This window comes from Vogesella amnigena (assembly GCF_042648905.1).
Taxonomy (GTDB): domain Bacteria; phylum Pseudomonadota; class Gammaproteobacteria; order Burkholderiales; family Chromobacteriaceae; genus Vogesella; species Vogesella amnigena.
Genome location: NZ_JBHRYH010000041.1, coordinates 1 through 53365 on the forward strand (window position 1 = coordinate 1; position 53365 = coordinate 53365).

General features: G+C 63.3%; 52 protein-coding genes and 1 pseudogene. 27 read left to right on the forward strand and 26 right to left on the reverse strand.

The window, feature by feature from the left end; translation table 11 throughout:
• Nucleotides 1-169 precede the first annotated feature (169 nt).
• The 10 genes from ACFOKJ_RS13180 to ACFOKJ_RS13225 all read left to right on the forward strand — a co-directional run bounded on the left by ACFOKJ_RS13180 (nucleotide 170) and on the right by ACFOKJ_RS13225 (nucleotide 10077).
• Nucleotides 170-1087 (forward strand): LysR substrate-binding domain-containing protein, encoded by a 918-nt coding sequence (locus tag ACFOKJ_RS13180; protein ID WP_390280331.1) that lies wholly within the window; start codon nucleotides 170-172, stop codon nucleotides 1085-1087.
• Nucleotides 1088-1169: 82 nt separating this feature from the next.
• Nucleotides 1170-2276: a 4-oxalomesaconate tautomerase gene (locus tag ACFOKJ_RS13185; protein ID WP_390280333.1), complete on the forward strand. Its 1107-nt coding sequence runs from the start codon at nucleotides 1170-1172 to the stop codon at nucleotides 2274-2276.
• Between the two features lie 159 nt (nucleotides 2277-2435).
• On the forward strand, nucleotides 2436-3791 hold the full coding sequence (locus ACFOKJ_RS13190; protein WP_390280335.1) for an MFS transporter: 1356 nt from the start codon (nucleotides 2436-2438) through the stop codon (nucleotides 3789-3791).
• A gap of 208 nt (nucleotides 3792-3999) precedes the next feature.
• On the forward strand, nucleotides 4000-5025 hold the full coding sequence (locus ACFOKJ_RS13195) for an amidohydrolase family protein (RefSeq protein WP_390280337.1): 1026 nt from the start codon (nucleotides 4000-4002) through the stop codon (nucleotides 5023-5025).
• A 10-nt stretch (nucleotides 5026-5035) separates the two neighbouring features.
• Nucleotides 5036-5731: a 4-carboxy-4-hydroxy-2-oxoadipate aldolase/oxaloacetate decarboxylase gene (gene ligK, locus ACFOKJ_RS13200; protein ID WP_390280339.1), complete on the forward strand. Its 696-nt coding sequence runs from the start codon at nucleotides 5036-5038 to the stop codon at nucleotides 5729-5731.
• A gap of 58 nt (nucleotides 5732-5789) precedes the next feature.
• Complete coding sequence (locus ACFOKJ_RS13205) at nucleotides 5790-6710, forward strand: amidohydrolase family protein (protein WP_390280341.1); 921 nt, start codon at nucleotides 5790-5792, stop codon at nucleotides 6708-6710.
• Between the two features lie 3 nt (nucleotides 6711-6713).
• Entirely contained in the window at nucleotides 6714-7166 is a 453-nt protein-coding gene (gene ligA / locus ACFOKJ_RS13210) for a protocatechuate 4,5-dioxygenase subunit alpha (RefSeq protein WP_390280343.1), read from the forward strand.
• Nucleotides 7166-8059, forward strand: a complete 894-nt coding sequence (locus tag ACFOKJ_RS13215; RefSeq protein WP_390280345.1) for a class III extradiol dioxygenase subunit beta — start codon at nucleotides 7166-7168, stop codon at nucleotides 8057-8059. Before ligA ends, ACFOKJ_RS13215 begins: the two co-directional genes overlap by 1 nt.
• A gap of 30 nt (nucleotides 8060-8089) precedes the next feature.
• Nucleotides 8090-9052 (forward strand): Gfo/Idh/MocA family oxidoreductase, encoded by a 963-nt coding sequence (locus ACFOKJ_RS13220; RefSeq protein WP_390280347.1) that lies wholly within the window; start codon nucleotides 8090-8092, stop codon nucleotides 9050-9052.
• An 11-nt stretch (nucleotides 9053-9063) separates the two neighbouring features.
• The gene (locus ACFOKJ_RS13225; RefSeq protein WP_390280349.1) at nucleotides 9064-10077 is read left to right on the forward strand and encodes an aldo/keto reductase; all 1014 of its coding nucleotides are present in this window, start codon (nucleotides 9064-9066) and stop codon (nucleotides 10075-10077) included.
• A 46-nt stretch (nucleotides 10078-10123) separates the two neighbouring features.
• Here ACFOKJ_RS13225 and ACFOKJ_RS13230 read toward each other — a convergent pair whose 3' ends face one another.
• The gene (locus tag ACFOKJ_RS13230) at nucleotides 10124-11041 is read right to left on the reverse strand and encodes a LysR family transcriptional regulator (RefSeq protein WP_390280352.1); all 918 of its coding nucleotides are present in this window, start codon (nucleotides 11039-11041) and stop codon (nucleotides 10124-10126) included.
• A gap of 86 nt (nucleotides 11042-11127) precedes the next feature.
• Here ACFOKJ_RS13230 and ACFOKJ_RS13235 point away from each other — a divergent pair, with 86 nt between their 5' ends.
• A complete protein-coding gene (locus tag ACFOKJ_RS13235; protein ID WP_390280354.1) occupies nucleotides 11128-11478 on the forward strand; it encodes a protocatechuate 4,5-dioxygenase subunit alpha in 351 nt (116 codons plus the stop codon).
• Nucleotides 11479-11480: 2 nt separating this feature from the next.
• Entirely contained in the window at nucleotides 11481-12320 is an 840-nt protein-coding gene (locus tag ACFOKJ_RS13240) for a class III extradiol dioxygenase family protein (RefSeq protein WP_390280356.1), read from the forward strand.
• 437 nt (nucleotides 12321-12757) lie between these two features.
• Here ACFOKJ_RS13240 and pobA read toward each other — a convergent pair whose 3' ends face one another.
• Entirely contained in the window at nucleotides 12758-13948 is a 1191-nt protein-coding gene (gene pobA / locus ACFOKJ_RS13245; protein WP_390280358.1) for a 4-hydroxybenzoate 3-monooxygenase, read from the reverse strand.
• A 138-nt stretch (nucleotides 13949-14086) separates the two neighbouring features.
• Between pobA and ACFOKJ_RS13250 the strand changes: the two genes are divergently transcribed.
• From ACFOKJ_RS13250 to ACFOKJ_RS13285, 8 genes are all read left to right on the forward strand, one after another.
• Entirely contained in the window at nucleotides 14087-14953 is an 867-nt protein-coding gene (locus ACFOKJ_RS13250; protein ID WP_390280360.1) for a helix-turn-helix domain-containing protein, read from the forward strand.
• Between the two features lie 137 nt (nucleotides 14954-15090).
• On the forward strand, nucleotides 15091-16305 hold the full coding sequence (locus tag ACFOKJ_RS13255) for a PilZ domain-containing protein (RefSeq protein WP_390280362.1): 1215 nt from the start codon (nucleotides 15091-15093) through the stop codon (nucleotides 16303-16305).
• Nucleotides 16305-17498 (forward strand): oxidoreductase, encoded by a 1194-nt coding sequence (locus tag ACFOKJ_RS13260; protein ID WP_390280364.1) that lies wholly within the window; start codon nucleotides 16305-16307, stop codon nucleotides 17496-17498. Before ACFOKJ_RS13255 ends, ACFOKJ_RS13260 begins: the two co-directional genes overlap by 1 nt.
• A complete protein-coding gene (locus tag ACFOKJ_RS13265; protein WP_390280366.1) occupies nucleotides 17498-18277 on the forward strand; it encodes an SDR family NAD(P)-dependent oxidoreductase in 780 nt (259 codons plus the stop codon). Before ACFOKJ_RS13260 ends, ACFOKJ_RS13265 begins: the two co-directional genes overlap by 1 nt.
• 8 nt (nucleotides 18278-18285) lie before the next feature.
• On the forward strand, nucleotides 18286-19023 hold the full coding sequence (locus ACFOKJ_RS13270; protein WP_390280368.1) for an SDR family NAD(P)-dependent oxidoreductase: 738 nt from the start codon (nucleotides 18286-18288) through the stop codon (nucleotides 19021-19023).
• A 34-nt stretch (nucleotides 19024-19057) separates the two neighbouring features.
• Nucleotides 19058-19678 (forward strand): NAD(P)H-dependent oxidoreductase, encoded by a 621-nt coding sequence (locus ACFOKJ_RS13275; RefSeq protein WP_390280370.1) that lies wholly within the window; start codon nucleotides 19058-19060, stop codon nucleotides 19676-19678.
• A 12-nt stretch (nucleotides 19679-19690) separates the two neighbouring features.
• Nucleotides 19691-20278 (forward strand): hypothetical protein, encoded by a 588-nt coding sequence (locus ACFOKJ_RS13280; protein ID WP_390280372.1) that lies wholly within the window; start codon nucleotides 19691-19693, stop codon nucleotides 20276-20278.
• A 137-nt stretch (nucleotides 20279-20415) separates the two neighbouring features.
• Entirely contained in the window at nucleotides 20416-20970 is a 555-nt protein-coding gene (locus ACFOKJ_RS13285; RefSeq protein WP_390280374.1) for an NnrU family protein, read from the forward strand.
• Here ACFOKJ_RS13285 and ACFOKJ_RS13290 read toward each other — a convergent pair.
• The 13 genes from ACFOKJ_RS13290 to ACFOKJ_RS13350 all read right to left on the reverse strand — a co-directional run bounded on the left by ACFOKJ_RS13290 (nucleotide 20947) and on the right by ACFOKJ_RS13350 (nucleotide 33844).
• Nucleotides 20947-21774 (reverse strand): helix-turn-helix transcriptional regulator, encoded by an 828-nt coding sequence (locus ACFOKJ_RS13290; protein ID WP_390280376.1) that lies wholly within the window; start codon nucleotides 21772-21774, stop codon nucleotides 20947-20949. The genes ACFOKJ_RS13285 and ACFOKJ_RS13290 overlap by 24 nt on opposite strands.
• A gap of 109 nt (nucleotides 21775-21883) precedes the next feature.
• Nucleotides 21884-22792 carry a helix-turn-helix domain-containing protein gene (locus tag ACFOKJ_RS13295; RefSeq protein ID WP_390280378.1) on the reverse strand — a complete coding sequence of 303 codons (909 nt, stop codon included), beginning with the start codon at nucleotides 22790-22792 and terminating at the stop codon, nucleotides 21884-21886.
• 222 nt (nucleotides 22793-23014) lie between these two features.
• Nucleotides 23015-23902: a SphA family protein gene (locus ACFOKJ_RS13300; RefSeq protein ID WP_390280380.1), complete on the reverse strand. Its 888-nt coding sequence runs from the start codon at nucleotides 23900-23902 to the stop codon at nucleotides 23015-23017.
• 203 nt (nucleotides 23903-24105) lie between these two features.
• Nucleotides 24106-25557 carry an aldehyde dehydrogenase gene (locus tag ACFOKJ_RS13305; RefSeq protein ID WP_390280382.1) on the reverse strand — a complete coding sequence of 484 codons (1452 nt, stop codon included), beginning with the start codon at nucleotides 25555-25557 and terminating at the stop codon, nucleotides 24106-24108.
• Nucleotides 25558-25737: 180 nt separating this feature from the next.
• Complete coding sequence (gene tatA / locus ACFOKJ_RS13310; RefSeq protein WP_390280384.1) at nucleotides 25738-25917, reverse strand: Sec-independent protein translocase subunit TatA; 180 nt, start codon at nucleotides 25915-25917, stop codon at nucleotides 25738-25740.
• Nucleotides 25918-26070: 153 nt separating this feature from the next.
• On the reverse strand, nucleotides 26071-26379 hold the full coding sequence (locus ACFOKJ_RS13315; RefSeq protein ID WP_390280386.1) for a high-potential iron-sulfur protein: 309 nt from the start codon (nucleotides 26377-26379) through the stop codon (nucleotides 26071-26073).
• 59 nt (nucleotides 26380-26438) lie between these two features.
• Entirely contained in the window at nucleotides 26439-27908 is a 1470-nt protein-coding gene (locus tag ACFOKJ_RS13320; RefSeq protein ID WP_390280388.1) for an aldehyde dehydrogenase family protein, read from the reverse strand.
• Nucleotides 27909-27922: 14 nt separating this feature from the next.
• Nucleotides 27923-29473: an FAD-binding oxidoreductase gene (locus ACFOKJ_RS13325; protein WP_390280391.1), complete on the reverse strand. Its 1551-nt coding sequence runs from the start codon at nucleotides 29471-29473 to the stop codon at nucleotides 27923-27925.
• 13 nt (nucleotides 29474-29486) lie between these two features.
• Nucleotides 29487-30008, reverse strand: coding sequence for a hypothetical protein (locus tag ACFOKJ_RS13330; protein ID WP_390280394.1), 522 nt, complete (start codon nucleotides 30006-30008; stop codon nucleotides 29487-29489).
• Nucleotides 30009-30019: 11 nt separating this feature from the next.
• The gene (locus ACFOKJ_RS13335; protein WP_390280397.1) at nucleotides 30020-30346 is read right to left on the reverse strand and encodes a c-type cytochrome; all 327 of its coding nucleotides are present in this window, start codon (nucleotides 30344-30346) and stop codon (nucleotides 30020-30022) included.
• 367 nt (nucleotides 30347-30713) lie between these two features.
• On the reverse strand, nucleotides 30714-31616 hold the full coding sequence (locus ACFOKJ_RS13340; protein WP_390280400.1) for a DMT family transporter: 903 nt from the start codon (nucleotides 31614-31616) through the stop codon (nucleotides 30714-30716).
• Between the two features lie 141 nt (nucleotides 31617-31757).
• Complete coding sequence (locus ACFOKJ_RS13345) at nucleotides 31758-32072, reverse strand: cupin domain-containing protein (RefSeq protein ID WP_390280440.1); 315 nt, start codon at nucleotides 32070-32072, stop codon at nucleotides 31758-31760.
• A gap of 182 nt (nucleotides 32073-32254) precedes the next feature.
• Nucleotides 32255-33844: a phytoene desaturase family protein gene (locus ACFOKJ_RS13350; protein ID WP_390280403.1), complete on the reverse strand. Its 1590-nt coding sequence runs from the start codon at nucleotides 33842-33844 to the stop codon at nucleotides 32255-32257.
• Between the two features lie 119 nt (nucleotides 33845-33963).
• Between ACFOKJ_RS13350 and ACFOKJ_RS13355 the strand changes: the two genes are divergently transcribed.
• From ACFOKJ_RS13355 to ACFOKJ_RS13370, 4 genes are all read left to right on the forward strand, one after another.
• Nucleotides 33964-34389, forward strand: coding sequence for an Lrp/AsnC family transcriptional regulator (locus ACFOKJ_RS13355; RefSeq protein WP_390280406.1), 426 nt, complete (start codon nucleotides 33964-33966; stop codon nucleotides 34387-34389).
• Nucleotides 34390-34749: 360 nt separating this feature from the next.
• A complete protein-coding gene (locus ACFOKJ_RS13360; RefSeq protein WP_390280408.1) occupies nucleotides 34750-36138 on the forward strand; it encodes a tryptophanase in 1389 nt (462 codons plus the stop codon).
• 89 nt (nucleotides 36139-36227) lie between these two features.
• Nucleotides 36228-36983 carry a hypothetical protein gene (locus ACFOKJ_RS13365; protein WP_390280410.1) on the forward strand — a complete coding sequence of 252 codons (756 nt, stop codon included), beginning with the start codon at nucleotides 36228-36230 and terminating at the stop codon, nucleotides 36981-36983.
• A gap of 68 nt (nucleotides 36984-37051) precedes the next feature.
• Nucleotides 37052-38158 (forward strand): alpha-hydroxy acid oxidase, encoded by a 1107-nt coding sequence (locus ACFOKJ_RS13370; protein WP_390280412.1) that lies wholly within the window; start codon nucleotides 37052-37054, stop codon nucleotides 38156-38158.
• 50 nt (nucleotides 38159-38208) lie between these two features.
• Here ACFOKJ_RS13370 and ACFOKJ_RS13375 read toward each other — a convergent pair whose 3' ends face one another.
• From ACFOKJ_RS13375 to ccoN, 7 genes are all read right to left on the reverse strand, one after another.
• Nucleotides 38209-38622, reverse strand: coding sequence for a YbaY family lipoprotein (locus tag ACFOKJ_RS13375; RefSeq protein ID WP_390280414.1), 414 nt, complete (start codon nucleotides 38620-38622; stop codon nucleotides 38209-38211).
• Complete coding sequence (locus ACFOKJ_RS13380; protein WP_390280416.1) at nucleotides 38619-39143, reverse strand: FixH family protein; 525 nt, start codon at nucleotides 39141-39143, stop codon at nucleotides 38619-38621. The genes ACFOKJ_RS13375 and ACFOKJ_RS13380 overlap by 4 nt, the downstream gene beginning before the upstream one ends.
• A gap of 1 nt (nucleotide 39144) precedes the next feature.
• The gene (gene ccoG, locus ACFOKJ_RS13385; protein WP_390280418.1) at nucleotides 39145-40563 is read right to left on the reverse strand and encodes a cytochrome c oxidase accessory protein CcoG; all 1419 of its coding nucleotides are present in this window, start codon (nucleotides 40561-40563) and stop codon (nucleotides 39145-39147) included.
• A 150-nt stretch (nucleotides 40564-40713) separates the two neighbouring features.
• Nucleotides 40714-41628 carry a cytochrome-c oxidase, cbb3-type subunit III gene (ccoP, locus tag ACFOKJ_RS13390; RefSeq protein ID WP_390280420.1) on the reverse strand — a complete coding sequence of 305 codons (915 nt, stop codon included), beginning with the start codon at nucleotides 41626-41628 and terminating at the stop codon, nucleotides 40714-40716.
• Nucleotides 41629-41631: 3 nt separating this feature from the next.
• A complete protein-coding gene (locus ACFOKJ_RS13395) occupies nucleotides 41632-41811 on the reverse strand; it encodes a cbb3-type cytochrome oxidase subunit 3 (protein WP_390280422.1) in 180 nt (59 codons plus the stop codon).
• A gap of 3 nt (nucleotides 41812-41814) precedes the next feature.
• Nucleotides 41815-42429 (reverse strand): cytochrome-c oxidase, cbb3-type subunit II, encoded by a 615-nt coding sequence (gene ccoO, locus ACFOKJ_RS13400; RefSeq protein ID WP_390280424.1) that lies wholly within the window; start codon nucleotides 42427-42429, stop codon nucleotides 41815-41817.
• Nucleotides 42430-42446: 17 nt separating this feature from the next.
• A complete protein-coding gene (ccoN, locus tag ACFOKJ_RS13405; protein ID WP_390280427.1) occupies nucleotides 42447-43871 on the reverse strand; it encodes a cytochrome-c oxidase, cbb3-type subunit I in 1425 nt (474 codons plus the stop codon).
• Between the two features lie 413 nt (nucleotides 43872-44284).
• Here ccoN and ACFOKJ_RS13410 point away from each other — a divergent pair, with 413 nt between their 5' ends.
• Both ACFOKJ_RS13410 and pepN read left to right on the forward strand, forming a co-directional pair.
• Nucleotides 44285-46066: a M61 family metallopeptidase gene (locus ACFOKJ_RS13410; RefSeq protein WP_390280429.1), complete on the forward strand. Its 1782-nt coding sequence runs from the start codon at nucleotides 44285-44287 to the stop codon at nucleotides 46064-46066.
• Between the two features lie 101 nt (nucleotides 46067-46167).
• A complete protein-coding gene (gene pepN / locus ACFOKJ_RS13415; protein WP_390280431.1) occupies nucleotides 46168-48801 on the forward strand; it encodes an aminopeptidase N in 2634 nt (877 codons plus the stop codon).
• A 75-nt stretch (nucleotides 48802-48876) separates the two neighbouring features.
• Here pepN and ACFOKJ_RS13420 read toward each other — a convergent pair whose 3' ends face one another.
• Nucleotides 48877-49374: an Lrp/AsnC family transcriptional regulator gene (locus ACFOKJ_RS13420; protein WP_088965054.1), complete on the reverse strand. Its 498-nt coding sequence runs from the start codon at nucleotides 49372-49374 to the stop codon at nucleotides 48877-48879.
• Nucleotides 49375-49500: 126 nt separating this feature from the next.
• On the opposite strand from ACFOKJ_RS13420, the gene phhA reads away from it, so the two are divergent.
• Nucleotides 49501-50388 carry a phenylalanine 4-monooxygenase gene (phhA, locus tag ACFOKJ_RS13425; RefSeq protein ID WP_390280434.1) on the forward strand — a complete coding sequence of 296 codons (888 nt, stop codon included), beginning with the start codon at nucleotides 49501-49503 and terminating at the stop codon, nucleotides 50386-50388.
• Between the two features lie 177 nt (nucleotides 50389-50565).
• Here the strand turns inward: phhA and ACFOKJ_RS13430 are convergent, their stop codons facing one another.
• From ACFOKJ_RS13430 to ACFOKJ_RS13440, 3 genes and pseudogenes are all read right to left on the reverse strand, one after another.
• Nucleotides 50566-51240 carry an RloB family protein gene (locus ACFOKJ_RS13430; protein ID WP_390280436.1) on the reverse strand — a complete coding sequence of 225 codons (675 nt, stop codon included), beginning with the start codon at nucleotides 51238-51240 and terminating at the stop codon, nucleotides 50566-50568.
• Nucleotides 51240-52508, reverse strand: a complete 1269-nt coding sequence (locus tag ACFOKJ_RS13435; RefSeq protein WP_390280438.1) for an AAA family ATPase — start codon at nucleotides 52506-52508, stop codon at nucleotides 51240-51242. The genes ACFOKJ_RS13430 and ACFOKJ_RS13435 overlap by 1 nt, the downstream gene beginning before the upstream one ends.
• Nucleotides 52509-52852: 344 nt before the next feature.
• Nucleotides 52853-52936: pseudogene (locus tag ACFOKJ_RS13440) on the reverse strand (GMP synthase (glutamine-hydrolyzing)); the annotation flags it as partial.
• Nucleotides 52937-53365: the final 429 nt, after the last annotated feature.

Below are 53365 nucleotides of genomic sequence, written 5' to 3' on the forward strand. Positions count from 1 at the left end.
ACCGATGATCTGTTCTTCTGTGAAACGTTTCTTCATGTCCAATCTCCGTGTCATGGTGGATTGGACTCTAAAGTCACGTGCTACTCAATACCGGGGGGACGTCGATGCCCTAGAATGGCCGCAGTCGGTAATGGCAGGCCCTTGTGGTGCCTGCGCGGGAAGCGAGCAAATGGACCTCAAGCAGATCGAGTATTTCGTCAAGGTAGCGGAGCTGGGCAGCTTTACTCGTGCCGCCATTGTGCTGGACATTGCGCAGCCGGCGCTGAGCCGGCAGATCCGCCAGCTTGAGGTGGAGCTGCGTCAGACGCTGCTGCTGCGCAATGGACGCGGGGTGACACTGACCGAAGCCGGCAAGCTGCTGCTGGAGCATGGCCGTGGTGTGCTGCACCAGGTGGAGCGCACGCGCGAGGAGCTGGGGCGCGTGCGTGGCGCACTGGCTGGCAAGGTGGCGCTGGGCTTGCCGCCCAGCCTGTCGCGGGTGCTGTCGGTACCGCTGTCGCGTGCTTTCCGTAGCAGGCTGCCGGATGCCTCGCTGGCGATACGCGAAGGCTTGTCGGCCAATATGCTGGAAGCGCTGCGTAACGGCCGGCTGGATATCGCATTGCTGTATAACCCGGTGCCGTCGGCGGATATCGATATCCTGCCGCTGTGCGACGAGCAACTGTATCTGGTGGAGCTGGCCGGTGATGATGCCACCGACGGGCCGCTGCCGCTGGTCGGCCTGGCAGCACGGCCGCTGGTGATTCCCTCGCAGCCACACGCCATTCGCATGCTGGTGGAGTCGGAACTGGGCGCGCGTGGCCTGCGGCCAACAGTGGCGCTGGAGATAGACAGCGTGCCGGCGATTCTGGAGCTGGTGGCAGACGGCGCCGGTAGCGCGGTGCTGTCGCGGCTGGCGGTTTCCAGCAGTGACAAGGCCGGCAAGCTGCGACTGCGGCAGATTGGCGAGCCGGGGCTGAAGAGCCGGCTGGCGCTGGCGGTCAGCTCGCACCGGCCCAGTACGCTCACCCAGCAGGCGATGCAGGACATGCTGCGCGAGATGGTGCCGGCTATCGTGGCAGGGCAGCCTTTGCCGGGCAGGAGCTGAGCTGCAAGATATATCAAACTGATATATCTATTAGTTAGCTATCCATATTTTTCAGCATGGCGGGCAGGTGGATACTGCAGCCATGCAGACACCAATTCCTACCCTGTTCATGCGCGGCGGCACGTCGCGCGGGCCGTTCTTCAAGGCAGCCGATCTGCCGGCCGACGAGGCACTGCGCAACCGCGTGCTGCTGGCGGTGATGGGCTCGCCCGACCGTCGCCAGATCGACGGCCTGGGTGGCGCTAACCCGCTCACCAGCAAGGTGGGTATCGTTGACCTGGGCAGCCAGCCGGGCATCGACCTGACCTTCCTGTTTGCGCAGGTAACGCCGGACAAGGACACCGTCGATACCACCCCCAACTGCGGCAACATGCTGGCGGCGGTAGTGCCGTTCGCGCTGGAAACCGGCATGGTGCAGCCGCAGGGCGAAACCAGCACCTTCCGCGTGCTGACACTGAATACCGGCATGGCCTGCGACGTGACCGTGCAAACCCCGGGCGGTCGCGTGCGCTACGACGGCGATGCGCGCATCGACGGCGTGCCGGGCACCTCGGCGCCGATCACCATCAACTTCCTGGATACCGCCGGCTCGGTGTGTTCCGGCCTGCTGCCCACCGGCCAGGTGCGTGACACCGTCAGCGTGGACGGTATCGGCCAGATCGACGTCACCTGCATCGACAACGGCATGCCGCTGGTGATGCTGCGTGCAGCCGATGTTGGCCGCAGCGGCTACGAAACCGTGGCCGAGATGAATGCCGATACCGAGCTCAAGACCCGGCTGGAAGCGTTGCGCCTGGTGTGCGGCCAGCTGATGGGCCTGGGCGACGTGAGCACGAAAACCTATCCCAAGATGACGCTGATCGCGCCGCCGCGCGCGCCCGGCGCCAGCCTGACTACCCGCAGCTTCATCCCCCACGTTTGCCATGACGCCATCGGCGTGCTGGCGGCTGTCACCGTGGCTACCGCCTGCGTGCTGGAAGGTGCCGTTACCGCTGGCATCGCCAGCGTGGCCGGCGGCCAGCGCAAGGTGGTGTCGGTGGAGCACCCCACCGGCGAGTTCTCGGTGGAGCTGGAAACCGATGCGGCCAACCCGCAGAACGTTACCCGCGCTGCCCTGCTGCGTACCGCGCGGCTGATCATGCGCGGCGAGGTGATGGTGCCGGCCGCGGTATGGGATGGCAATAAATAGCCGTACCCCCGAACACACACAACGCCCGCGCGGCGCCGCTGCGAAAAACAGAGAGCGACAGCGACCCGTGCCACCCTGTACAGGGCAGGGCAACAGGCTTCACCCCAGGTGCCATAGAGCGCCGCTACTACAAACAACACAACAACGTTGGAGAAGTTCATGTCACAGCAATCCGTCGACGTGCAGGCGTTCATCGACCGGCACCCGTTTTCCCCGTTCCAGTGGTTCGTGTTTGCGCTGTGCTTCTGCATCGTGCTGCTGGATGGTTTCGATACCGCCGCCATCGGCTACGTGGCGCCCTCGCTGCTGAAGGAGTGGGGCCTTACCAAGCCGGCACTGGGCCCGGTGCTTAGCGCTGCGCTGTTCGGCCTGGCGGCCGGCGCGCTGTCCGCCGGCCCGCTGGCCGACCGCTTCGGCCGCAAGAAGGTACTGGTGGCTTCGGTATTCGTGCTTGGCCTGTTCACCTTGCTGTCGTCGCAGGCGGCCAACCTGGAGCAGCTTACCGTGCTGCGTTTCATCACCGGGGTGGGGCTGGGGGCTGCCATGCCCAATGCGGTCACGCTGATGAGCGAGTTCTGCCCGAGTTCGCGTCGCGCGCTGCTGACCAATGCCATGTTCTGCGGCTTTCCGCTGGGTGCGGCGCTGGGCGGTTTCCTGGCGGCGTGGATGATTCCGCACTGGGGCTGGCGCAGCGTGTTCGAACTGGGGGGCATCGTGCCGCTGCTGATGGTGCTGCTGCTGGTGCTGGTATTGCCGGAGTCGGTGCGTTACATGGTGGCCAGGAGCCAGCCGCGCGAGCGCATTGCCGCCGCCCTGGCACGCATCCACATTTCCGCCCGTGACATTGCTGCCTTCCACCAGAGCGAAACCCGCCAGGCGGTAGCCGGCAAGCAGGGTCTGGGCGTGGTGCTGTCGCCGGCCTACCGTACCGGCTCGCTGATGCTGTGGCTGGCCTACTTCATGGGCCTGGTGATCTTCTACGGTGTCATCAACTGGATGCCGGTGCTGTTCAAGGAAAGCGGAATCGACCCGAAAGTGGCGATGCAGATTTCCGCGCTGTTCCCGCTGGGTGGCATTGGCGCCGTGTTCTGCGGCTGGTTGATGGATCGCTTCAACGCTGACCGCATCATCGCCATCGGCTTTGCGCTGACCGCGCTTTCCATTTACGCCATCGGCCAGTCGGTGGGCGATGTCGGCCTGCTGATGGTGGTGGTGTTCGTTGCTGGCACGGTGATGAACACCGCACAGTCCTCGCTGCCGGCCTTGGCCGCAGCGTTCTACCCGACACAGGGCCGCGCCACCGGGGTGTCGTGGATGCTGGGCATCGGCCGCTTTGGCGGCATTGCCGGCTCCTTCCTGGTGGCCGAGCTCACCCGCCGCCAGCTTGGTTTCGACCAGGTGTTCCTGGTGCTGGCCATCCCGGGCCTGATTGCCGCCGTGGCGCTGTTCGTCAAGCAGCGCGCGCATCCGGAGAGTAATAGCAAGCCGGTGGCTTCCGCCACGCTGGGGCACTAATCGCCGCTAACAACACCCCTGATCCTGCGTTGCGCCTCCTTGCCGTACTACTTGTACTGTCTGCGTCGGCGCGCCTTGGCTCAGGTGCTCTGCGAGGTGTTGCTAGCAGCGCTACCCAGCAATTGAAGAAGTATCGCGCCGCGGGGCCGGCCACCAGCCGCCCGCTGTAACCGACCGTACCGGTCCCGCCTGTTTCAGGAGTAAAAGCATGATCATCGACATTCACGGCCACTACACCACCGCGCCCAAGGCGCTGGAAGACTGGCGCAAACGCCAGGTGGACAACCTGGCCACCCCGGAGCTGGGCCCCAAGGTGTCCGAGCTGAAGATCAGCGATGACGAGCTGATTGATACCATCGAAAGCAACCAGCTGCGGCTGATGAAGGAACGCGGCGCCGATCTGACCATCTTCAGCCCGCGTGCCAGCTTCATGGCGCACCACATCGGCGACTTCAACACTTCGTCCACCTGGGCGGCGATCTGCAACGAGCTGTGCTACCGCGTGGCGCAGCTGTTCCCGGACAACTTCATCGGCGCCGCCATGCTGCCGCAGAGCCCGGGCGTTGACCCGGCCAGCTGCATCCCGGAGCTGGAAAAGTGCGTCAACGATTACGGCTTCGTCGGCATCAACCTCAACCCGGACCCGTCCGGCGGCCACTGGACCAGCCCGCCGCTGTCCGACAAGCAGTGGTACCCGATCTACGAAAAGATGGTGGAGTACGACATCCCGGCGATGATCCACGTGTCCACCAGCTGCAACTGCGCGTTCCACACCACCGGCGCGCACTACCTGAACGCCGACACCACCGCCTTCATGCAGTGCCTGACCTCGGACCTGTTCAAGGACTTCCCGACGCTGAAGTTTGTGATTCCGCACGGCGGCGGCGCGGTGCCCTACCACTGGGGCCGCTTCCGTGGCCTGGCGCAGGAGCTGAAAAAGCCGCTGCTCAAGGATCACCTGCTGAACAACATCTTCTTTGACACCTGCGTTTACCACCAGCCGGGCATCGACCTGCTGACGAAGGTGATTCCGGTGCAGAACGTGCTGTTCGCCTCCGAGATGATCGGCGCCGTGCGCGGCATCGATCCGGAAACCGGCCACTACTACGACGACACCAAGCGCTACATCGAGGCGGCCAACCTGACTGCAGACGAGCGCCACCAGATCTACGAAGGCAACGCCCGCCGCGTGTATTCGCGACTCGACGCAGCACTCAAGGCCAAGGGCAAGTAAGGAAACCGACATGACACAAGCCATGAATCAACTGGGAGTGGTAAAGCGCCATATCGAGCGCGCCGATCCGGCCGCCGTCGCCAAGCTGGCGCAGTTCGGCGTTGCCACCATTCACGAAGCCATGGGCCGCGTCGGCCTGATGAAGCCGTACATGCGCCCGGTTTATCGTGGCGCCAAGATCTGCGGCACTGCCGTTACCGTGCTGCTGCAGCCGGGCGACAACTGGATGATGCACGTGGCTGCCGAGCAGCTGCAGCCTGGCGATGTGGCGGTAGCCGCCTGCACCACCGACAACGAAGACGGCTTCTTCGGCGACCTGCTGGCCACCAGCTTCCAGGCACGCGGTGCCAGGGGGCTGATCATCGACGGCGGCGTGCGTGACGTGGAAGAGCTGGAAAAGATGGGCTTCCCGGTATTCAGCCGCGCCATCAACGCCAAGGGCACCATCAAGGCCACGCTGGGTTCGGTGAACATCCCGGTGATCTGCGCCGGCGCGCTGGTGAACCCGGGCGATGTGGTGATTGCCGACGTGGACGGCGTGGTGGTGGTACCGGCGGCGATTGCGCAGCAGGTGGCCGATGCGGCAGAGAAGCGCGAGAGCTTCGAAGGCGAGAAACGCGCCAAGCTGGCTGCCGGCGTGCTGGGCCTGGACATGTACCAGATGCGCGAGCCGCTGGAAAAGGCCGGTCTGCGTTACATCGACTGAAGCGGCGCCATGCCGCAAGGTTGGCCGCATGCGGCCAACCATAAGTAAGGATCGCATCATGCAATTTCAGAAAACCCCGGGCTGGCTGGACTGGTATCAGGGCCCCAGCCAACCCAGGTTCAAACTGCCGGCCGGCGCGGTGGATGCCCACTGCCACGTGTTCGGCCCCGGCGAGGAATTCCCCTACGCGCCGGAACGCAAGTACACCCCGTGCGATGCCAGCAAGCAGCAGCTGTTTGCCTTGCGCGACCAGCTGGGCTTTGCCCGCAACGTGATCGTGCAGGCCACCTGCCACGGTGCCGACAACCGCGCGCTGGTGGATGCGCTGCTGCACTCCGATGGCAAGGCACGTGGCGTGGCCACCGTGCGCCGCGATGTCAGCGACGAGGCGCTGCAGGCCATGCACGCTGCCGGCGTGCGCGGCGTGCGCTTCAACTTCGTCAAGCGGCTGGTGGACTTCACCCCCAAGGATGAGCTGATGGAGATCGCCGGCCGTATCGCCAAGCTGGGCTGGCACGTGGTGATCTACTTTGAAGCTGTGGACCTGCCCCAGCTGTGGGACTTCTTCAGCGGCCTGCCCACCACTGTAGTGGTGGACCACATGGGCCGCCCGGATGTCAGCAAGCCGGTGGACGGCCCGGAGTTTGAACTGTTCCTCAAGTTCATGCGCGACAACCCGAATGTGTGGAGCAAGGTAAGCTGCCCGGAACGGTTGTCGCTCAGCGGCCCCAAGGCGCTGGATGGCGAGCAGGCGGCCTATCGTGATGTGGTGCCGTTTGCGCGCCGCGTGGTGGAGGAGTTTCCGGATCGCGTGCTGTGGGGCACCGACTGGCCGCACCCCAACCTGAAGGACCATATGCCGGACGATGGCCTGCTGGTGGATTTCATCCCCCATATCGCCCCCACGGCCGAGCTGCAGCAGAAGCTGCTGGTGGACAACCCGATGCGCCTGTACTGGCCGGAACAAGTGAAGGGCTGAGCGATGTCGCTGCAAAAACCGTACAAGGACATTCCCGGTACCGTGATTTTCGATGCCGACCAGTCGCGTCTGGGCTACTGGCTGAACCAGTTCTGCATGTCGCTGATGAAGGCGAACAACCGCGCCCGCTTCAAGGCCGACGAGCGCGCCTACCTGGACGAGTGGGCAATGAGCGAGGAGCAGAAGCAGGCGGTGCTGGATCGCGACCTGAACCGCTGCATCGCGCTGGGCGGCAATATCTACTTCCTGGCCAAGATCGGCGCCACCGACGGCAAGAGCTTCCAGCAGATGGCCGGCAGCATGACCGGCATGACGGAAGAGGAATACCGCGACATGATGCTGGCCGGCGGCCGCTCCGCCGAGGGCAACCGCTACCTGGGCGAGGACGGCGATGCACAGCCGCAGCACCAGCCGCAGGGCAAGGCCGGGCAGGCAAACACTGGAGACAAGCACTGATGGCACGCATTACCGCATCCGTTTACACCTCGCACGTGCCGGCCATCGGCGCCGCGCTGGACCTGGGCAAGGCGCAGGAGCCGTACTGGCAGCCGGTATTTGCCGGTTACGACTACGGCAAACAGTGGATCAAGGAACAGAAGCCGGACGTGATCTTCCTGGTCTACAACGACCACGCCACCGCCTTCAGCCTGGACTGCATTCCCACCTTCGCCATTGGCACCGCCGCCGAATTCCAGCCGGCCGATGAAGGCTGGGGCCCGCGCCCGGTACCGGTGGTGAAAGGCCACCCGGAGTTGGCCGCACACATCGCGCAAAGCGTGATTCAGGACGACTTCGACCTCACTATCGTCAACAAGATGGACGTGGACCACGGCCTCACCGTGCCGCTGTCGCTGATGTTCGGCGAGCAGCACCCGCAGCAGGGCGCCTGGCCGTGCGCGGTGATTCCGTTCGCGGTGAACGTGGTGCAGTACCCGGTGCCGTCCGGCCGCCGCTGCTTCCAGCTGGGGCAGGCCATCCGCCGTGCGGTGGAGTCGTTCGACCGCGATCTGAACGTGCAGATCTGGGGTACCGGCGGCATGAGCCACCAGCTGCAGGGCCCGCGTGCCGGCCTGATCAACCGCGAGTGGGACAACGCCTTTCTCGACCGCCTGATCGCCGACCCGGCCGAGCTGGCGCAGCTGCCGCACATCGACTACGTGCGCGAAGCCGGCTCCGAGGGCATCGAGCTGGTGATGTGGCTGATCGCGCGCGGGGCAATGGATGATGTTGCGCAGGGCGCAGGGGCCGACGTCGCCGGTGGCCCGGCGCCCGTAGTGAAGCAGCGCTTCTACCATGTGCCGGCGTCCAACACCGCCGTAGGCCACCTGATTCTGGAAAACCCGCGCTGAGGCAAGGCCTCGCGCAGCAGGAGACAATTCATGAGCAAAACCATCAAGGTTGCGCTGGCTGGCGCCGGCGCCTTCGGCATCAAGCATCTGGATGCCATCAAGAACATCGATAACGTGGAAGTGGTATCGCTGGTTGGCCGCCGCTTTGACGCCACCAAGGAAGTGGCTGACAAGTACGGCATCGCCCACGTGGCCACCGATCTGGCCGAGTCGCTGGCGCTGCCGGAAGTGGACGCGGTGATCCTGTGCACCCCCACCCAGGTGCACGCCGAGCAGGCCATGCAGTGCCTGCGGGCCGGCAAGCACGTGCAGGTGGAGATTCCGCTGGCCGACAGCCTGGCCGATGCCGAGGCGGTGGTAGCGCTGCAGCAGCAGACCGGCCTGGTGGCCATGGTGGGCCATACCCGCCGCTTCAACCCCAGCCACCAGTACGTGCACCGCAAGGTGCAGGCCGGCGAATTCAACATCCAGCAGATGGATGTGCAGACCTACTTCTTCCGCCGTACCAATATGAACGCGCTGGGCCAGGCACGCAGCTGGACCGACCACCTGCTGTGGCACCATGCCGCCCACACCGTGGACCTGTTCGCCTACCAGGCCGGCAGCCCCATCGTGCAGGCCAATGCCATCCAGGGCCCGATCCACCCGGAACTGGGCATCGCCATGGACATGTCGATCCAGCTGAAGGCGGCCAACGGCGCCATCTGCACCCTGAGCCTGTCGTTCAACAACGACGGCCCGCTGGGGACGTTCTTCCGCTACATCGGCGATTCCGCCACCTACATCGCCCGCTACGACGAGCTGTACAACGGCAAGGAAGAGCAGATCGATGTATCGAAAGTGGATGTGTCGATGAACGGCATCGAGCTGCAGGACCGCGAATTCTTCGCCGCCATCCGCGAAGGCCGTGAGCCGAACGCGTCGGTAGCCAAGGTGCTGCCGTGCTACCAGGTGCTGGCCAAGCTGGAACAGCAGCTGAACGCCAGCCTGTAAGGAGTTTGCCCATGCAACAGCGACAACTCGGCCCGTTCACCGTCTCGGCCATCGGCCTGGGCTGCATGAACCTTAGCCACGCCTACGGCACGCCGCCGGCGCCGGAGCAGGCCGAGGCGCTGTTGCTGGCTGCCTTGGACGCCGGCATCACCCTGTTTGATACCGCCGCGCTGTATGGCTTTGGCGCCAACGAGGAGCTGGTTGGCCGCGTGCTGGCACCGCACCGCAGCCGCTTCACCCTGGCCAGCAAGTGCGGCATGACCGGGGTACCCTCTGAAAACGGGCCTAAAAGGGTGATCGACGGCCGCCCGGCCACGCTCAAGAGCACCTGCGAACAGGCGCTGCGCCGGTTGCGCACCGAGGTCATCGACCTCTACTACCTGCACCGCTGGGACAAGCAGGTGCCGATCGAGGATAGTGTGGGCGCGCTGGCCGAACTGGTGCGCGAAGGCAAGATCCACAGCATCGGCCTGTCCGAGGTGTCCGCCGACACCCTGCGCCGCGCGCACGCGGTGCACCCGATCGCCGCGCTGCAGACCGAGTATTCGCTGTGGACGCGCAATGCGGAAATCGCCGTGCTGCAGGCCTGTCGTGAACTGGGGGTGGCATTTGTCGCCTTCAGCCCGCTGGGGCGTGGCTTCCTGGCCGATGGCCTGCCGGACCTGGCTACGCTGGCGGCGCTGGACGGCAAGGACATCCGCCGCGCCATGCCGCGCTTCAGCAGCGACAACCATACGGCCAACCTGGCGCTGCTGTCCGAGTTCCGCGCCATTGCCGCCGAGGCCGGCTGCTCCCCGGCGCAGCTGGCACTGGCCTGGTTGCTGACGCGTGGCGAGCATGTGATCCCGATTCCTGGCACCACCAGCATCGCCCACCTGCTGGAAAACGTAGCCGCCGCCGGCATCCAGCCCGGCGTGGATACGCTGCAGCGGCTGGAAGTGCTGTTCGCCCGTGGCGCGGTGGCCGGTGCGCGTTACAACGCCGCCACCCAGGCCGAGATCGACACCGAGGAATTTGCCGGCTGACCGGCCCGTTGTTTTGCTCTGCCTCGCCCGCCATCGGCGGGCTTTTTTACGCCTGCTGGCTATCCGCCAGCACCTCGGCCACCACCTGCTCCAGCTCGCCGCGCAGCCAGCTGTGTGCCGGGTCGTGGCGATGCTTCAGGTGCCAGATCATGTACATCGGCATGCGGCCAACCCTGGCCGGCAGCGCGCAGTGGCCAAAGCCCTGCATCAGGCCGCGCGCCAGCAGGCCGGGCAGGGTGGCCAGCATGTCGCTGCCCTGCAGAAAGGCCGGGATGCCGGCAAACGATGGCACCGTTACCGCAAAGCGCCGCTCCACACCGCGCGCCGCCAGCTGCTGGTCCACGTCCAGCGGACGGCGCGGGCTGTACAGCACGCTGACGTGCTCTGCCGCCTGGTAATCAGCCAGCCGCAGCGGCGCCGTGCGCACGGCAGCATCGTAGAACACCCGGTAGTCATCCTCGAACAGCCGCTTGTGCAGGATGTCGCTGGCGTCCGGCGGGCGCGGCGAGATCACCAGCTGGCAATCGCCCTCGCGCAACATCTCGGCACGCGGCACGTCGGACGGCAGCACCCGCAGCCGCACCCCCGGCGCCTGCCGGCGCAGCCGCTGCAGCAGCGGTGGCAGCAGCAGATCGCGCTGGAAATCGTTGGCCGCAATGCTGAAGGTGGTATGCAGCGTGGCGGGGTGGAATTCGTCGCCAGCGGCAAAGCGGCGCATGTCGTCCAGCAGCAGCCGCGCATGCAGCGCCAGCGCTTCGGCGCGCGCGGTGGGTACGATGCCGCGGCCGCACTTCACGAACAGCGGGTCGCCGGTGATCTGCCGCAGCTTGCCCAGCAGGTGCGATACCGCCGACTGCGTTACCCCCAGCCGCTGCGCCGCGCCGGTAATCGATTGCGCGTCGAGAATGGCCAGCAGCAGCTGCAGCAGCTTGCCGTCGAGGTGCGAATAATCGAAATCGCTCATGGGTGCTATCAAAGTCCCTGTGTTTATCCGGGTTATTGCTTTGCGGATACTACACATCACACCAAGTGGTAACAAGGAGAAACACCGTGACGCAAGCCAGCAGCTTCAACGTGCCGGGCACCTATCTGTTCGATGGGGACATGGCAATGAAGGGCTACGCCCTCAACAAGATGTGCTTTTCATTCAACAGCGCGGCCAACCGCCAGGCATTTGTCGCCGACGAGGCCGCCTACTGTCGCCAGTTCGGGCTGAACGAGCAGCAGACCCGCGTCATCCGCGAACGCGATGTGCTGGGCCTGCTGGCCGCCGGTGGCAATGTCTACTACCTGGCCAAGTTCGCCGGCATCCTCGGGCTGGACGTGCAGGACCTGGGTGCCGCGCAGACCGGCATGAGCAAGGATGCGTTCAAACAGATGTTGCTGGAGGCAGGGAAATAATCATGGCCAAGATCGTAGGCGGCATTACCACTTCGCACGTACCGGCCATCGGCCGTGCCATCGCTCAGAACCTGCAGCAGGACGGTTACTGGAAACCCTTCTTTGACGGCTTTGCCCCGGTGCAGCAGTGGCTGGACGAGGTGAGGCCGGACGTGGCGGTAGTGATCTACAACGACCACGGGCTGAATTTCTTCCTCGACAAGATGCCCACCTTCGCCGTGGGCGCGGCGGCGCAGTACTGCAATGCCGACGAAGGCTGGGGCATTCCCACCCTGCCGCCGTTTGCCGGCGATGCCGCGCTGTCGTGGCAGCTCATCAACAGCCTGGTGGCCGACGAGTTCGACATCACCAGCTGCCAGGAAATGCTGGTGGACCATGCCTTCTCGCTGCCGATGAAGCTGCTGTGGCCGCAGCATGACAGCCCGCCAGTACGCACCGTGCCGGTGTGCATCAACACCGTGCAGTACCCGCTGCCGTCGGCACGCCGCTGCTACAAGCTGGGCGAGGCCATCGGCCGCGCCATTGGCGGCTGGCCGGACGAGCTGAAGGTAGTGATCATCGGCACCGGCGGCCTGTCGCATCAGCTGGATGGCGAGCGCGCCGGCTTCATCAATAAGGAATTCGACCTGCGCTTCATGGACAGCCTTGCGGCCAACCCGCAGTGGGCAACGCAGTACAGCGTGGAACAGCTGGTGGAATTCACCGGCACCCAGGGCGTGGAGCTGCTGATGTGGCTGGCCACCCGCGCCGCGCTGCCGGGCCAGGTGCGCGAGCTGCATCGCAACTACCATATTCCGATCTCCAACACCGCGGCCGGGCTGATGCTGTTCGATAACTGCTGAGTCGGGGAGGCCTTGCGGCCAACGCCGGGCAGGAACTTGGTAGCCCGGATAAGCCGCAGGCGCACCTGGGGGCGTGAGGGCATGCGATTCCCCGGATGCGCTGCGCTTATCCGGGCTACGCGCTACCACATCCCGATCTCCAACACCGCGGCCGGGCTGATGCTGTTCGATAACTGCTGAGTCGGGGAGGCCTTGCGGCCAACGCCGGGCAGGAACTGGTAGCCCGGATAAGCCGCAGGCGCACCCGGGGTTGTGAAGGTATGCGATTCCCCGGATGCGCTGCGCTTATCCGGGCTACGGTAGCGACATTGCAGGCCGGTAGGGCGGAAGCCCCGGCTTGCCGGGGCGTTCCGCCATGCAAGGTTGGCCGCAAGCCGGCGGAACGCCCTGGCGGGCTTCCGCCCTACATGGGCGCGGGGAACGCGGAAAGGGAAAGCTTATTCCACCTCGTCGAATGGCAGGCCGACGTAGTTCTCGGCAATGGTCTTCAGGCCGGCCGGCGAGCTGGTGTAGTAGTCGTAATCGGTACGCTGCATGCGCTGGTCGAAGGCATCGGCCTCGGGGAAGTCGTGCAGCAAGGTGGTCATGAACCAGGAGAAGCGCTCGGCCTTCCAGATGCGGCGCAGTGCCAGTTCCGAGTATTTCTCCAGCAGGTCGGTACGGCCTTCGCGGTACACCTTCACCAGGATGCGGTACAGGTAGCACACGTCGGAGGCGGCCAGGTTCAGGCCCTTGGCGCCGGTGGGCGGTACGATGTGGGCGGCGTCGCCCACCAGGAACAGTTTGCCGTACTGCATCGGCTCCACCACGTAGCTGCGCAGCGGGGCGATGCTCTTTTCCAGCGACGGGCCGGTAACCAGCTTGTCGGCCACGTCCTGCGGCAGGCGGGTTTTCAGTTCGTTCCAGAAGCGCTCGTCGGACCAGTCTTCCACCTTGTCGGTCAGCGGCACCTGCAGGTAGTAGCGGCTGCGGCTTGCCGAGCGCTGGCTGCACAGCACGAAACCACGCTCGTGCTGGGCGTAGATCAGCTCCTCGTTTACCGGCGGGGTGTCGGACAGCAGGCCCAGCCAGCCAAACGGGTACACGCGCTCGAAGTGGCGCAGCACCTCGGCAGGGATGCTCTTGCGCGATACGCCGTGAAAGCCGTCACAGCCGGCGATGTAGTCGCAATCGAGGCGCACGGTTTCGCCGTTCTTTTCGAAGGTGATGTACGGCTGCTCGCCCTTGAGATCGTGCGGCTGCACATTCTCGGCCTGGTAGATGGTCATGGCACCGCTGGCGGCACGTGCTTCCATCAGGTCGCGGGTGACTTCGGTCTGGCCGTATACCACCACGGTATCGCCACCGGTAAGTGCTTTCAGGTCGATGCGGTCGCGTTTGCCGTTGTAGACCAGCTCGATGCCTTCGTGCACCAGGCCTTCGCGGTCCATGCGTTCGGCCACGCCGGCTTCGCGCATCATGTCCACCATGCCTTGTTCCAGTACGCCGGCGCGGATGCGGCCCAGCACGTAATCCGGGGTCTGGCGTTCCAGAATGATGTTGTCGATGCCTGCCTTGTGCAGCAGCTGGCCCAGCAGCAGCCCGGATGGGCCGGCGCCAATGATGGCGACCTTGGTACGCATGTTCATGTTGACTCCTGTGTGTGTCCCGTTTTGTAGTGGCGCAGTTACATCTGCACCGTGACTGTATTTTTCGTTAGGCATGGCAGACAAAACAGGCAATATCGCGTACAAAAACAGGACTTTTGGAAACAAGCGAGGCAGGTTATGCAGGCTGGGCTCGCCGGGGTGCCGGTATTCAAGCTGTATGGCGAGGGCGGTGACTGGCCGACGGTGGATCTGCTGCATTGCGAAACCATTTCCAGCCGCAGCCAGCTGTATGGCTGGGAGATCGATCGCCACCGCCATGGCGATTTATGGCAGCTGCTGTATGTGCGCAGCGGCCCGGCCGATCTGTACGTGGAAGGGCAGCACACGCGGCTGGAGCAGCCGGCCATCCAGCTGGTGCCGGCACTGTGCGTGCATGGCTTTCGCTTTCAGGCGGCAATCGAAGGCTATGTGCTGACGCTGGCGGCGCCACTGGTGAACCGCCTGCAGGACGAGCTGGGCGTGTGCGCCAGCGTGTTGCAGCAGCCGCACTGCTACCCGGTGGCGCATGGCGGCCGTTATCTGGATACGCTGTTTGCCGCCATTGCCGAGGAGTACGCCAGGCCGGCGCCGGGGCGTGATGTGCTGCTGCGTTCGCTGGTGTGCGCGCTGCTGGTGTGGCTGAGCCGGCAGCTGCCACAGGGCGAGGCGCCAGCGGCGCGGCCGGATCGCGGCAGCCAGCATCTGCAGCGCTTCGTGGCGCTGCTGGAGAAGCATTACCGCGAGCACTGGCCGGTGAGCAGCTATGCGCGCCAGCTGGGGGTATCCACCGCCTATCTGAACGGGGTCTGCCGTCGCCACAGCGGGCAGACGGCATTGCAGCTGATCCACCAGCGCCTGCTGCTGGAGGCCAAGCGCCTGCTGGTGTACACCACGCTGAACGTGAACCAGGTATCGGACCAGCTGGGTTTTTCCGAGCCGGCGTATTTCATCCGCTTCTTCAAGCGCCTCAGCGGGCAGACTCCCAGCCGGCTGCGCAAGGACTGAGCCAGCAGCGGTCACAAGTCACCAGGAGCTGGGTTTTCCTGCGGCACTGCCGCAAAGTTCCCTACGCGATAGGGTAGTGTCCATTCTGTTGTCATGTCTTTAGCATTGCCGGCCTGATTGGTCCCCTGGATGAAGTCATGTCGCTGAGTGCTGCTTTTCAACGCAAGAAAGTCACGCCTTTCCTGGTGCACAAGGACAACGAAGATGATGTCCTGATCTGTAACGAGCGTGGCGCCTTGCCCTGCTTTCTGAAGACGGAGCGGCTGCTGGCCGCCGAGCTGTCGGCAGAGGAGCTGGCGATCATTCGCCGCTTTTACTGGCCGGCGGAAGACTGGCCGGCGTTTTTCCGTCCGCTTGGCGAAGCCGGCATGCTGTACCTGTGTTGCGTGCCGCCGCGCATTGCCGCCGAGCTGGCCACTGTGGCCGAGCAGGGGGCGCTGGCACCGTTGTTGGCCGCACACTATGCCGCCACTGACGATGGTTACAGCTTGCACTCGGCCTACCTGGACGAGTGCGAGCAGATTGCCCTCATGAACGGGGTGCTGCCGCGCAAGCACCAGCTAAACGACTTCGACCGCCTGCTGCTGTCCAGCGCGCTGGATCGCCTGGCCGGCCTGGCGCGGCCGCGCCAGCTGTACCTCAGCATGGTGATGGATACCCGCAACTACTTCTTCTACCGCAAGCATCACGAGCACGTGCCGGGGATGATGTTGCTGGAAGTTGCCCGGCAGGCGATGTATGCCTTTTTCTACCGCTTCAGCCAACTGCAGCGCGGGCAGATTTCGCTGAGCATTGCCAGCCTGGATGTTCGCTTCCATGCATTTGTCGATGCCAATTACCCGGTGCGCCTGCTGGTGCAGGAGCAGGGTAGCGGCATCGGCAAGAGCGAGGTGCATCTGGCGGCCACCCTTTACCAGCGCAACCAGCCGGTGGCGGTGGTCACCCTGAGCGCGAACATCATCGGCATGAAGCTGTTCCGCCGCCTGCGGCTGGTGAAGCAGCTGGAGAGCAGCCGCTTCCTGCCGGAAAAGAACATCTCCCCCAGCATCATCTGCCGCGGCAGCAATGGCGAGTCGCATGATGGCCGGCTGCTGGATTTGTCCGCCGGCGGGCTGTGCGCGGTATTCGCCGCCGATACCCGGCTTGCCGAGGGGGATGTGCTGAGCGGCGTGCTGTTTGTCGAAGGCGAGGGAATGATAGACATGACGGTGCGCGTGGCCTGGTGTCATGACTATCCGAAAGGCTTGCGTGTCGGTTTCGTCATCCAGCACATGGCGCCGGAAATGCGCCGGCGGCTGCTGGAAGCCATCAAGAACTTCACCACCCTCAACACCCGGCGGGAAGTGCTGTGATGGCGGGCAATGCCCCGCAAGGCATGCAGCGCTTTCCGCGGCTGTTCACCCCGCTGCAGGTGCGTGGTGTCCGCTTTGCCAACCGGCTGTTCCTGGCGCCGATGGGGCTGGATCTGGCCACCGCGGATGGCGGCCTCTCCGCCGAACTGCTGGATTTCTACCGCGACATCATCGCCGGCGGCGTGGGCGGCCTGTACCTGAGCAATGCCTCGGTGTCGCGGCAATCGGTGCTGCGTCCCGGCGGGCTGCGGCTGCTGCACGCCAGGCAGGCAGACAGCCTGCGCCCGCTGCTGCAGTTGGCCGCAACGGCCGGCGTGGCTGCCGGCGTACAGCTGCAGCATTACGGCGGCCAGGGCCTGACCACGCACTGCCGCGCCAGCGTGCTGCTGACGCCAAGCGGTATCCCATCGCCAGCCCTGCAGCGGCTGGACCCGCACTACCGGGTACGTGCCATGCAGGGCCGCGACATCGTGCGGCTGCGCCAGCAGTTCGTGCGCGCCGCGCGGCTGGCGGTGGCTGCCGGCAGCCGTCTGCTGCAGCTGCAGGCGTCCAATGGCTATCTGCTGAGCAGTTTTCTCTCTCCGCATAGCAACCGGCGGCGCGATGGCTATGGCGGCAGCATCGAGGCCCGGGCCAGGCTGCTGGCCGAGGTGGTGCGCGATGTGCGCCACGCGGTGGGCGAGGAAGTGGCGCTGGGCGTGCGGCTGCAGATCGACGACCTGATGGGCGCGGCCGGCGTGCAGGTGACGGATATGCGCACCGTGCTGCCGTTGCTGGAGCAGGCCGGAGCCGACCTGATCGAGGCCTCGGTGGGCACGGCAGAGACGTTTGGCCGTTTCTCCGGGCAATGGCAGCTGATGGCGCAGCAACTGCGTGCGCAGGTGGCACAGCTAAGGCAGTACACCACGCTGCCTTTGGGCTTTGCCGGCATGACGGCGGACCTGCCCACCGCGGAGGCGCTGCTGGCCGACGGGGTGTGCGATCTGGTCGGCATGGCCAGGCCGCTGTTTGCCGACAACGAGCTGATCAGCAAGACCCTGCGCGGCGAGGAAGCGCATATCCACCGCTGCCGTTTCGATGGCCTGTGTTTCAAGGACAAACATGACCCGCGGGCGACACGCGTGTACTGCTGCGTCAACCCGCGTTATCTGCGCCCGGCATTCCCCGCCGTTGGCGGCAAGGAAGGACAGTAATGCAAGCATTTGCTGGAAAAGTCGCCCTGGTGACCGGTGGTACCCAGGGCATGGGCTGGAGCGTGGCCCAGGCGTTGGCCGCACAAGGTGCGTCGGTGGTGATCTGCGGCCGCGACCGCGACAAGGGCATGCAGTGCATCGACGCCAGCGGCCTGGGCGAGCGGCTGCTGTTTGTGCCATGCGATACCAGTGTGCCGCAGCAGGTGGCCGCGCTGATGGCGACCATCCGCGAGCGATTCGGCCGCCTGGATTGTGCCTTCAACAATGCCGGCGTCAGCGTGCCGCGTGCCCGGCTGGGGCAGTCGTCGATCAGCGACTGGCAGCGGGTGATCGACATCAACGTCAACGGCTCCTACTACTGCCTGCGAGAGGAACTGGCGCTGATGGCAGCCGGGGACGGTGGCGCCATCGTCAACAATTGCTCGCTGGCCGGCATCACCGCGATTCCGGACCAGGCCGCCTATGTGGCCAGCAAGTTTGCGCTGGTGGGCATGACCAAGGCCGCCGCCATCGAATACGCCCGCCCCACGGAGGGCAGCGCCGTGGTGCGCGTCAATGCGATTGCCCCCGGCCCGATCGAGGGCGGCATGAACAGCGAGGCCAGGCTGCAACAGCACCCGGAGCATACCCGGCGCAAGCTGGCGGTTACCGCCATGCAGCGTTTCGGTACCCAGCAGGAAGTGGCCGACACCGTGTTGTGGCTACTGTCCGGCCAGGCTTCCTACATGACCGGCGCCATCGTGTCGCTGGATGGCGGCGCCAGCGCCGGCAAATTCTGAGGACAAGCATGAGCAAGGTTTTGATTACCGGCGTGAGCAGCGGCATCGGCCACGCGCTGGCCGAGCACTATCTGGCATCCGGCGCCACGGTATACGGCCTGAGCCGCCGCCAGCCGCAGGAGCTGCTGGCGCATCCGCGCTTTCGCTTCTGCCCGGTGGACCTGGCGGTGCCGCTGACGGCGCAGGCCACGCTGCGTCGCTTCCTGCTGGAAACCCAGGGGCTGACGGCGCTGGACCACGTGTTTCTCAACGCCGGGCGCTTCAGCCAGCAGATCGCAAGCCTGAGCGATGTGCCGCTGGCGGACATCCAGCAGCTGATGGACATCAATGTGTGGGCCAACAAGACCGTGCTGGACGTGCTGCTGCACGGCGGCGTGGCGATTCGCAACTGCGTCTTCTCGGCCTCCATTGCCGGGGTGCGCGCCAGGGCGGGCAACAGCGGTTATGCGCTGTCCAAGGCCACGCTGAACATGCTGGCCAAGCTGTATGCGCTGGAGCACCCGCAGGTGTTCTTTGCCGCCATCGGCCTGTGCAGTGTGGATACCCCGTTGTCGCAGCAGGTGCTGGCGTTGCCGCTGGCGGGCGATTTTCCCGCCATCGCCGCGCTGCGCCAGCGCAGCGACGAGCCGGGCTACCTGGCCAGCCCGCAGCAGCGCGCGCGTCAGCTGGATCAGCTGTTGCAGGGCCGTTTGCAGCAACAGCTGGCCAGTGGTGATTTTGTGGAAATCCGCAGTCTGCTGCAGTGAATGCAGCGACTGCCTTGAAAAAAAGGAAGCAAAGATGAAAGTACTGGTAATTGCCGCCCACCCCGATCTGGCCTCGTCCCGGGTTTGCCGCCACTGGCTGCAGGATCTGCAGCAGCAGCCGCAAGTGACGGTGCACGACCTGGCTGCCCGTTATCCGGATGGCGCGCTGGATATCGCGCATGAACAGGCGCTGCTGCTGCAGCACGACCGTTACGTGCTGCTGTTCCCGCTGTACTGGTATTCGGCACCGGCGCTGTTGAAGCACTGGATGGATCAGGTATTGCTGCCCGGTTTTGCCTACGCCACCGGTGGTGACAAGCTGCATGGCAAGCAGTGGGTGATCTGCACCTCGGTGGGCAGTTCCGAGCGCGCCTACCGGGCCGGCGGCTACAACCACTTCACGCTGGACGAACTGCTGCGTCCCTTGCAGCAGTCGGTCAACTACACCGGGGGCATCTACCTGCCGCCGTTCAGCCTGTACCGCTCCATTGTCGCCAGCGAGGATGACATCGCCCGCAGCTCGGCGCGCCTGCAGCAGTACGTGCTTGGTGACTTCAACCCGGTACGCGAGCATGACCAGCTGGTAACGGACTCGATGGGCGCACTGCAGCAGCGCTTCCTGCAGGCTGCCGCGCTGGCCGGCGCCGCGCAGTAGGGCGGGCTGGCGATGTTCCATCTGCTGGCAACGCTGCCCGGGGCGCCGGGGGCGGATGCCTTTGTCTGCCACTTCCACGAGGCGCATCAAATACCGGTTCGCGCCGAAGGCAGCCAGGTGTTGGCCGCAGTGGCCGCCATGAGCGGACGCGAGGATGCGGTGATCCGCGCGCTGATCGCGGTGCGTGAATGGCCGGGCCGCATGCGGCAACGCCTCGGGCTGGGCCGCGGCAGGGTGGGCGCCCCCTTCGGGCTGGCAGATTTCGTGCCACTGGGGGGCGATGGCCACAGCTGGTGTGCTTTCGGCCTGGCCGGGCGCTTCTGGCAGGCCGATTACGGGCTGGTGGCACTCGACAGCGCCGAGGCGTTCTACCGCCATGCCCAGCCCGGCGTAGCCAAGCTGGTGTTGCTGTTCCATGTTCGCCAGACCGGGGCGGGGCAGGTAATGCTGACTACCGAAACCGGCATTCATTGCCCGGATCCGCAGGAGCGCCGCTGGATGACGGCCTACTGGTGGCTGATCCGCCCGGCCAGCGGCTGGATAAGGCAGCGCATGCTGCGCCAGATCCGGCGCCAAGCGGAGCGCGGCGCGGCTGGCTGAGTTGCCCTGGCTGCTATACCCATCACCAGTGGGCGCCGCGAAAAGCGCCAGCGCGCAGCTACCGTTTGCGCGCTGGCTCGCCTGGAAATCCGGGTTTTCGCGGCGTCCTTCCATTTTCCTGTTTGCAAGGCATATCCATGACCATTCTGCTGTTTGGCCTGCTGCTGTTTTTTGGTATCCACCTGCTGCCTGCCATGCCGCGCCTGCGCGGCGCGCTGCTGCGTCGCCTGGGGCCGTTGTACTACCGGGCCGGCTTCAGCCTGCTGGCGGCTGGCGGCCTCGCCCTGGTAGTGCTGTCCTATGTGCCGCATGCCGGCGGCGGCCTGATTGCCGATGCCAGCGCGCGGCAACTTGCCGGTCTGCTGATGCCGCTGGCCATGGTGCTGATCGTGGCAGCGCAGCTGCCGGGGCATCTGCGGCGCTGGCTGCGGCACCCCATGCTGCTGGGCGTGTTGTTGTGGGCGCTTGGCCATCTGCTGGCTAATGGCGGCCAGTTTACGGGGCTGCTGCTGTTCGGCAGCTTTGCCGGCTATGCGTTGCTGGCTGCCTGGCTGCAGCAGCGCCGTGGCTGGTCTGCCGGCAGCCAGACGGCACGCTGGCAATTCGACGTGCTGGCCGTGCTGGCTGGCGTTTCGGCCGAGGTGCTATTGCGCAGCTGGCATGCGCTGCTATTCGGGGTGGGGCTGGTATAGGCTGATGCTGGCACTGGTCAGGTGGCGGCTGTCCGCCGCCTGCGCATCCAGCAGTTGCAGCTGCATCGCCTTCACCACCGCATCCACCCGGTTGCCGGCATCAAGCAGGGCCAGCAGGCGGCCAACGTGATACTTCACGTTGTCTTCCGAGGTTTCCAGGATCCGGCTGATTTCCCAGTTGGTCTTGCCCAGTGACAGCCAGTGCAGCACTTCCCGCTGCCTGGGTGTCAGCCGGGGGGGCGCCGGTGGCATGGCCGGGGCATGCTCGGCCTGCGCAGACAGCGCACGCAGCAGGGCCAGGTGCAGGTGGGGCGTCAGGCAGCGCATCAGCGCGACATGCCGTGGCCCCAGCTCCGCCCGGATGCGGTGAAAACTGAAATAGCTGCCCTGCGTGCTGCCGATATCGGTGTGACCATGGCTGAGCAGGTTGACCAGCTCGAAGGTGCGGGCATGGGCCAGCATGCTTTCGGGCCAGTGCGGCTCCGGGTCATGCAGGTTGATGGCCATCGGCTCGCGGTGCTGGCACCAGTAGGCCAGCGCCGGGCTGCACAGGCTGCCGTCCGCCTGGCGGATCTGCGCCAGGTAGGCGGCAGGAAAGTGGTGCAACAGCATATGGCGTGGCCGCACGCTGCCCTGGCTGATCTGTACGATGCCGCAGGCCATGCATTCATGGGCCAGCAGCTGCTGGAAGATGCCATCCAGGCAGCCGAAGAACTGGCTGATGGTGGCCACTTGTTGCAAGGCATCAATGACCTTTACCAGGGTCAGTTGTTCGGCAGGGGCAAGGTGTTGCGCAAGCATCATGAATATGCATTTTGAGTAAAACGCAATTCTACCCGGTTTTGCCGGTGCCGTTGCATGCGTCGGGCATCAGCTGTGAGATGACGGCCAGCCAGTCGCCAGCCAAAGGGCTTCATGGCCAGTCGGCATAGTTGCGGATGATGCTGGTTTCCGGGCTGCTGGGGTGCTTGGCCGCGGTGCGGTAGCGCGCCGGGCTCAGCCCGGTGTTGTTGCGGAAGAAGCGGCTGAAATGGGTGGTGCTGCGAAAGCCCAGGTCGGCGGCTACCTGTTCGATGGTCAGGCCGGAGCGCAGCAGCCGCAGGCAGGCTTCGTGCGTGAGACGGTTGTGCAGCAGCGCCAGCGGGCTGCGCTGCAGGGTGCGCATGCAGATATCGTGCAGCCGGTCGTGCGAGATACCCAGCGCACGGGCGTAGTCGGCGATTTTCCAGTGCTCGCGCAGGTGCAGTTCGGCCAGGTGGCGATAGCGCATCAGCAGTGCCGAATCGGTGCTGTGCGCCTGCTGGCTGACATCTTCCATGCCGGATAGCCGCCAGCAGTGGATCAGCAACAATGACAGGTGGGCGCCAAGAAACCGCCACGATGCCTTGCCGCCGCGCTTGAGCTCGCGCTCGATGCTGCGGCAGGACTGCGCCAGTTCCTCCAGCGCCTCGCGGTCGTCCAGCTGGTTCTGCAGCACACGGCGCTCGGCAAGATAGCGCAGTGGCACCGATTCCGCGCTCTGGCCCACGGCTTCCTTCACCAGCAGGTCGGACAGCGACAGCAGGTAGCCGGCACTGCCGGCATTGACGCGCAGATAGCCCTGTGGCGGCACTTCCACCCAGGCCAGCGCCGGTGCCTGCAGCTGCAGGCTGTCCTTGCCCAGGCCCAGCTGCGCGCTGCCGCTTAGCAGCAGGATGGCGGCATGCGCGGTGGCATGGCGGCCGTTGGCCAGCGCGTAGCGGCGCGCATCCAGCGTGGTGTCGATACGGTGGGCAGCAGCATTGCTGTTGATGTGCTGCCAGTAGTCAGTGGTGATGGGCATGATGGCCAGGCAGGACAGGGCGGCCTTGCCATGATAACGGCAGGCCGCCCTGTTTGCGCAGCAGTGGTTTGTGGGGCGCTTAGAACGTGTTCACGTTCTCGCGAGCTAGGGCGAGACAAGGCAAAAGCGGCTGAGGAAGCGGAGTTTACAAATAGTAAATGAGCATTCCGAAGGCGTTTTTAACGCAGTATCGCCGACGCGCAGCAGATCGTGAGCAGGCTCTTAGAACGGCACGGTCATCCGCAGCTTGAACTCCTCGCCGCGGGCGCGGTTGGCCACCTGGCTTTCCTGCTGCCACTTGGCGGTGACAAAGAAGCCCTTGCCGTTGTCGTACTTGATGGACGGCCCGATGGCGAAAGCCTGGCCGCGGTTGCCATGCGCCGGCACGTTCGGCCCCTGGTCATCGCTGATCTGGCGGTAGGCATAGCCCCCCACGCCGGCCACCCAGCCATTGCCGAAGCCCCAGCCCAGCGCGTAGTCGGCATGCAGCTCCTGGCCGCTGCGGTAGTCGGTGTCGCGGTTTTTCCAGTTGTAGTCGTACATCAGCTTCAGATCGGCATTGATGCCCTTGGGCTGCACGTAGCTGATGGCCACCAGCGGTTCCACGTTCCAGTAGTTGCGGCCAACGTTGACCAGGTCATTCTTGTCGAACTGGCCGGTGGGGGCATTCACATCCAGTCCCACGTAGTAGTGCAGCTTGTCCGACACATGGTAGGCGGCGCCACCGCCCAGCACGATGTCACCCAGCTCGCGCTTGCGCTGCGACTGGCCGTCCACCGTGGCGTCCAGCTCCACCAGCGGGGTGATGGCGTGCAGCGCCAGCTTGCCGCCGGCCAGTGGCTGCTCGGTCACCCAGATGAAGCGCGGTGCCACGGCATTGGCACGCAGCTTGAAGTTCACCGGCAGCTGCGCGCCGTCGTTGCCGCGCAGCGAATCGGCGCTGTAGCTGGAGGCATAGCCCAGCACGTAGAAGCCCGCCGGCGGCAGCGCGCCGGTCAGGTAGTTCTCGTTGCCGTTGGGGTACATGCCGCCGCCGTTTTCGGTGGCCAGACTGCTGGCTGCCAGGGTGGTGCTGGCGAGCAGGGTGACGATCTTTGCTGCTGTGTGCATGGTAAAACTCTCCGTTTTATGTGTTTGTCATTATGTGTGAGCGTGAAAAAGCGCTGCCTGCAATGCAACACAGGCGGGACGGGCAGCGCGGCGTCCCGCTGCGGGTAGTGGCCATTGCCGGGCGTCGGGGTAGCGACGTACGGTCTGGCCGGCCACCGCCGGGTTGGCAGTGGCCAGAAGCGGCCGGATTCTGCCTGCTTCTGCTAGATCGGGTACTGCTGCGGCAGGGTCTGGATGCTGATCCAGCGCAGCTCGGTGAATTCGTCTATGGCACCGCGGCCGCCAAAACGGCCGTAGCCACTGTCCTTCAGGCCGCCAAACGGCACCTGCGCCTGGTCCTGCACCGTGGGGCCGTTGATATGGCAGATGCCGGATTCGATGCGCCGCGCCACTTCCAGCGCCTGCATCACATCGCGGCCGAACACCGCCGCCGACAGACCGTATTCGGAGTCATTGGCCAGCGAGATGGCTTCCTCCACGTCGTCAAAACGCAGCACCGCCACCACCGGGCCGAACGATTCCTCGGCATACAGCCGCATCGCGGGGGTGACATGATCCACCACCGTGGCAGCCATCACGCTACCGCGTACCTGGCCGCCGGCCACCAGCTCGGCACCCTTGCCCACGGCATCCTGCACCATGGCCAGCACCCGGCTGGCGGCGCCGGCGCTGATCATCGACCCCAGCGCGCAATCCGCCTCGCCCGGCAGGCCGGCTTTCAGGCTGCGCGCCTTGTCGGCCAGCCGCTGCACGAAGTCGTCGGCAATGCGCGCGTCCACGATGATGCGTTCGGTGGACATGCAGATCTGCCCCTGGTTGAAGAAGGCGCCGAAGGCCGCCGCCTGCACCGCGGCATCCAGGTCGGCATCGGCCAGCACCAGCAGCGGCGCCTTGCCGCCCAGCTCCAGCAGGCAGCGCTTCAGATAGCGAGCCGCCACTTCGGCGATGCTGCGGCCAACCCGGGTGGAGCCGGTAAAGTTCACTCGCCGCACGGCAGGGTGGCGAATCAGCGCCTCGACGACCGTGGCCGCATCGGCAGGGGCGTTCAGCACCACGTTCAGCACCCCCGGTGGCAGACCGGCCTCGGCCAGCACTTCGCCCAGCAGGCGGTGGGTGTAGGGGCACAGCTCGGAGCCTTTCAGCACCACGGTATTGCCACAGGCCAGCGGCATGGCTACCGCGCGTGCCGCCAGCAGCACCGGCGCGTTCCACGGTGCAAACGCCAGCACCACGCCGGCAGGCTGCCGCAGCACCATTTCGATGGCGCCTTCGCGGTTGGAAGGCGGCAGTTCGCCCTGGATCTGCGTTACCAGCGCCGCCGCCTCGCGGAAGATGCCGGCTGCCAGCTGGCAATTGAATGCGCCCCAGGCCGCGGTGGCGCCGGTTTCGGCGCTCATCGCCTGGCTGAACTGTTCGCTGCGCGCCAGGATCAGCTCGGCGGCGCGGTTCAGCAGCTCACGCCGCTGCTGCGGCAAGATGCGCGACCAGGTGCCAAACGCTGCCGTGGCGGCATTCACCGCTGCCATGGCGCTTTCCACCGTGGCGGCAGCCGCCTGGCTGGCGATGCTGCCGTCAATGGGGTTCAGGCAGTCGAAGCTGGCGCCGTCCGACGACGGTACGTCCTGGTTGTTGATGAACAGCATGGCTTGCAGCATGGCGCTACTCCGTAGGGCGCCTCGAAAAACCCTGATTTCTAAGCGAGACAAGGCGCGAACGCAAAATTCTGACGCAGCATATATTTGATATGTAAGGAGAAATTTTTCGTGAGCAACGCAGTATCGCGACGAAAGCGGGAGTTTTTCGAGGTGCCCCGAAGTCGTGCCGCTAGCGGCTGCTCAGGACGGGGTGTTGTCCTTGTGTTCGCTGTCTTGCTCTGCCTCGCCGCGCATGCCCTGCTTGAAGCCGCGCACCGCACCGCCGAGGTCTTCACCGAGGCTGCGCAACTTGCCGGTGCCGAATACCAGCACCACTACTGCCAGCACGATCAGCCAGTGCATCAGGCTGAATGAACCCATGGAATGTCTCCTTAACAACTGTCGATGCGCCCGTGTAGCTGGAACTATCGATACGCCAGCGATGCTGGCTCCCGGCGGGGCCGTGCATGACGGCTCCGCCGGTAAGTCAAGGCTGGAGATGCCGACCCGCGTGGCTTGCGGGCCGGGCATCGATCAGGCCTTCTTGGCGTATACGTTGCACCAGCCTTTGCCGGCTACCTGCTTGCCACCCAGCATCGGACAAGGGGCGAACGCGTCGGTGGCCTTGCCCTGGTAGAACTGGCAGTTGCTACAGGACTGGCCGGCGGCGTATTTCGGGTGCTTGGCCTTGTCCATCTTGCTGGCATCGGCGGCATAGCCCAGCGCTACGGCTGCCGGGTCTTTCTCGTCCACTTTCGGGGAAGCGGCCAGCGCGGTGCGGGCTACGGCCAGGGCGGAAACGACACCTACGCTCTTGATCAGAAAACTGCGACGCGATTGCATGTTTGACTCCTGTGTCTACCGGCGGCGCTGCCGCCGGCCTTGCGGCTGTGAAAGATGTGTCAGAACGGGTATGGGCGCGGCTGGAACTGCACCGTCACCCACTGGGCACGGGTGAATTCCTCGATCGCCCACTCACCGTTGAAGCGGCCAAGACCGGAATTCTTCTCGCCACCGAATGGCGCATTGGTCTGGTCGTCCACGGTGATATCGTTAATGTGGCACATCCCGGCACGAATGCCTTTGGCAAAACGCAAACCTCGTGCGTAGTCACGGGTGAATACCGCGCTGGACAAGCCGTATTCCGACGCATTGGCCAGCTGCAGGGCATGCGCCTCGTCGCGGGCCTTGATCACCGGCAGCACCGGGCCGAAAGTTTCGTCCACGGCAATCGACCAGCTCGGGTCCACATCCACGAACAGGTGCGGCGGCAGCACATTGCCATGCGGCGCGCCGCCCACCAGCAGGCGGGCGCCGTCTTTTTTCGCCTGTTCGATCTTGGTCAGCACGCTGTCCAGCTGCTTGCCGTTGATCAGCGGGCCGACGATGTTGGCCGGGTTGGCCGGGTCGCCATACGGCAGCTTCTCGATGCGCGCCTTGAGCGCCGCCACCAACTGGTCGTGCACTTTGGCATCCACGATCACGCGGTTGGTGCTCATGCAGATCTGGCCCTGGTGCAGGAAGCGGCCAACTACCGCCGCCTGCGCCGCCAGTTCCACATCGGCGTCGTCCAGCACCACCAGCGGGGCGTTGCCGCCCAGCTCCAGCGCCACGCGCTTGATGTGCTGCCCGCCGGTGGCGATGCGGCCAACGTTGCGGCCAACCTCGGTGGAACCGGTGAAGGAAATCAGGCTGGGCACCGGGTGGGCCACGAAATGGTCGCCGATCTCGCTGCCGGCACCGGCCGCCACGCTGAACAGCCCCGGCGGCAGGCCGGCTTCTTCGTAGATCTTCGCCAGCAGCAGGCCGCCGCACACCGGGGTGTCGCTGGCCGGCTTCACCACCACCGCATTGCCCAGCGCCAGGGCCGGAGCGATGGAGCGGGCGGTAAGGTGGTAGGGGAAGTTCCACGGGCTGATCACGCCCACCACGCCCAGCGGCGCACGGTAGACGCGGCTTTCCTGGTTGGGGATGGCGGAGGCCAGGATGCGGCCTTCCACCCGGTTGCAGAATGTCGCCGCCTCCTGGGTGATGCGACGCGCGCTGTCCCATTCGATGATGGCCTTCAGGCGCGAGCTGCCGGATTCACGCACGATCCAGTCCTGGATCTCCTCGGCGCGTGCCAGCATGATCTCCACCACGCGCTGCAGCACGGCGGCGCGTTCTTCCGGCAGCCGGGCGGCCCATTCCGCCTGAGCGGCATCGGCAGCGGCATAGGCGGCATCCACGTCGGCACGGCTGGCCAGCTGCAGCTCCAGCAGCGTGTCGCCGGAGTAGGGGTTGCTGTCGATCAGGCGCTGGCTGCTGCCGCCCAGGCGCCACTGGCCGGCGATCGGCTGCAGTTCGAAGCCGTCGTAAGCTTGCTTGCTCATGTCTGTTTCCTTGCTCAGATACGGATGCCGGACTTGCCCGGTGCCAGAATGCCGTTCGGGTCCAGCGCGCGCTTGATCTTGCGCTCCACCTCGCGCTTTACCTGGCCGTAGCTGTTGGCCACCCGTTCCTGGAAGGCGGTGTTGACGCGGTACACCGCGTAACCATGCTTCTCGAACTCGTCCAGCAGCTCGGCAAAACAGTCGTGGGCGCGCTTGGTTTCTTCCTCGCTGCTGCGGTCGTACAGCACGTCGATCACGTGGTGCATGTCGCGCCAGCCGACGATGAACTCGCCCACGTAGTCGAAGCCGTACTTGTTGAGGATTTCCTTGGCCATCTTGGCCTGCTTGTCGCACTCGCTGCCGCGCGCCTGGCTCACCGGGGCGAACCACATCGAGCCACCGCCGCCGCGCCAGTTGTACAGGCCGAATTCCTGCAGATTGGGCACACCGGACATCAGCTGCGAGCGGTACTTGAACGGCTGGCGGTCACCGGCTTCTTCCTGGGTGACGATGCGGCCCTTGCCGGCCTTTTTCAGCACCTCGGTGATGATCTTCCAGTTCACATCCACCTGCTCCTGCGTGCCGTACAGCGCGGCATACACGTTCCAGGCACCCAGGTCCTTGTCCTTCTGGATCTGCTTGATGATGTGGTCCGGGGTGTGGCCGGGGGTGGTGATGTAGTCGGAACGGCGAGTGTTGCAGGTGGCGGCTTCCCACAGCGTGCCGGCAATCACCACCGCATTGGGGATGATGTTGGCGATGCGCAGCGGGCGCAGCATTTCCACGATCTCGCTGATGTCGGCCTCGTTGTCGAACTTGATCTCGAACGGCTTGAACACCGGCGGCTTGGGCATCAGCCAGAAGCCCATCTTGGTACAGATGCCGTAGTTGGCCTGGGTGAACATGCCATCCAGCGTCGGGCCGTAACCCCACTTGAACACCTGCCAGGAGTTGCTGCCCTTCACCCCGCCCATGCCGGTGCGCAGCACGTCGCCATTGGCCAGCACCAGCTCCATGCCGCACTGCATCAGGAAGTGCTCGCCATACGGGGTGTAGCCCACGCCGCGGTCCATGGTGTTGCCCACCGGGCCGGCAATGGCGGACGGCGCCGAGAACGACAGCATCAGCGGCAGCTTGTGCTCCTCGATGTAGTCGTACAGCATCTGGTAGGTCACGCCCGGCTCCACCAGCGCGGTGCACAGCTCCGGGTCGATGTGGATGATCTTGTTCATCTTTTTCAGATCGAGCACGATCTGGCCGCGCTCCACCGGCGCGGCGGAGCCGTAGCCGAAGTTGCGCCCGGTGGAGATCGACCACACCGGAATCTTGTACTCGTTGCAGATCTTCACCACCGCCTGCACTTCTTCCACGCTGGTGGCCATCACCACGGCGGAAGGGGTGTGCTTGGCGGCATCCACCGCCATCATCACCTTGGTATACGGTTGCAGGTGCTCGGCGGAAGTCAGGACATTGTCCTTGCCCAGCGCGGCGGTGAATTTCTTGATGGCCGCGTCGAAGCGGGCCTCGGTAACGCCTTTGGGCAGGGCGAGATATTTGCTAGCCATGGGGTAACTCCGGTCAGATCACGCAGCAGAAGGAAACGCAGTGCTGTCCACCCGGCTGGGTGGCGGCGGTAACCGCATCCGGGCGGCTTACCAGCTCACGGCCCAGCCCTGCGGCCAACTGCACGGCGGCGGCATCGTCGCCAAGACGGTGCTGCTGTTGCGACAGCACGCGGCCGCCGGACGAGCGCACCAGATCCAGCAGCACGATGGCGGTGGCGTCATCCACCAGGCCCACCAGCATGGCGCTCTGGCTGTCCTGTGCCAGCGCGTGGATATGGTTCAGCAGCGAGCCATCCAGCCCGTTCAGATTCAGTGCCGGCTGCTGCTGCATGCCGAACTGCTGGCTGGCGGCGGTAACGCCGGCCAGGAACGGGCTGTCTACCGCGCTGCCGCTTACCACTGCGGTCAGCGGCATGCTGCCCATCTGCTGCACGGTATCTGGCAGGCTGTTGGCCGCATGGGCCAGCGAGCCGCCGGTAAATGCCAGGCCAACGGCAGCCAGGCCCTTGAGCAAGGTGCGACGATCAGTACTCATGTGCGTGCTCCTTACTGTTTCGGCTTGGCGTTGGCGAGGTAGGTCGCCAGGCTTTGCAGGGTGGCGTCATCGATATCGCTGACGCGGAAGGCCGGCATGGCGCGCAGCCCGCTGCGCGGAATCAGCTTGAATACCGCCTCCGGCAGGCCGCGGCCGATCAGCACCGGGCCGATGCCGGCTTCGTGGCACTTGGCGCACACTTTTTCGTAAAACTGCTGGCCCTTGCTGATCTCTGCCTCGCCCTGTGCCTGCGCACTGGCAAACGGCAGTGCCAGCAACATGGCCAGGGTCACGGCCGGCAGTCGGCCTGCACCCATCCTGGTCCCGTTGTTCACCATTTGTTCTCCTAGATGTTGTGTGTGTCTGCCGCTGGTCGTTCAGGGGAGTGTTGCCCTGCTTCGCTTGTTGGCAGTCGCTCCGTCCGATGGTCTTTTCTTGATGTATTGCAATGTATTTGCAAGACCGATCTGTTACTGGAGCGGAAACTCTAAGCGGGAAGCGGTGCTGCCTCAATGTCGCTTTTTGGGGTTGTTTGATACTTTTTTGGGAAATGTAGTGCCGCGACTACGTGTTGCAAGCTATTGAAATGCCTAAAAAATGCTTGTCATGCCGCTGCGCAGTGTTTCATGCCGCTGCTGCTGCGGCGCACAAACAACAAAGCCCTTGCCGTGGGGGCAAGGGCTTTGTGTGGGGGCTCAAGTGGGTTTAGTCGTGCAGGTCGGTCAGCGCCACCGCTTCCGGGCTGGTTTCGCGGCTGATCAGCAGTACCGCCAGCAGGATCAGCCCGCCGCCGGCGATCTGCAGCAGGCTCATGGATTCGCCCAGGAACAGCCAGGCCAGCAGGATGGTTACCACCGGCTCGGCGGTGGATAGCAGCGATGCCTGGGTGGCGCCGGTATGCTGCAGCCCCGCCAGGAATAGCGCCAGCGCCGCGACAGTACCCAGCAGCACGATGCCGAAAATGGCGCCCCAGCCAGCCGCTGTCTGCGGCAGGTGCATGCCGTTCAGCAGCAGCCACACGCCGTAGCAGGCCGCCGCCGAGCTGACCACCACGCAGGCCGAGGTGAGCGGGTGGCCACTGTCGGCCAGCCGGCTGCCGGCCAGGATATACAGCGAGTAGATCAGCGCCGAGGCCAGGCCCAGCAGCAGGCCCAGCGGTTGCGCCTGAAAGTCCAGGCCGATGGTGACCAGCAAACCGCCCAGCGCCAGGCTGGTGGCCAGCAGGCGACGGCGGGTGAACGGCTCTTTCAGCAGCAGGGTGGACAGTACCAGCACAATCGCCGGGAACAGGTACAGCAGCAGGGCGATGGTGCCGGCATTGGCATAGCGCAGGCCGCTGAAGTAGCAGGCGGACATGCCGGCATAGCCCAGGCTGCCCATCAGGATCAGCACCAGCAGCGATTTGCCGCGCGGCCACGGCAGGCCACGGTACAGACACCACGGCAGTAGCAGGCAAGCCGCCAGGCCAAAGCGCAGGAACAGCAGGGTGGGGGTGGAGGTGCCTTCGGTGTAGGCGTAGCGTGCAAAGATTGCCATGCTGCCGAAGCCGATGGCGGACAGCAGTATCTGCACCTGGCCAAGCAGGCGCTGGGAAGATTGGGGAGTCATGCCGGAAATCGATAAGTTGGCGAATGGCGATTGTAAGCAGCATTCGCCGGCGGCACAGCCCCCCCAATGGCAAACGTCATGTTCTGCAACCCTGCCATTGCCAATGGCAAGGCGGCGCGGCAGGGTTGGCCGCAACCACGTTTACTCGCTGCCGGCGCGCTCCACTACCAGGATGCGGGCCTCGCCCAGCGGGTGGGCGATATGTTCGCAGCCGGCGGCGGCGTAGAAAATATCGCCGGCTTCCAGCAGTTGCTGCTGCTCGCTGCGGTCGGCCAGCCGGTAGTGCATGCGCACCGTGCCATCCAGCACCACGAACAGCTCGTCGCCATCGTTGACATGCCAGTGGTAGGGCTGATCGGTCCAGTGCAGGCGGGCGCTGATGCCATCCAGGCGGGCAATGTCCTTGGCGCCCCAGGCGCGGCTGGCGGTAAAGTCGCGGGCGCGGGTGAATTGCATCATGTCGGGTCTCCTCGGTGGTGGGCGCTACGGCAGGGGAATGGCGTGCATTGTGCGCGCGCATTCCCCGCCTGACCGGGGGTGAAGCCGACCTGTTGCGGACAGATCAGGCCAATATATGGCCTGTCGGTATCCCTATTGCTGAGCTGCTTGCGGCCAACTTGCGGACTATTGGCGGCACCTCAGCGCAGGTCGCGCAGCACCTCGCGCGCGGCGTTGTGGCCGGGGGCGCCGGTTACGCCGCCGCCGGGGTGGGCGCCGGAGCCGCAGGTGTACAGGCCGCGTATCGGCCCGCGATAGTCGGCGTGGCCCAGCATCGGCCGGGCGGAGAACAACTGGTCCAGCCCCAGCGCGCCGTGGAAGATGTCACCGCCCACCAGGCCAAAGGTGCGTTCCAGGTCCAGCGGGCTCATGATCTGCCGCCCCAGCACCGACGCCTTGAAGTTGGGGGCGTAGCGGTTGACGGTGTCTATCATCAGGTCGGCCACCGTTTCGCGGTGGTCATCCCAGCTCTGGCCATCCGGCAGCTGCGGTGCCACGTGCTGGCAGAACAGGCTGGCCACGTGCTGGCCCGGTGGCGCCAGCGAGCTGTCCAGCGTGGATGGAATCAGCATTTCCACGATGGGCTGCTTCGACCAACCGTGGGCGCGGGCATCGTGATAGGCGCGCTCCATGTACTGCAGGCTGGGGGCGAGGATGATGCCGCTGGCGTGGTGCTCGGCCTGCACCTTGCCCGGCAGGCAGCTGAAGTCCGGCAGCTCGGACAGCGCCACGTTCATGCGGAAGGTGCCGGAGCCGCAGCGCCAGTTTTCCATGCGGCGCAGGAAGTCATCCGGCAGGGCAAGCGGGTCCACCAGCTTGGTGTACAGCAGGCGCGGGTTGAGGTTGGACACCACCACGCGCGCATCCAGCCGCTCGCCGGTGCTGGTTACCACGCCGCAGGCGCGGCCATTGTCCAGCAGCACCTCGGCCACCGGGCAGCCGGTGCGGATCTCCACCCCCAGCTCGCCTGCCGCCTTGGCCATGGCCTGGGTAATGGCGCCCATGCCGCCGATGGCGTGGCCCCAGGTATTCTTCTTGCCGTTCACCTCGCCGAACACATGGTGCAGCAGCACGTATGCCGAGCCGGGGGTGTAGGGGCTGGCGTAGTTGCCGACGATGCTGTCGAAGCCGAATGCCGCCTTGATCGGGTCGCTCTCGAACCAGCCATCCAGGTAATCGCCGGCCGACTTGGTGAACAAATCCAGCAGATCGCGCTCGGCGGTGATGCCCAGCTTGCGCATGCGGTTGCCTAGCCTGGTTGCTTTCAGCAGCTCTGGCAATGCGGCCAACCAGCCTCCCTGCACGCGGTTGGGCGGGGTTTCCAGCAGCAATTCGCGCAGCACGTCGGCAGCCACTTCCAGCTGTTGCGAGTAGGCATCCAGCCGCTCGGCGTCGCGCTGCGAGAACTTGGCCACCTCGGCGAAAGTGTTGCCGGCGCCGATCTTCAGATACTTGCCGTCTTCCAGCGGCAGGAAGTTGGACAGCGGCCGCTCGACAATGCGCAGGCCATGCCTGGCCAGCTGCATGTCGGCGATTACCTTGGGATTCAGCAGCGACACGGTGTAGGAGGCCACCGAGTTGCGAAAACCGGGGTGGAACTCCTCGGTCACCGCCGCGCCGCCCACCACCTGGCGCTGTTCCAGCACCGTGACTTTCAGCCCGGCACGGGCCAGGTAGAACGCACACACCAGGCCATTGTGGCCGCCACCGATGATGATCACGTCGCGCATCTGTTGTCTCCTTGTGGGCAATAGCCAGATTGTCGAGCGCTGCTCGGCAGATTGCATTGCACAAGCTGACGAAATGCCGGATATTTTTGTGCACTTTGACGACAAAATTGGCAAAACGCATGGACACTACCGATCAGCGCCTGCTGGCCCTGCTGCGCGACAACGCCCGCGCCAGCACCAGCGAACTGGCGCGCCAGCTGGGGCTGTCGCGCACCACGGTGCAAAGCCGTATCGAGCGGCTGGAGCGCGAGCGGGTGGTGATCGGCTACACCGTGCGCACCAGTGCCGAGCACGACGCCGGCCAGGTGCGGGCGCTGGTGATGATCACCGCCGAGCCGAAAAAGACCCCAGCGATTGAAAGCGCGCTGCGACCGCTGCCGCAGGTGCGCACGCTGCATTCGGTCAGCGGCATCTACGATTTCATCGCACAGCTGGAGGCGCCGTCGGTAGCGCAGCTGGACGCGCTGGTGGATCGCATCGGTGCGCTGGATGGGGTGGAGCGCACCACCACGTCGATTCTGATGACGACGCGAATTGATCGCTGACAAGCAATATATTGATAGGACTTGCGGCCAACCTGTTGGCGGCGTAACCTCGTCGCGCCTGCAATCGTTGCAGGTTTGCTTTGTTATGGAGCGCATCATGAATCTGCTTGTCTGCGCTGCGACAAGCTGGCATACCAGCCTGACGCAGTCTCACTGGTACAACCTCGACATCGTTCTGACCTACGACTTTCCCCGCGCCTGATGTTCCTGGCAGCCGCCCGGCTGCGCCCAAGCTTTTCCCCTTCGCACAATTGAACTGAATATCGCCCGTGGCATTGCCACGCCCTGCGCCTGCCCGCTATTTGCCGCGAGCCGGTGCCGTCGGCGTGCGCGCATCTGCCGTGGGCCAAGGAGCATCACATGGCACGTCGTATCCCCGAACCGTTCCGCATCAAGATGGTAGAGCCGATCAAGCAGACCACTGGCGACTACCGCCGCCAGGCTCTGGCCGAAGCCGGCTGGAATCCCTTCCTGCTGCGTGGCGAGGATGTCTATATCGATCTGCTGACCGACAGCGGCACCGGCGCGATGTCCGACCGGCAGTGGGCCGGCATCATGACCGGCGATGAAGCCTATGCCGGCAGCCGCAACTTCTATGATCTGGAAGCCACGGTAAAAGAGGTGTTCGGCTACCACTACACGTTGCCTACCCATCAGGGGCGCGGCGCCGAGCAGATCCTGTTCCCGGAGCTGGTGAAGCGCTGTCAGGGCGACAAGCCGGTGTTCATCTCCAACTATCACTTCGACACCACCAAGGCGCACGTGGAGATTGCCGGCGCCCGTGCCATCAACATCCTCACCGACAAGGCGCTGGACACCACTACTGCCTACGACTGGAAAGGCGATTTCGACCTGCCGCGGCTGGCGGCCACCATTGAGGAAGTCGGTGCGGCCAACGTGGCCGGCCTGATCATCACCGTGACCTGCAACAGCGCCGGCGGCCAGCCGGTGAGCATGCACAGCATCCGCGAATCGGCGGCGCTGGCGCGCAAGCATGGCATTCCGGTGATCATCGACGCGGCGCGCTTTGCCGAGAACGCCTGGTTCATCCAGCAGCGCGACCCGGATTACGCCCGCCTGAGCGTGGCCGAGATCGTGTACGAGATGTTTAGCCATGGCGACATGTTCACCATGTCGGCGAAGAAGGACGCGCTGGTGAACATCGGCGGCCTGTGCTGCTTCAAGCAGGATCAGGCGCTGTTCCAGAGCGTGCAGGTGCGCTGCGTGGCGATGGAAGGCTTCGTCACCTACGGCGGCCTGGCTGGCCGTGACATGGCAGCACTGGCCATCGGCCTGAAAGAGGGTATGGACGAGGGTTACCTCGCTTACCGTATCGGCCAGGTAGCCTATCTGGGCGACAGGTTGGCCGCAGCCGGTATCCCGATCCAGACCCCGACCGGCGGGCACGCGGTGTTCGTGGATGCGCGCAAACTGCTGCCGCACATCCCGGCGGAACAATTCCCTGCCCATGCGCTGGCCTGCGAGCTATATATCGAAGGTGGTATCCGCGGCGTGGAAATCGGCTCGCTGCTGCTGGGGCGCAACCCGGCCAGTGGCGAGCAGGAGCCGTCGCCGTTCGAGTTGCTGCGCCTGACCATTCCGCGCCGGGTGTACACCAACGACCACATGGATTACATCGCCGACTGCCTGATCGACATCCGTGAGCGTGCCGCCAGCATCCGTGGCCTGACTTTCGAGTACGAGCCGCCGATCCTGCGACACTTCACCGCGCGACTGAAGCCGGTATAAGCGCCTGTTCAGCGCCTTGAACGGGCTCTAAGGCCGACGGGCGGGGCCTGCCCCCGCCCTTGCCGGCGCTATCCCGCAGGGGAGGGCGCATGAAACTGTTAGTCTTGCTTGCGCTGCTGCTGCCCGGCTGGGCGGCAGCCACCACGGTGGAGCTGTCGCTGTCGGGCAATGCCCTGATCTACAGCGGCGAGTTGAACGCCGCGGCCAACCAGCGGCTGTTCCGGCTATACGAGCAGCTGGAGCCCAAACCCGGACTGCTGGTGATTACCAGCGAAGGCGGCAACTTCGAGCATGGCCTGGCGCTGGGGCAGTGGGTGCATGCCCGCCAGATGCGGGTAAGCGTGCCGCGCTACTGCAATTCTTCCTGTGCCAATTACGTGTTTACCGCCGCCAGCGCGCGCGAGCTGGGGCTGTATGCCATCGTGGCGTTTCATGGCGGCATGATGGACACCCGCGACCGCATCGGCCAGATGCTGCTGCGCTACCCGGAACGCCAGCGCCCGCTGGTGCAGCCACGCATCGAGGCGATGATCCGCGACAAACAGCAGCGCGAGACCGCCTTCTTCCGCCAGATCGGCGTCGACCAGAGCATTACTTCCTATGGCTACCGGCCGGAGTTCCGCAGTGGCATCCAGCGCTATGCGGTATGGAGTTACAGCCTGGACATGCTGCAGCGCTTTGGGGTGGGCAATATCCGCATTACCCCGGACGACCGCTGGTTCCCGCGGCCAAGCAATCAGGGCCTGATGCTGATCAGCGCCCCTGGCGAGTTTGCCTGTGTACCGCCGGGCATGGCCATTGACCGGCTGATCGATTGTCGTGATGGGCGGGTGCTACAGGGTTGAATCAGCAGTCTGTTTGCTGTTGATAATTATTCTTGATATGGTGCCGGTTTTGCCCCAGCTGTCACACCATGAGCCTACCGCCACTGCAACAACTGCCTGCCGACCTGGTAAGCGCTGCCGACTACCAGCGCTATGCCAGCCAGTATCTATCTGCCAATGCCCAGGCCTATATCGATAGCGCCGCTGCCGATGAGTTGAGCCATGCGGCCAACCTGGCGGCTTTTGGTCGCTACCAATTGCAGACCCGGGTACTGGCCGACGTGCGCGGCGGCCACTGCCGCAGCGAGCTGTTCGGCCTGCAGCTCAGCCACCCGCTGCTGCTGGCCCCCATTGCCTACCAGAAACTGGCGCATGCCGATGGCGAGCGTGCCGCCGCCTATGCCGCCACGGCAGTGGGTAGCAGCATGCTGGTCAGCACCCTGGCCAGCACGCCGCTGGAAGACATCGCCGCTGCCGCGCAGGCGCCGCTGTGGTTCCAGCTGTACTGGCAGCCGCAGCGCGAGCTCACCCTGCAGCTGGTGCAGCGTGCCGAGGCCGCAGGCTATCGCGCGCTGGTGTTGACGGTGGATGCGCCGCTGGCCGGCGTGCGCAATGCTGAACAGCGCGCCGGCTTTGCGTTGCCGCCCGGCGTGTATGCGGCCAACCTGCCGGAGCAGCAGCCGCTGCCAGAGCTGGAAACAGGGCAGAGTATGGTGTTCGAGGGTTTCATGGCACAGGCGCCAAGCTGGCAGGACATCGCCTGGCTGCGCGCGCATACCCGGCTGCCCATTCTGCTCAAGGGCATTCTGTCGCCGCACGATGCGCTGCTGGCGCTGGAGCATGGGGTGGATGGCTTGATCGTGTCCAATCACGGCGGGCGGGTGCTGGATACGGTGCCAGCCAGCCTGGACGCGCTGCCGGCCATCGCCGGCGTGGTGGCTGGCCGCGTACCGCTGCTGCTGGACGGCGGCGTGCGCCGTGGTACTGACATCCTCAAGGCGTTGGCGCTGGGTGCCAGTGCGGTATTGATTGGCCGGCCATTCGTGCATGCACTGGCAGTGGCTGGCGCACTGGGCGTGGCGCATCTGCTGCGCATCCTGCAGGAAGAACTGGAAGTGGCGATGGCACTGACCGGCTGCCGCACGCTGGCAGATCTCGGCCCGGACGTGTTGTGGACGCCTCACGGCAAGGCATGAAAAATGGCGCTCCCCTGTGGGGGGAGCGCCATTCAGGCTGCGGTGCGGGCTTACTCGGTAGCCGATTGCAGCCTTACCTGCGGCCCCGGGCTGTTGCCGTCCATATTGGCTACCAGCTCGCGGCCTTGCATGCGCAGTTCGCCATCCACGAACAGGCGGGCGTCCACCACGTAGCGGCGCCCGCTGCTGACCGCGCGGCTGTCGTAGCACAGCGAATAGGCGGCCGGGGTGCCGACCTTTTCCAGCGACTGCTCCGCAACCACGGCGGGGGCATTGTCACTGTCGGTGATATCCAGCAGCCGCAGGCGCAGCAGGGTCTTGTCGCGCGGGTACTGGATTTTCTCCAGGTAGAAGGCATTGCCGTTGAGGTAGGCCAGGCTTGGCTTGCCGGTGCTGGCGCAGGCGGCCAGCAGCGAGGCGCTCAGTCCGAGCAGCAGGGTACGGCGTTGGGTATCGTGGCTCATGGTGCGGGCTGTTCCAGTTTCGGGTTGCCAAGGGTTACCAGCTGGCTGTCGCTCGGGCGCCATTCACCCTGCAGGCGCCAGGTGCCGGCCTTGTCCTGCAGCCGCACATACCAGTGCGCGGCGTTGTGGGCGGCGATCCTGCCCTGATACAGGTTGTCACCCTGACGCTGCAGGGTAATGGTCTGGTCATCCTGCTGGCGGGTAGGGTGCAGCAGTTGCAGCTCCAGCGTGGCCGGCAGTGGCTGCTTGCTGCTGGTGATGATGCGCACTCCCTGCTGGTCGTCGCTGAACATGGCCTGGGCCTTGATGCCCAGGCTGACGGCGGCCTTGTCGCGGCTCAGCTCCAGGTTGATGTCCTTGCCACGCTTGTAGTAGTCGTCGTTCACCATGTCGTCGGCGCTGCTGATTGCCAGCTGCAGGGTAACGATGCCGGCGATCACGGCCAGCGCCGGGCCGGCCATCAGTAGCCATGGCCAGCGGTCCTTGTACCAGGGGGTGGGCTTCCCGGTGGTTTTCTGCATGTCATTCCCCGATAAAACTGGATTTTTCATGTACGGTGCTGCCGTCTTCCAGCGATTCCACGGTGAAGTGGATTTCGTGGCTGCCCTTGGGGGCTTCTTCCGGCTCCACCTGGACGCGTACGGCAATCAGTTCGTTCTCGGTGGGCTGGACGGTGATTTCCTTGTGATCGGTTTCCAGCTTCATGTCGTCCATGCCCTCGACTTCGATACGGAAATGCCGCACTTGTTCCGACACGTTCATGATGCGGATGCTGTAGCTGTTTTCCAGGCGGCCATCATCGGTTTCGCGCACCAGTGAGGCGCGGTCGCGGATGACGTCTACCTTGAATGGTTTGCGCACTGCCAGCGAAGTCAGTGCCGCGATCAGGATGATGCCCAGCATCAGGACATACATCACCACGCGCGGGCGTTTCAGGCGCGACCAGAACTGGCTTTCCGGGTATTTGCCTTCGAGCGCGGCCTCGGTGGTGTAGCGGATCAGGCCCTTGGGGCTGCCCACTTTCACCATCACCTCGTCACAGGCGTCGATACAGGCGGCACAGCCGATGCACTCGTATTGCAGGCCGTTACGGATGTCGATGCCCACCGGGCATACCTGCACGCAGATGCCGCAATTCACGCAGTCGCCCAGGTTCTGCTTTTCCTGGCCTTTCTTGCGCGCGCCGCGCGGCTCGCCGCGTTTCTCGTCGTAGGAGATGATCAGCGTGTCTTCATCGAACATGGCGCTCTGGAAGCGGGCGTACGGGCACATGTACTTGCACACCTGCTCGCGCATATGCGCGGCCAGCAGATAGGTGAAGCCGGCGTAGAAGAACATCCAGAAGGTTTCCCAGGTGCCGTAGTTGAACGTCGGCAGCGCGGCGATCAGATCATGCATCGGGGTGAAGTAGCCCACCAGGGTGAAGCCGGTCCACAGCGAGAACACGATCATGATGGCCTGCGAGCTGCCCTTGATGCGCAACTTGCGCAGGCTCCAGGGTTCCTTGTCCAGCTTCATGCGTTTGTTGCGGTCGCCTTCCACCCATTCCTCGATCCACAGCATGATCTCGGTGTACACCGTTTGCGGACAGGAGTAGCCGCACCATAGCCGGCCGGCAATGGTGGTCCAGGCAAACAGGCCAAAAGCGCAGATCATCAGCAGTGCCGCCAGGTAGACGAAGTCCTGCGGCAGGATGGTGAGGCCGAACAGGTAGAACTTGCGGTTTACCAGGTCGAACAGTACTGCCTGGCGATCGTTCCATTGCAGCCAGGGCAGGCCGAAGTAGAACAGCTGGGTGCCGAGCACGAACAGGATGCGCCACTTGGCGAACAGGCCGCTCACGCTGCGCGGGTAGATTTTTTTCTGCGCGGCGTACAGGGAAACGGTTTCCAGTTTGGGGTTTTCGACTTTGACGGCGATGTCTTTGAGCTTGTCGGTCATGGTGGGATTCCTGCGAGAAGTTTCCGCCAAGGGAATGCAGATTGTATGCCCTTGGCGCAAACTTCTGGGGCTGTTTTGATTTATGAAATTATAAAGTGAACGTACCAAAAGATACTGCCCGCTTGCGCGGGCAGTATTGAGCGGTATCAATTACTGGGCTTTGGCGTTATGGGACAGGCCATAAACGTAAGCGGTCAGCAGGTGTACCTTGCCGTCACCCAGGAATTCCTTCCAGGCCGGCATCTGGTTGTTGCGACCGTTGGTGATGGTTTCGATGATGGTCTTTTCGGTACCACCATACAGCCATACGCTGTCGGTCAGGTTCGGCGCACCCACTGCCTGGTTGCCCTTGCCATCCGGGCCGTGACAGGCGGAGCACACTGCGGCAAAGGTTTCCTTGCCACGTGCGGCGCGGTCGGCATCATGCTTCTTGCCGGACAGCGACATCACGTAGTTGGCCGCATCCTTCACCTTTTCCTCGCCGAAGGCAGCGCCGAAGGCCGGCATCTGGCCCTGACGGCCGCCATTGACGGTGGTCTTGATGATCTCCGGGGTACCGCCATACAGCCAGTCGTTGTCGGTCAGGTTCGGGAAGCCCTTGGCACCGCGTGCATCAGAGCCGTGGCACTGTACGCAGTAGGTCTGGAACAGGCGCTTGCCCATGGCCTGCGCTTCGCTGTTGCCGGCCACGGTCACGACATCCTGCTTCAGGAACTTGTCGTACAGCGGCTGGTACTTGGCTTCGGCGGCAGCTTTCTCTTCGGTGTACTGGCCAACCGAAGTCCAGCCGCGAATACCTTTCCAGGTACCCAGGCCCGGATACAGCACCAGGTACACTGCGCCGAAGATCAGCGTGATGTAGAACATCAGCATCCACCAGCGCGGCAGCGGGTTGTTGTACTCGGCAAGGTCGTCGTCCCAGACATGGCCGGTAATCTCGACCTGCTCACCTTTCTTTACCGTGGTTTTCGATTGCGTGAACAGCAGGTAGGCCAGGCCTACGAACCCCACGATCACCACGACGGCGATATATACGCCCCAGAAATCACTTACGAAATCACTCATCACTCAGGCTCCGTTGGAAGCGTCCGGCTTCGGCGGCTGCTGATCCTCGTCATCGAGAACCAGACGCGCCGCTTCGTCGTAGCGCTTCTTGGATTTTTTACCGAAGGCACCCAGTGCAATCACGATAAACACGGTAAAGCAGAATACCGTGAACAGGATGCGCCCCAGATTGGTCCAGTCCATGGCTTAGCGCGCGTTCTTCAGCGCAAGGCCCAGGCCCTGCAGGTAGGCGATCAGCGCATCCAGTTCGGACTTGCCTTCCACCATGGCTGCACCTTCGGCGATTTCCTTGTCGCTGTACGGCACGCCAACCTTGCGCAGGGCGCTCATCTTGGCGGCAACACCCTGAGCATCGGCCAGGTTGCGGGCCAGCCACGGGAATGCCGGCATGTTGGACTCCGGTACCACGTCACGCGGGTTGGTCAGGTGCACGCGGTGCCACTCGTCGGAGTAACGGCCGCCAACACGGGCCAGATCCGGGCCGGTACGCTTGGAGCCCCACTGGAACGGGTGGTCGTATACCGACTCGCCTGCTACCGAGTAGTGGCCGTAGCGCTCGGTTTCGGCGCGGAACGGACGGATCATCTGCGAGTGGCAGGTGTAGCAGCCTTCGCGGATGTAGATGTCGCGACCAGTCAGTTGCAGCGCGTTGTACGGCTTCACGCCGGCTACCGGCTCGGTGGTCGACTTCTGGAACATCAGCGGTACGATCTCGACCAGTGCGGCCACGCTGATTACCAGCAGGGTCAGCACGATCAGGTACGCAACGTTTTCTTCAATCAGTTTCTGGATTTTTTCCATGATGTTTCCCTTGTCCCTTAGTGCGCGTGAGCGGCAACGGCCGGGATCTTGGCATCAACGGCACGGCCAGCGGCGACAGTGCGGAAGGTGTTGTAAGCCATGAGCAGCATGCCGGTCAGGAACAGTACGCCACCCAGGAAACGTACGAACAGGTACGGGTAGGAGGCCTTGACTGCTTCCACGAAGGCATAGGTCAGGGTGCCGTCCGGGTTCAGCGCACGCCACATCAGGCCCTGCATCACACCGGCAATCCACAGCGAGGCGATGTACAGCACCACGCCCACGGTAGCCAGCCAGAAGTGTGCTTCGATCAGCTTGATGCTGTGCATGCCGTCACGACCGAACAGGCGCGGCAGCAGGTAGTACATGGAACCGATGGAAATGAAGGCAACCCAGCCCAGGGCACCGGAGTGCACGTGACCTACGGTCCAGTCGGTGTAGTGCGACAGGGCGTTCACGGTCTTGATGGACATCATCGGGCCTTCGAAGGTGGACATGCCGTAGAACGACAGCGATACCACCAGGAACTTCAGTACCGGGTCGGTACGCAGCTTATGCCACGCGCCAGACAGGGTCATGATGCCGTTGATCATGCCACCCCAGCTCGGTGCCAGCAGCACCAGGGAGAAGGCCATGCCCAGAGACTGGGTCCAGTCCGGCAGGGCGGTGTAGTGCAGGTGGTGCGGACCAGCCCACATGTAGGTGAAGATCAGCGCCCAGAAGTGCACCACGGACAGGCGGTAGGAGTACACCGGACGGCCGGCCTGCTTCGGTACGAAGTAGTACATCATGCCCAGGAAGGCTGCGGTCAGGAAGAAGCCCACGGCGTTATGGCCGTACCACCATTGCACCATGGCATCCACGGCACCGGCATATACCGAGTAGGACTTCCACATGGAAACCGGTACTTCCAGGCTGTTGACGATGTGCAGCAGGGCCACGGCCAGGATGAAGGCACCGTAGAACCAGTTGGCCACGTAGATGTGCTTAACCTTGCGGATGGCGATGGTGCCGAAGAACACGATCGCATAGGCCACCCAGACAATGGTGATCAGGATGTCGATCGGCCATTCCAGCTCGGCATATTCCTTACCGGAGGTAAGACCCAGCGGCAGGGTGATGGCGGCAGCCACGATGACCAGTTGCCAGCCCCAGAAGGTGAATGCGGCCAGCTTGTCAGACAGCAGGCGCACATGACAGGTGCGCTGTACCACGTAGTAGGACGTGGCAAACAGCGCGGAGCCGCCAAACGCGAAAATCACGGCATTGGTGTGCAGCGGACGCAGGCGACCGTAGTGGAACCAGGGCCCAAAATTGAGCTCCGGCCACACCAGCTGGGCCGCAATAATCACGCCAACCAGCATGCCGACAATGCCCCAGACCACGGTCATTATCGAGAACTGGCGCACCACCTTATAGTTATAAGTGGATTGCGTATCCATTAGGGTTTTCTCCAAGGTTGCGAACTAGAACGTGTAAAACCGGTGACTTGAAGTCCGGGTGCGTACCCCCCATGTAGTGCTGGAGGCCCGGCAAGTCGCGGGAAGCGAGGGCACTGCTGTTGCATCGCAACAACCTTGACAAACCCTGCCCTGAAAACGCGCTCGATTCCCATTGTTCAACAGGCGATTCTAAATCAATTCGGGCATTCGCCACTAGTCGATAGAGAACTGGATGGTCGCAAATTGCCTGAATCGCACCGTTTGCAGACCCATTCCCGCCTTTGACATGCAGGCGATTATATTGTCATCGCCTGTATCGCTATTGACGCATATCAAGCCGTAAGGTCAGGCGCAGTCGATGGTGGCTGGTGCTAGAATTCGCGCTTCCTGCGTATTCATCCGGACTAGCCAACATGTCTACCGCTGTCAGCTATCGCATTCGCCCCGTTGCTCCCGAAGCCCACCTGTTCGAAGTCTCGGTTACCGTAGCCCAGCCCGCCGCTGGCGGCCAGGTGCTGCGACTGCCGGCGTGGATTCCGGGCAGCTACATGATTCGCGAGTTTGCGCGCCACATCGTGGCCATCCGCGCCGAAAGCTGCAGCAAGGCGGTAGCGCTCAGCAAGCTGGACAAGCACAGCTGGCAGGCGGCGCCGGTGAAGGGCGCGCTTACCGTGCATTACACCGTGTACGCCTTCGATCTGTCGGTACGCGGTGCCTACCTGGATGGCGAGCGCGGCTTCTACAACGGCACCAGCGTGTTCCTGCAGGCAGACGGCTTCGAGAACGAGCCGTGCGAGGTGGATATCCTGCCGCCGGAGGACAAGGCGCTGGCCAGGTGGCAGGTGGCTACCAGCCTGCCGGCGCTGGAATGCAAGAAATCCGGTTTCGGCCGCTACCGTGCGGCCAACTACGACGAGCTGATCGACCACCCGGTCGAACTGGGCGAGTTCGAGCGCATCAGCTTCAAGGCCTGCGGCGTGCCGCATGAATTTGTGGTATCTGGAAAATACCAGGCAGACCTGAAAAGGTTGGCCGCAGACACCAAGCGTATCTGCGAATGGCAGATCCGCTTTTTTGGCGAGCCGGCGCCGTTCGAGCGCTACGTGTTCATGCTGTTCGTCGGTGGTGACATCTACGGCGGGCTGGAGCATCGCGCCTCCACCGCGCTGGTGGCCAGCCGCGACGACCTGCCGCAGCACGGTGAGGCCGGTATCAATGACGGCTACCTCAAGCTGCTGGGGCTGATCAGCCACGAATACTTCCACACCTGGAACGTCAAGCGCATGAAGCCGGCGGCGTTCACCCCGTACGACCTGAACCGCGAAGGCCACACCACGCTGCTGTGGGCATTCGAGGGCATTACTTCCTACTACGACGACCTGGCGCTGGTGCGCTGCGGGCTGATCGACGAAAAACGCTACCTCGGCCTGCTGGCCAAGACCATTACCGGCGTGGCGCGTGGCAACGGCCGCACCAAGCAGACGCTGGCCGATTCCAGCTTCGACGCCTGGAGCAAGTACTACCGCCAGGACGAGAACAGCCCCAACAGCATTGTCAGCTACTACACCAAGGGCTCGCTGGCCGCGTTGGCGCTCGACTTGCACATCCGCAAGCACAGCCGTGGCGAAAAGAGCCTGGATACGGTGATGCAGGCGCTGTGGCAAAAGTGGCTGGCGGATGGCCAGGGCCTGGCCGAGGATGAATGGGAGCGCGTGGCCGAGCAGGTTACCGGCCTCAAGCTCGGCAAGTTCTTCGACATGGCGATCCGCTCCACCCGCGAGCTGCCGCTGGCGGAACTGCTGGCCACGCAGGGAGTCGAGATGCAACTGGTGCCGGCTGATAACGCCAGCGATGGCGGCAGCCTGGTGGACGAGATCGTGCCACCTGCCGTGCGGCCAACCCTGGGGGTGAAAACCGCCAGCGATGCACTGGGTGTCAAGCTGAGCGCGGTGCTGGATGGCGGTGCCGCGCAGGCAGCCGGCCTGTCTGGCGGCGACGTGCTGATTGCCGTCAATGGCGTGCGGGTAAGCGACCTGGACAAGGCGCTGCGCCGCTACCGCGTGGGCGACAAGCTCAAGCTGCATGTTTTCCGCCGCGACGAGCTGCTGAGCTTCCGCGTAACCCTGCAGGGCACGCCTGCGGATACCTGCCGCCTGCGGCTGGAAGAGAACGGCGGCAGCTGGATCAAGGCTTGAGCGTAGCCAGCCAACTGCAGCAGATAACAGAATATGACCGGGGACGCGTTAGCGTCACAACAACAAGGTGGGCGAACCACCCATTAGCAGGATTGAAGTAGATGAGCCAACAACCGCAGATCAAATACCGCAGCGACTACCAGCCGCCGGCCTACCTGGTGGACAAGGTCGATCTCACTTTCGACATCATCGAAGACACCCTGACCCGCGTGCATTCGCGCCTGGTGATGCGCCGCAACCCGGCCGCCACTGCGGCCAACGTGCTGCAGCTGGATGGCAGCGCCAGGCTGCATTCGCTGGCGCTGGATGGCGACAAGCTGGGCCCGGACGGCTACACGCTGGAAAACGAGGTGCTGAGCATTCCCAACGTGCCGGACAGCTTCATTCTGGACGTGGAAACCGAGATCGACCCGGTAGCCAACAGCAGCCTGATGGGCCTGTACGCCTCCGGCGGCAGCAACCTCTACACCCAGTGCGAGCCGGAAGGCTTCCGCAAGATCACCTACTACCCGGACCGCCCGGACGTGATGGCCAAGTTCAGCACCACCATCATCGCCGACAAGGCCAAGTACCCGGTGTTGCTGTCCAACGGCAACAAGGTGGGCGAGGGCATGGTGGACAAGAAGCGCCACTGGGTGAAATGGGTGGACCCGTACAAGAAGCCGTCCTACCTGTTCGCGCTGGTGGCGGGCAAGCTGTCCGCGCTGCGCGACAGCTACACCACCCGCAGCGGCCGCAATGTGCTGCTGGAAATCTGGACTGTGCCGGCCGATCAGGACAAGGTGGAGTTCGCCATGGGCGCGGTGAAGCGCTCGATGAAGTGGGACGAAGAGCGCTTCGGTCTGGAGTACGACCTCGACATCTACATGATCGTGGCGGTGGGCGACTTCAACATGGGGGCGATGGAGAACAAGGGCCTCAACATCTTCAACACCTCCGCCGTGCTGGCGCGGCAGGACACCTCCACCGACGCCGACTTCCAGCGCGTGGAAGCCATCATCGGCCATGAATACTTCCACAACTGGACCGGCAACCGCGTTACCTGCCGCGACTGGTTCCAGCTGTCGCTGAAGGAAGGCCTGACCGTGTTCCGCGACCAGGAGTTCAGCTCCGACCTGGACAGCCGCGCGGTGAAGCGCATCCAGGACGTGAAGAACCTGCGCCAGCTGCAGTTCCCGGAAGATGCCGGCCCGACCGCGCACCCGATCCGCCCGGACAGCTACATCGAGATGAACAACTTCTACACCATGACGGTGTACGAGAAGGGCGCCGAAGTGGTACGCATGTACCACACCCTGCTGGGCGAAGCCGGCTTCCAGAAGGGCATGCAGCTGTATTTCCGCCGCCACGACGGCCAGGCGGTGACCTGCGACGACTTCCGTGCCGCCATGGCCGATGCCAATGATGTCGATCTGGCGCAGTTCGCGCTGTGGTACAGCCAGGCCGGCACACCGCAGCTGCAGGTCAGCGGCGATTACGATGCCGAGGCACGCAGCTACACCCTGCACGTGCAGCAGAGCTGCCCGGCCACGCCGGGGCAGAGCGACAAGCAGCCGCTGCACATCCCGTTCGCCGTCGGCCTGATCGGCGAGGATGGTAGCGACCTGCCGCTGCAACTGCAGGGCGAAGACGCGGCGCAGGGCACTACCCGTGTGCTGGACGTGCGCGCCGCGGCGCAGACCTTCACCTTCATCAATGTCGACAGCACCCCGGTGCCGTCGCTGCTGCGTGGCTACTCCGCGCCGGTAAAACTGTCCTTCGACTGGCGCGATAGCGAGCTGGCCTTCCTGATGGCCAATGACAGCGATGCCTTCGCCCGTTGGGAAGCTGGCCAGGCCTATGCCGAGCGCCTGATCCGTCAGTTGCTGGCCGATCATGCCGCCGGCACGCCGCTCAAGTTGGCCGCGGGCTTCATCGATGCCTTCCGCGCGGTGTTGGAAGACCACGCCGCCGACCCGGCCTTCAAGGCGCTGATGCTGACCCTGCCGTCGGAGGCCGAGATTCTGGAAATGGTGGACGAGGCCGACCCGGCCGCCATCCACACCGTGCGCGACTTCGTGCTGGATACCCTGGCGCAGGCGCTGCGTGGCGAATGGCATGCCGCCTTCGATCTGGGCCAGACCCGCGACTACAAGCCGGCCGATGCCGGTCGCCGCGCGCTGAAGAATCTGGCGCTGGCCATGCTTACCCGCCTGGCGGATGCCTGGCCGCTGGAGGCCGCCGAGCAGCAATGCCTGCAGGCCGACAATATGAGCGACCAGATGGGAGCCATGCTGGCGTTGCGGGATCGTGATTGCGAGGAGCGCGACAACTGCTACCTGGCGTTTGCCGAGCGCTGGCAGGACAACGCGCTGGTGATGGACAAGTACTTCGCCCTGTTGGCCGGCAGCCAGCTGCCATGCACGCTGGAGCATGTGCAGGCGGCGATGTCGCACCCGGCGTTCACGCTGCGCAACCCGAACAAGGCGCGCGCGCTGCTGGGCAGCTTCGGCCGTAACATGCTGCACTTCCACGCCGCCGACGGCTCCGGTTACCAGTTCCTGGCCGACCAGGTGCTGGCGCTGGATGCCATCAACCCGCAGGTGGCCAGCCGCATCGTGTCGCTGTTCAACCGCCGCCAGAAGCTGGAGCCGGTGCGCCGCAACCTGATGACGCGCGAACTGCAGCGCATCCTGGCCAAGGACGGGCTGTCCAAGGATGTGTACGAGATCGTGTCGAAGAACCTGGCGGGCTAAGCGCCAGTTCGACGCCAACAAAACGGGCCGGATTTCCTCCGGCCCGTTTTGTTTATGCGGCCAACCTTGGCCACTTCAGCGTGCTGGCGGCTGCAGTGGCAGGCGAGTGGTGTGCTTGATCGGCTCCAGCGCCACGGTGGATTTCACACTGCGCACCAGCGACAGCGTCATCAGCTTGTTCATCACGAAGCGCGACAATGACGGCAGATCCTGCACCACGATGCGCAGCCAGTAATCTGCCTCGCCAGCCACCGCGTAGCACTCCAGCACTTCCGGCAGGTCGCTGATGGCGGCAGCGAACTCGCGTATCGATGCCTCGCCGTGGCGCTCCAGGCTGACATTGGCAAACGCGGTTACCGACAAGTCCAGCAGGTCCGGCCGCAGGGCAATGTGATAGCCCTGGATGATGCCGGCTTCTTCCAGCCGCTGGATGCGGCGGCCGATCTGCGATGCCGACAGCGGCACCTCCTGCGCCAGCTTCTGGTGGGTGGCGCGCGCATCCTTCTGCAGCGCCTCCAGAATCTGGTAGTCGTAACGATCAAGCTCGATTCCGCGCATTTTCTGCATTTCCATGGTGTGTGGTGCGGCAAGTATGCAAAAAAAGGTCTGGATACTCAAATCATGCGGCCAACGCGCATGCGCTTGCACCTACACTCGAAGCATAGGCAGCCACTGCCAACCCTATCGAGAGACAACACCATGGAAATGAATACCTACACGGTGCCGGACATTACCGTGCGCAAGAACCAGGGGCTGACGCATGCGGCGGACTTTACCCTGCCGCAACCATGGGATCGTTACACTGCCGAGGATCACCAGACCTGGGCCACGCTGTACCAGCGCCAGAGCGAAATGCTGCCGGGCCGCGCCTGCGACGAATTCCTGCAAGGGTTGGCCGCACTGGAGGTGGATGCGCACCAGGTGCCGGATTTCGACCGTCTGAATGAAAAACTGCTGGCTGCCACCGGCTGGCGCATCGTGGCGGTGCCGGGGCTGATTCCGGACGACGTGTTCTTCGAGCACCTGGCCAACCGCCGCTTCCCGGTAACCTGGTGGCTGCGCGAGCCGCATCAACTGGATTACCTGCAGGAGCCGGATGTGTTCCACGACCTGTTCGGCCACGTGCCGCTGCTGATCAACCCGGTGTTCGCCGACTACCTGCAGGCCTACGGCAAGGGTGGCATGAAGGCCAAGGACCTGGGCTACCTGCCGCTCTTGGCCCGCCTGTACTGGTACACGGTGGAGTTCGGCCTGATCAACACGCCACAGGGCATGCGCATCTACGGCGCCGGTATCGTGTCCAGCAAGTCGGAATCGGTGTACTGCCTGGAAAGCGATAGCCCGAACCGTGTCGGCTTCGACCTGCAGCGCATCATGCGCACCCGCTACCGCATCGACACCTTCCAGAAAACCTACTTCGTCATCGACAGCTTCCAGCAGCTGTTCGATGCCACCGCGCCGGACTTCACCCCGATCTACCACGCGGTGGAGCAGCTGGGCCTGCTGGGCGCCGGCGAGATCGACGCGCACGATCGCGTGTTCCATGTCGGCAACCGCGTGGGCTGGGCGGAGACTGCTGACGTCTGAGCTTGACGGCATCTACCATGAAAAACGCCCGCTGCGCGGGCGTTTTACTTGCAGGGTTGGCCGCGAGGCCTTATTCCCACTCGATTGTAAACTGATAGCTAATTGCTTGTAGTTACAGTGCTTCTGTATGTTTTGGCATTAGTGTCATGATTAATGCCATTTGATATTGTTGTGACTTCATTCCTTAAGTTTGAATAGTACTTTCACCAATTCTGCAATGGCTGTGTAGGGTTCCGGGTCATCGCGGGCACTGAATCTTTTTGCGAGGGATGTTGCTCGTTGTGTGGCCAATTCCAAGTGTTCGCGGGTTGTTGAAAATGAACCGCGTGTGCCTTTTTCATAGCCAATAATATGAGTCTTCAGTCGGTGCATAACTTCAGTTCGGTGAATAGGTGCCTGAATATTTTCGTAGTGAAGTAGTAGCCATAATTCGAAGCTAGGTACGGAGGCGATAGCTCTAAAACTGACCTGTTGCCTGTTATCATTGCGAAGCTTACCATCAATTGACTCAGCCAGGCTCAATGCATCAAAATAGGTTCGATGATCATCTCGGTCGAATACTGCATATATTTTCTCAAATGCCCGTGGCTGAATTCGTTTGTGACGATTTCCTTGTTCAAACAGGTCTTTGGCATAATTAACCACCTGGATAGGGTCAGTTCCCAGTTCGCTAGGTTGTACCTCTATGCTGGCGGTTGGTAGACGAAGCTCCCTACGAATTTCATTGAAGTAGTTAGGTTCGGTTTTGCTTCCCTCTGAAACTATCAGAATGCGGTCGTTGCTGTCGCGCTTTCCCTGTTTTCTCTCAAGCTGTTTACGTTGGCGCTCTTTGGGTGAATTGTCACGTGCCATTAGTGCTGCATCCCCATTAGATAGTCCAGAAAAGGAATGCCTCCATAGCGCCCCATCAGATAGCCTCGTTCTAATGCTTCATTTTTGCGTGGGCTGAATTCAGAAAGAGCAACTAAGTATGAGGCTTGATCTCTGTCTTTTTCTACGAACCAGATCTGATCCCGTCTAAACAGATCGGGAGCATCAAGTAGTGAAGTGTCATGGGTCGTGAATATTAGCTGTGCACCACCAGTGTTTACTTCTGGTCGGTGGAATAAACGTACTAGCTCACGAACCAATAAGGTATGCAAGCTCGTGTCAAGCTCATCAACAATTAAAGTAAGTCCCTTTGTCAGAATATCGAGTACAGGGCCAGTAAGAAACAATAGATTGCGCGTGCCGTTTGACTCATCCATTAGATCGAATACGGCCTTCCCTTGTTCTGTTACATGTGAGAAGCGTATCTGTTGCTCCTCCATTTCCTCTGTGCGAACTTCTGTTTTCCCTGCTGCTATATCGAAGTGGATGGCTTGTCCTGGGACTTTGTTGGTCACTACTTCGATATCGGCAATACTGATGTCTGCAGCGGAGAGGAAGTTACAAATTTGCTTACGCCCTTCTTCTTTTTTGAGCATCTGTATCGATGTATGGGTGCTGATTTGAGCTAGCTCATTTACGATTACCAACTGCTTGGCATACCAGTCAAACACTGGTCTTAGAGCATCACTGTTCAGTTGAACTGCTATTGATAAGAATAGTGCATTAGTTCTGGTAGCTCCTTCCCAGAGATTTTTTGCACCTTTCAGTCCGGAGCTAAAGTGGTACACATCCTTACCTGTGGCTTCGTCAAAATGTCGCTCAAACCACCGCTGGGGCTTCGATGCTTTATAGACCAGTAAGTATTCGCTCATGATGCGTTGCGTGGTCATGGAAAAGCCGTACTGGTAGCGTACACCATTCAGAATTATGGTCACTTCGAACTCTGTAGGTTGACTAGCAGAAACCGTATTTAGTTTGAAGGGATGGAGGCGATCAAAAGTTTGACCAGGCTGTAGAGCTGCAGATTCCAGTACGACATTACGCATATATTGCAGGGCTTTGATGAGGTTCGACTTTCCTCCGGCATTTGCTCCATAGACCACAGCGCTACGTAGTAGGGATGGGGCTACTTTTAGCCCTGTAGCGAGCGTGTTTGTGTCTTGATATGTGTTGTCCTTGGATGCCACAAGACTTAGCACCTGCTCGTCTCGGAAGCTACGGAAGTTTTTGACCCGAAACTCTAGTAGCATTGCATGTGTCCTCTTGAGTATTCCTTCGCATTTTGCGTTTTTTGTGCAAAAAAGCAAGTAATTTTGCTATTTGTGTGGATTGTGGCGAGAGCCACTTGTAGGGGGGATTGCCTACAGGAGCCGGGGCAGTCCAACCATGCGTGGCCGGTTTGGCATGGCATGCTATCAATGAAGATCATGGCATCACGAAATGAGCATACCAACTTCGATGCCACGAAAAGTAAGTGCTTGGCATTGCCAATTCTTGCCAGTCATTGCCAGACGCAGACATGAAAAAACCCGCACGAATGCGGGTTTCAGGGGTGGTTGGTGCTAGTCCGTGCCAGCTATTGCCAGACGCGGAATCACTCCCACTCGATGGTTGCCGGTGGCTTGCCGCTCACATCATAGACCACACGGTTGATGCCGCGCACTTCGTTGATGATGCGGACAAGTTCGTAATGGGAAAGGCAGTATATAGAGTCGGTGATGAGTGGAAAGCCTGGCCTAACAATGCGTTCCATCATGGTTCCGAAAGACCGGCTAGCAGAAGCACAGCACACGTAGACCGAGGACCATTTTCTGACCGCCGGTTTAGGGCAGAAATGGCAAGCATCAGGAAACGAAACGATAAGTGGCAGGCCAGGGTAGTGGTGGCCGGTCAGGAGGTCTGTAAGACCTTCCTATATAAAGCGGATGCTGCACGCTGGGCACGTGAGCAGCAGACTAAAATGGAAAAGGCGGTTGCGCATGGCTGCTCCGGCGACGTCCCCCCGACGTCCCCCCGGTATTGAGTAGCACGTGACTTTAGAGTCCAATCCACCATGACACGGAGATTGGACATGAAGAAACGTTTCACAGAAGAACAGATCATCGGT

Coding starts and splice junctions, on each gene's coding strand:
- ACFOKJ_RS13180 (WP_390280331.1), top strand. CDS start 170: ATGGACCTCAAGCAGATCGAGTATTTCGTCAAGGTAGCGGAGCTGGGC.
- ACFOKJ_RS13185 (WP_390280333.1), top strand. CDS start 1,170: ATGCAGACACCAATTCCTACCCTGTTCATGCGCGGCGGCACGTCGCGC.
- ACFOKJ_RS13190 (WP_390280335.1), top strand. CDS start 2,436: ATGTCACAGCAATCCGTCGACGTGCAGGCGTTCATCGACCGGCACCCG.
- ACFOKJ_RS13195 (WP_390280337.1), top strand. CDS start 4,000: ATGATCATCGACATTCACGGCCACTACACCACCGCGCCCAAGGCGCTG.
- ligK (WP_390280339.1), top strand. CDS start 5,036: ATGACACAAGCCATGAATCAACTGGGAGTGGTAAAGCGCCATATCGAG.
- ACFOKJ_RS13205 (WP_390280341.1), top strand. CDS start 5,790: ATGCAATTTCAGAAAACCCCGGGCTGGCTGGACTGGTATCAGGGCCCC.
- ligA (WP_390280343.1), top strand. CDS start 6,714: ATGTCGCTGCAAAAACCGTACAAGGACATTCCCGGTACCGTGATTTTC.
- ACFOKJ_RS13215 (WP_390280345.1), top strand. CDS start 7,166: ATGGCACGCATTACCGCATCCGTTTACACCTCGCACGTGCCGGCCATC.
- ACFOKJ_RS13220 (WP_390280347.1), top strand. CDS start 8,090: ATGAGCAAAACCATCAAGGTTGCGCTGGCTGGCGCCGGCGCCTTCGGC.
- ACFOKJ_RS13225 (WP_390280349.1), top strand. CDS start 9,064: ATGCAACAGCGACAACTCGGCCCGTTCACCGTCTCGGCCATCGGCCTG.
- ACFOKJ_RS13230 (WP_390280352.1), bottom strand. CDS start 11,041: ATGAGCGATTTCGATTATTCGCACCTCGACGGCAAGCTGCTGCAGCTG.
- ACFOKJ_RS13240 (WP_390280356.1), top strand. CDS start 11,481: ATGGCCAAGATCGTAGGCGGCATTACCACTTCGCACGTACCGGCCATC.
- pobA (WP_390280358.1), bottom strand. CDS start 13,948: ATGAACATGCGTACCAAGGTCGCCATCATTGGCGCCGGCCCATCCGGG.
- ACFOKJ_RS13250 (WP_390280360.1), top strand. CDS start 14,087: ATGCAGGCTGGGCTCGCCGGGGTGCCGGTATTCAAGCTGTATGGCGAG.
- ACFOKJ_RS13255 (WP_390280362.1), top strand. CDS start 15,091: ATGTCGCTGAGTGCTGCTTTTCAACGCAAGAAAGTCACGCCTTTCCTG.
- ACFOKJ_RS13260 (WP_390280364.1), top strand. CDS start 16,305: ATGGCGGGCAATGCCCCGCAAGGCATGCAGCGCTTTCCGCGGCTGTTC.
- ACFOKJ_RS13265 (WP_390280366.1), top strand. CDS start 17,498: ATGCAAGCATTTGCTGGAAAAGTCGCCCTGGTGACCGGTGGTACCCAG.
- ACFOKJ_RS13270 (WP_390280368.1), top strand. CDS start 18,286: ATGAGCAAGGTTTTGATTACCGGCGTGAGCAGCGGCATCGGCCACGCG.
- ACFOKJ_RS13275 (WP_390280370.1), top strand. CDS start 19,058: ATGAAAGTACTGGTAATTGCCGCCCACCCCGATCTGGCCTCGTCCCGG.
- ACFOKJ_RS13280 (WP_390280372.1), top strand. CDS start 19,691: ATGTTCCATCTGCTGGCAACGCTGCCCGGGGCGCCGGGGGCGGATGCC.
- ACFOKJ_RS13285 (WP_390280374.1), top strand. CDS start 20,416: ATGACCATTCTGCTGTTTGGCCTGCTGCTGTTTTTTGGTATCCACCTG.
- ACFOKJ_RS13290 (WP_390280376.1), bottom strand. CDS start 21,774: ATGATGCTTGCGCAACACCTTGCCCCTGCCGAACAACTGACCCTGGTA.
- ACFOKJ_RS13295 (WP_390280378.1), bottom strand. CDS start 22,792: ATGCCCATCACCACTGACTACTGGCAGCACATCAACAGCAATGCTGCT.
- ACFOKJ_RS13300 (WP_390280380.1), bottom strand. CDS start 23,902: ATGCACACAGCAGCAAAGATCGTCACCCTGCTCGCCAGCACCACCCTG.
- ACFOKJ_RS13305 (WP_390280382.1), bottom strand. CDS start 25,557: ATGCTGCAAGCCATGCTGTTCATCAACAACCAGGACGTACCGTCGTCG.
- tatA (WP_390280384.1), bottom strand. CDS start 25,917: ATGGGTTCATTCAGCCTGATGCACTGGCTGATCGTGCTGGCAGTAGTG.
- ACFOKJ_RS13315 (WP_390280386.1), bottom strand. CDS start 26,379: ATGCAATCGCGTCGCAGTTTTCTGATCAAGAGCGTAGGTGTCGTTTCC.
- ACFOKJ_RS13320 (WP_390280388.1), bottom strand. CDS start 27,908: ATGAGCAAGCAAGCTTACGACGGCTTCGAACTGCAGCCGATCGCCGGC.
- ACFOKJ_RS13325 (WP_390280391.1), bottom strand. CDS start 29,473: ATGGCTAGCAAATATCTCGCCCTGCCCAAAGGCGTTACCGAGGCCCGC.
- ACFOKJ_RS13330 (WP_390280394.1), bottom strand. CDS start 30,008: ATGAGTACTGATCGTCGCACCTTGCTCAAGGGCCTGGCTGCCGTTGGC.
- ACFOKJ_RS13335 (WP_390280397.1), bottom strand. CDS start 30,346: ATGGTGAACAACGGGACCAGGATGGGTGCAGGCCGACTGCCGGCCGTG.
- ACFOKJ_RS13340 (WP_390280400.1), bottom strand. CDS start 31,616: ATGACTCCCCAATCTTCCCAGCGCCTGCTTGGCCAGGTGCAGATACTG.
- ACFOKJ_RS13345 (WP_390280440.1), bottom strand. CDS start 32,072: ATGCAATTCACCCGCGCCCGCGACTTTACCGCCAGCCGCGCCTGGGGC.
- ACFOKJ_RS13350 (WP_390280403.1), bottom strand. CDS start 33,844: ATGCGCGACGTGATCATCATCGGTGGCGGCCACAATGGCCTGGTGTGT.
- ACFOKJ_RS13355 (WP_390280406.1), top strand. CDS start 33,964: ATGGACACTACCGATCAGCGCCTGCTGGCCCTGCTGCGCGACAACGCC.
- ACFOKJ_RS13360 (WP_390280408.1), top strand. CDS start 34,750: ATGGCACGTCGTATCCCCGAACCGTTCCGCATCAAGATGGTAGAGCCG.
- ACFOKJ_RS13365 (WP_390280410.1), top strand. CDS start 36,228: ATGAAACTGTTAGTCTTGCTTGCGCTGCTGCTGCCCGGCTGGGCGGCA.
- ACFOKJ_RS13370 (WP_390280412.1), top strand. CDS start 37,052: ATGAGCCTACCGCCACTGCAACAACTGCCTGCCGACCTGGTAAGCGCT.
- ACFOKJ_RS13375 (WP_390280414.1), bottom strand. CDS start 38,622: ATGAGCCACGATACCCAACGCCGTACCCTGCTGCTCGGACTGAGCGCC.
- ACFOKJ_RS13380 (WP_390280416.1), bottom strand. CDS start 39,143: ATGCAGAAAACCACCGGGAAGCCCACCCCCTGGTACAAGGACCGCTGG.
- ccoG (WP_390280418.1), bottom strand. CDS start 40,563: ATGACCGACAAGCTCAAAGACATCGCCGTCAAAGTCGAAAACCCCAAA.
- ccoP (WP_390280420.1), bottom strand. CDS start 41,628: ATGAGTGATTTCGTAAGTGATTTCTGGGGCGTATATATCGCCGTCGTG.
- ACFOKJ_RS13395 (WP_390280422.1), bottom strand. CDS start 41,811: ATGGACTGGACCAATCTGGGGCGCATCCTGTTCACGGTATTCTGCTTT.
- ccoO (WP_390280424.1), bottom strand. CDS start 42,429: ATGGAAAAAATCCAGAAACTGATTGAAGAAAACGTTGCGTACCTGATC.
- ccoN (WP_390280427.1), bottom strand. CDS start 43,871: ATGGATACGCAATCCACTTATAACTATAAGGTGGTGCGCCAGTTCTCG.
- ACFOKJ_RS13410 (WP_390280429.1), top strand. CDS start 44,285: ATGTCTACCGCTGTCAGCTATCGCATTCGCCCCGTTGCTCCCGAAGCC.
- pepN (WP_390280431.1), top strand. CDS start 46,168: ATGAGCCAACAACCGCAGATCAAATACCGCAGCGACTACCAGCCGCCG.
- ACFOKJ_RS13420 (WP_088965054.1), bottom strand. CDS start 49,374: ATGGAAATGCAGAAAATGCGCGGAATCGAGCTTGATCGTTACGACTAC.
- phhA (WP_390280434.1), top strand. CDS start 49,501: ATGGAAATGAATACCTACACGGTGCCGGACATTACCGTGCGCAAGAAC.
- ACFOKJ_RS13430 (WP_390280436.1), bottom strand. CDS start 51,240: ATGGCACGTGACAATTCACCCAAAGAGCGCCAACGTAAACAGCTTGAG.
- ACFOKJ_RS13435 (WP_390280438.1), bottom strand. CDS start 52,508: ATGCTACTAGAGTTTCGGGTCAAAAACTTCCGTAGCTTCCGAGACGAG.